The sequence below is a fragment of the Spirosoma arboris genome (assembly GCF_009754945.1).
Classification (GTDB): domain Bacteria; phylum Bacteroidota; class Bacteroidia; order Cytophagales; family Spirosomataceae; genus Spirosoma; species Spirosoma arboris.
In genome coordinates this window covers 692,055-742,921 of record NZ_WPIN01000005.1, presented here as the reverse complement: position 1 = coordinate 742,921, position 50,867 = coordinate 692,055, and the positions used below count along the sequence as shown (strand labels likewise).

At 47.2% G+C, this 50,867-nt stretch carries 45 protein-coding genes (1 of these 45 only partly in view); 21 read left to right on the top strand and 24 right to left on the bottom strand.

Features of this window, described 5'->3' with window-relative positions:
* The first annotated feature begins 98 nt into the window (after window positions 1-98).
* From ccoG to GO755_RS17035, 4 genes are all read left to right on the top strand, one after another.
* Window positions 99-1,550 carry a cytochrome c oxidase accessory protein CcoG gene (ccoG, locus tag GO755_RS17050; RefSeq protein ID WP_157586366.1) on the top strand — a complete coding sequence of 484 codons (1,452 nt, stop codon included), beginning with the start codon at window positions 99-101 and terminating at the stop codon, window positions 1,548-1,550.
* Between the two features lie 77 nt (window positions 1,551-1,627).
* Complete coding sequence (locus GO755_RS17045) at window positions 1,628-2,068, top strand: FixH family protein (RefSeq protein ID WP_157586365.1); 441 nt, start codon at window positions 1,628-1,630, stop codon at window positions 2,066-2,068.
* Between the two features lie 3 nt (window positions 2,069-2,071).
* Window positions 2,072-2,770: a sulfite exporter TauE/SafE family protein gene (locus GO755_RS17040; protein WP_157586364.1), complete on the top strand. Its 699-nt coding sequence runs from the start codon at window positions 2,072-2,074 to the stop codon at window positions 2,768-2,770.
* Between the two features lie 195 nt (window positions 2,771-2,965).
* Window positions 2,966-3,892 (top strand): bestrophin family protein, encoded by a 927-nt coding sequence (locus GO755_RS17035; RefSeq protein WP_317165892.1) that lies wholly within the window; start codon window positions 2,966-2,968, stop codon window positions 3,890-3,892.
* Window positions 3,893-4,023: 131 nt separating this feature from the next.
* Here the strand turns inward: GO755_RS17035 and ygiD are convergent, their stop codons facing one another.
* Window positions 4,024-4,857, bottom strand: coding sequence for a 4,5-DOPA-extradiol-dioxygenase (gene ygiD, locus GO755_RS17030; RefSeq protein WP_157586363.1), 834 nt, complete (start codon window positions 4,855-4,857; stop codon window positions 4,024-4,026).
* A 109-nt stretch (window positions 4,858-4,966) separates the two neighbouring features.
* Here ygiD and GO755_RS17025 point away from each other — a divergent pair, with 109 nt between their 5' ends.
* Window positions 4,967-5,953, top strand: a complete 987-nt coding sequence (locus GO755_RS17025; RefSeq protein WP_157586362.1) for an FAD:protein FMN transferase — start codon at window positions 4,967-4,969, stop codon at window positions 5,951-5,953.
* A gap of 32 nt (window positions 5,954-5,985) precedes the next feature.
* Complete coding sequence (locus tag GO755_RS17020) at window positions 5,986-6,717, top strand: class I SAM-dependent methyltransferase (RefSeq protein WP_157586361.1); 732 nt, start codon at window positions 5,986-5,988, stop codon at window positions 6,715-6,717.
* Here the strand turns inward: GO755_RS17020 and GO755_RS17015 are convergent.
* Window positions 6,708-7,325, bottom strand: coding sequence for a TetR/AcrR family transcriptional regulator (locus tag GO755_RS17015; protein ID WP_157586360.1), 618 nt, complete (start codon window positions 7,323-7,325; stop codon window positions 6,708-6,710). The two genes, GO755_RS17020 and GO755_RS17015, sit on opposite strands and share 10 nt — an antisense overlap.
* Before the next feature lie 106 nt (window positions 7,326-7,431).
* Here GO755_RS17015 and GO755_RS17010 point away from each other — a divergent pair, with 106 nt between their 5' ends.
* On the top strand, window positions 7,432-7,896 hold the full coding sequence (locus GO755_RS17010) for a hypothetical protein (protein WP_157586359.1): 465 nt from the start codon (window positions 7,432-7,434) through the stop codon (window positions 7,894-7,896).
* Window positions 7,897-7,908: 12 nt separating this feature from the next.
* On the opposite strand, the gene GO755_RS17005 is transcribed toward GO755_RS17010, so the two are convergent.
* From GO755_RS17005 to GO755_RS16985, 5 genes are all read right to left on the bottom strand, one after another.
* Entirely contained in the window at window positions 7,909-10,104 is a 2,196-nt protein-coding gene (locus GO755_RS17005) for a PepSY domain-containing protein (RefSeq protein ID WP_157586358.1), read from the bottom strand.
* Between the two features lie 44 nt (window positions 10,105-10,148).
* Window positions 10,149-10,652: a DUF2271 domain-containing protein gene (locus tag GO755_RS17000; RefSeq protein WP_157586357.1), complete on the bottom strand. Its 504-nt coding sequence runs from the start codon at window positions 10,650-10,652 to the stop codon at window positions 10,149-10,151.
* Window positions 10,653-10,656: 4 nt separating this feature from the next.
* On the bottom strand, window positions 10,657-12,117 hold the full coding sequence (locus GO755_RS16995) for an ankyrin repeat domain-containing protein (RefSeq protein ID WP_157586356.1): 1,461 nt from the start codon (window positions 12,115-12,117) through the stop codon (window positions 10,657-10,659).
* 357 nt (window positions 12,118-12,474) lie between these two features.
* The gene (locus GO755_RS16990; RefSeq protein WP_157586355.1) at window positions 12,475-13,146 is read right to left on the bottom strand and encodes a hemerythrin domain-containing protein; all 672 of its coding nucleotides are present in this window, start codon (window positions 13,144-13,146) and stop codon (window positions 12,475-12,477) included.
* A 239-nt stretch (window positions 13,147-13,385) separates the two neighbouring features.
* Window positions 13,386-14,168 carry a VOC family protein gene (locus GO755_RS16985; RefSeq protein ID WP_198174848.1) on the bottom strand — a complete coding sequence of 261 codons (783 nt, stop codon included), beginning with the start codon at window positions 14,166-14,168 and terminating at the stop codon, window positions 13,386-13,388.
* Between the two features lie 288 nt (window positions 14,169-14,456).
* On the opposite strand from GO755_RS16985, the gene GO755_RS16980 reads away from it, so the two are divergent.
* The 4 genes from GO755_RS16980 (at window position 14,457) to GO755_RS16965 (ending at window position 19,226) form a co-directional block, all read left to right on the top strand.
* Window positions 14,457-15,218: an SDR family NAD(P)-dependent oxidoreductase gene (locus tag GO755_RS16980; protein ID WP_157586354.1), complete on the top strand. Its 762-nt coding sequence runs from the start codon at window positions 14,457-14,459 to the stop codon at window positions 15,216-15,218.
* A gap of 105 nt (window positions 15,219-15,323) precedes the next feature.
* On the top strand, window positions 15,324-17,753 hold the full coding sequence (locus GO755_RS16975) for a TonB-dependent receptor (protein ID WP_157586353.1): 2,430 nt from the start codon (window positions 15,324-15,326) through the stop codon (window positions 17,751-17,753).
* A gap of 87 nt (window positions 17,754-17,840) precedes the next feature.
* On the top strand, window positions 17,841-18,995 hold the full coding sequence (locus tag GO755_RS16970; protein WP_157586352.1) for a PepSY-associated TM helix domain-containing protein: 1,155 nt from the start codon (window positions 17,841-17,843) through the stop codon (window positions 18,993-18,995).
* A 24-nt stretch (window positions 18,996-19,019) separates the two neighbouring features.
* Window positions 19,020-19,226, top strand: coding sequence for a hypothetical protein (locus GO755_RS16965; RefSeq protein ID WP_227686979.1), 207 nt, complete (start codon window positions 19,020-19,022; stop codon window positions 19,224-19,226).
* A 121-nt stretch (window positions 19,227-19,347) separates the two neighbouring features.
* Here GO755_RS16965 and GO755_RS16960 read toward each other — a convergent pair whose 3' ends face one another.
* From GO755_RS16960 to GO755_RS16905, 12 genes are all read right to left on the bottom strand, one after another.
* On the bottom strand, window positions 19,348-20,376 hold the full coding sequence (locus GO755_RS16960; RefSeq protein WP_157586350.1) for a hemin-degrading factor: 1,029 nt from the start codon (window positions 20,374-20,376) through the stop codon (window positions 19,348-19,350).
* Entirely contained in the window at window positions 20,373-21,185 is an 813-nt protein-coding gene (locus GO755_RS16955; protein WP_157586349.1) for a heme ABC transporter ATP-binding protein, read from the bottom strand. The genes GO755_RS16960 and GO755_RS16955 overlap by 4 nt, the downstream gene beginning before the upstream one ends.
* Window positions 21,186-21,202: 17 nt before the next feature.
* Entirely contained in the window at window positions 21,203-22,294 is a 1,092-nt protein-coding gene (locus GO755_RS16950) for a FecCD family ABC transporter permease (protein ID WP_157586348.1), read from the bottom strand.
* A gap of 6 nt (window positions 22,295-22,300) precedes the next feature.
* Complete coding sequence (locus tag GO755_RS16945) at window positions 22,301-23,176, bottom strand: heme/hemin ABC transporter substrate-binding protein (RefSeq protein WP_157586347.1); 876 nt, start codon at window positions 23,174-23,176, stop codon at window positions 22,301-22,303.
* A 71-nt stretch (window positions 23,177-23,247) separates the two neighbouring features.
* Window positions 23,248-24,633 (bottom strand): HmuY family protein, encoded by a 1,386-nt coding sequence (locus GO755_RS16940; RefSeq protein WP_157586346.1) that lies wholly within the window; start codon window positions 24,631-24,633, stop codon window positions 23,248-23,250.
* Between the two features lie 78 nt (window positions 24,634-24,711).
* Complete coding sequence (locus GO755_RS16935) at window positions 24,712-27,003, bottom strand: TonB-dependent receptor (protein WP_157586345.1); 2,292 nt, start codon at window positions 27,001-27,003, stop codon at window positions 24,712-24,714.
* 263 nt (window positions 27,004-27,266) lie between these two features.
* On the bottom strand, window positions 27,267-27,569 hold the full coding sequence (locus tag GO755_RS16930; RefSeq protein ID WP_157586344.1) for a transcriptional repressor: 303 nt from the start codon (window positions 27,567-27,569) through the stop codon (window positions 27,267-27,269).
* Between the two features lie 114 nt (window positions 27,570-27,683).
* Window positions 27,684-28,031, bottom strand: a complete 348-nt coding sequence (locus GO755_RS16925; protein WP_157586343.1) for a hypothetical protein — start codon at window positions 28,029-28,031, stop codon at window positions 27,684-27,686.
* A 6-nt stretch (window positions 28,032-28,037) separates the two neighbouring features.
* Window positions 28,038-28,388 carry a hypothetical protein gene (locus tag GO755_RS16920; protein WP_157586342.1) on the bottom strand — a complete coding sequence of 117 codons (351 nt, stop codon included), beginning with the start codon at window positions 28,386-28,388 and terminating at the stop codon, window positions 28,038-28,040.
* A 25-nt stretch (window positions 28,389-28,413) separates the two neighbouring features.
* Entirely contained in the window at window positions 28,414-28,749 is a 336-nt protein-coding gene (locus GO755_RS16915; protein WP_157586341.1) for a DUF6686 family protein, read from the bottom strand.
* 43 nt (window positions 28,750-28,792) lie between these two features.
* A complete protein-coding gene (locus tag GO755_RS16910; protein ID WP_157586340.1) occupies window positions 28,793-29,140 on the bottom strand; it encodes a hypothetical protein in 348 nt (115 codons plus the stop codon).
* Between the two features lie 293 nt (window positions 29,141-29,433).
* Window positions 29,434-30,171, bottom strand: coding sequence for an NUDIX hydrolase (locus tag GO755_RS16905; protein ID WP_157586339.1), 738 nt, complete (start codon window positions 30,169-30,171; stop codon window positions 29,434-29,436).
* Between the two features lie 260 nt (window positions 30,172-30,431).
* Between GO755_RS16905 and GO755_RS16900 the strand changes: the two genes are divergently transcribed.
* The gene (locus tag GO755_RS16900; protein WP_317165891.1) at window positions 30,432-34,049 is read left to right on the top strand and encodes a family 78 glycoside hydrolase catalytic domain; all 3,618 of its coding nucleotides are present in this window, start codon (window positions 30,432-30,434) and stop codon (window positions 34,047-34,049) included.
* A gap of 30 nt (window positions 34,050-34,079) precedes the next feature.
* On the opposite strand, the gene GO755_RS16895 is transcribed toward GO755_RS16900, so the two are convergent.
* Window positions 34,080-34,499 carry a hypothetical protein gene (locus GO755_RS16895; RefSeq protein ID WP_157586338.1) on the bottom strand — a complete coding sequence of 140 codons (420 nt, stop codon included), beginning with the start codon at window positions 34,497-34,499 and terminating at the stop codon, window positions 34,080-34,082.
* A gap of 12 nt (window positions 34,500-34,511) precedes the next feature.
* Entirely contained in the window at window positions 34,512-34,826 is a 315-nt protein-coding gene (locus GO755_RS16890) for a YbbN family protein (protein ID WP_157586337.1), read from the bottom strand.
* 138 nt (window positions 34,827-34,964) lie between these two features.
* Here GO755_RS16890 and GO755_RS16885 point away from each other — a divergent pair, with 138 nt between their 5' ends.
* The 3 genes from GO755_RS16885 (at window position 34,965) to GO755_RS16875 (ending at window position 37,787) form a co-directional block, all read left to right on the top strand.
* Window positions 34,965-36,182 (top strand): PAS domain-containing sensor histidine kinase, encoded by a 1,218-nt coding sequence (locus tag GO755_RS16885; RefSeq protein WP_157586336.1) that lies wholly within the window; start codon window positions 34,965-34,967, stop codon window positions 36,180-36,182.
* A complete protein-coding gene (locus GO755_RS16880; protein ID WP_157586335.1) occupies window positions 36,160-37,218 on the top strand; it encodes a response regulator in 1,059 nt (352 codons plus the stop codon). Before GO755_RS16885 ends, GO755_RS16880 begins: the two co-directional genes overlap by 23 nt.
* Window positions 37,219-37,322: 104 nt before the next feature.
* Window positions 37,323-37,787 carry a hypothetical protein gene (locus tag GO755_RS16875; RefSeq protein WP_157586334.1) on the top strand — a complete coding sequence of 155 codons (465 nt, stop codon included), beginning with the start codon at window positions 37,323-37,325 and terminating at the stop codon, window positions 37,785-37,787.
* A gap of 191 nt (window positions 37,788-37,978) precedes the next feature.
* Here GO755_RS16875 and GO755_RS16870 read toward each other — a convergent pair whose 3' ends face one another.
* Window positions 37,979-38,347 carry a hypothetical protein gene (locus tag GO755_RS16870; protein ID WP_157586333.1) on the bottom strand — a complete coding sequence of 123 codons (369 nt, stop codon included), beginning with the start codon at window positions 38,345-38,347 and terminating at the stop codon, window positions 37,979-37,981.
* Window positions 38,348-38,430: 83 nt separating this feature from the next.
* A complete protein-coding gene (locus tag GO755_RS16865) occupies window positions 38,431-40,683 on the bottom strand; it encodes an FG-GAP-like repeat-containing protein (RefSeq protein ID WP_157586332.1) in 2,253 nt (750 codons plus the stop codon).
* A gap of 155 nt (window positions 40,684-40,838) precedes the next feature.
* Between GO755_RS16865 and GO755_RS16860 the strand changes: the two genes are divergently transcribed.
* From GO755_RS16860 to GO755_RS16840, 5 genes are all read left to right on the top strand, one after another.
* Complete coding sequence (locus tag GO755_RS16860) at window positions 40,839-42,194, top strand: UDP-N-acetylmuramoyl-tripeptide--D-alanyl-D-alanine ligase (protein ID WP_157586399.1); 1,356 nt, start codon at window positions 40,839-40,841, stop codon at window positions 42,192-42,194.
* A gap of 141 nt (window positions 42,195-42,335) precedes the next feature.
* Window positions 42,336-45,062: an NHL domain-containing protein gene (locus tag GO755_RS16855; protein WP_157586331.1), complete on the top strand. Its 2,727-nt coding sequence runs from the start codon at window positions 42,336-42,338 to the stop codon at window positions 45,060-45,062.
* Window positions 45,063-45,120: 58 nt separating this feature from the next.
* Window positions 45,121-45,807: a GDSL-type esterase/lipase family protein gene (locus tag GO755_RS16850; RefSeq protein WP_227686978.1), complete on the top strand. Its 687-nt coding sequence runs from the start codon at window positions 45,121-45,123 to the stop codon at window positions 45,805-45,807.
* Between the two features lie 219 nt (window positions 45,808-46,026).
* Complete coding sequence (locus tag GO755_RS16845; protein ID WP_157586330.1) at window positions 46,027-47,406, top strand: TldD/PmbA family protein; 1,380 nt, start codon at window positions 46,027-46,029, stop codon at window positions 47,404-47,406.
* Between the two features lie 65 nt (window positions 47,407-47,471).
* Window positions 47,472-49,115, top strand: a complete 1,644-nt coding sequence (locus GO755_RS16840) for a TldD/PmbA family protein (RefSeq protein WP_157586329.1) — start codon at window positions 47,472-47,474, stop codon at window positions 49,113-49,115.
* A gap of 75 nt (window positions 49,116-49,190) precedes the next feature.
* On the opposite strand, the gene GO755_RS16835 is transcribed toward GO755_RS16840, so the two are convergent.
* Window positions 49,191-50,198 carry a 3-hydroxyacyl-CoA dehydrogenase family protein gene (locus tag GO755_RS16835; protein ID WP_157586328.1) on the bottom strand — a complete coding sequence of 336 codons (1,008 nt, stop codon included), beginning with the start codon at window positions 50,196-50,198 and terminating at the stop codon, window positions 49,191-49,193.
* 547 nt (window positions 50,199-50,745) lie between these two features.
* Between GO755_RS16835 and GO755_RS16830 the strand changes: the two genes are divergently transcribed.
* Window positions 50,746-50,867: the 5' end (the start) of a SusC/RagA family TonB-linked outer membrane protein gene (locus GO755_RS16830; RefSeq protein ID WP_157586327.1), read on the top strand. The gene runs 3,061 nt beyond the window's last position; 122 of the gene's 3,183 nt are visible here — the first part of the coding sequence; its start codon is at window positions 50,746-50,748; the stop codon falls past the right edge of the window.

Here is a 50,867-nt window from a genome sequence, read left to right as displayed (position 1 = left end):
GCTGACGAAGGAAGCATCTTAACATATCCTAATGAGTCAGTAAGGGAATTTCAAGATGTTTCCTTCGTCAGCATGACAAAAAACAAATAACAACACCAATGACACCTCATCTTAACGCTCCATCCCCATCTGTAACAACGACTGCTAACAAACGCCAGTGGTTATACCCACGTGTCGTGAAAGGTCGCTATTATCGCTGGCGGACGGGCGTTGCCTGGATCTTTCTGGCCATGCTGTTTGCCGGGCCATTTCTGAGCTACAAGGGACAACCACTCTTTCTGTTTAATATACTGGAGCGGAAGTTTAACTTCTTTGGCGTTACGTTCTGGCCGCAGGATTTTTATCTGGTTGCCATTGGGTTGCTGGTGTTTATCGTCTTTGTTGCTCTGTTTACGGTTATATACGGACGCGTATTCTGCGGCTGGATTTGCCCACAAACGGTTTTTCTGGAAATGGTTTTTCGGAAAATCGAAATCTGGATTGAAGGAGATTATAATGCCCGTCGGAGACTTGACGCATCGCCCTGGACAACCGAGAAAATCTGGAAGAAATCGCTCAAATACAGCATATTCTTTTTGATTTCGTTCTTGATTGCCAATACCTTTCTGGCCTACATTATCGGTAAAGATGCCCTATTGACAGTCATCACCGACAATCCGGCTAACCACCTCGTCGGACTGACGACAATACTGTTGTTCACCGGCGTTTTCTATACGGTATTCGCCTATGTGCGTGAAATCGTTTGCACAACCATCTGCCCGTACGGGCGCCTGCAAAGTGTATTGCTGGATAAACAATCAGTCATTGTCACCTACGATGATGTTCGTGGAGAGCCGCGGGGAAAATTAGTGAAAAATGAAGAGTTAAAAGTGAAGAATAAAGAGTTGGTTGTAAACGACTATTCTTCAGTCTTTATTCCTCACTCTTCATTAAATAAAAAAGGCGACTGCATTGATTGTAAGCTTTGTGTGCAGGTTTGTCCAACGGGGATCGACATTCGGAACGGCAACCAGATGGAGTGTGTAAGTTGTACTCAATGCATCGATGCCTGTGATGACATTATGGATAAGATAGGGCGACCTCGTGGTCTGATTCGTCACGATTCGTTGGAAGGTATTCAGACTCGTAAGCCGTGGCGACTGACGGGCCGTATGATTGGGTATAGTGTTGTTCTGGTACTACTGATGGGTGTTTTGGGATTCCTGCTGTGGAGCCGAAGCGATCTTGACACAACACTATTACGGGCACCTGGCCAGCTGTATCAGCGTGAGAAAGGCGGGTTGGTTTCCAATCTGTACCTGATCGAATTGGTAAACAAAACGCATCAGGTAAAGCCCGTTACATTCCGCGTCGATTATCCGGGAGCTACGTTGCGGATGGTTCAACCCATCACGAAAGCACCTGCCGATGAACTGACCAAAGGCATGTTTTTTATTCTGCTACCCGAGAAATCCATTCGCGAGAGCAGCACGAAACTAACAGTTCAGGTCGTCTCAGAAGGCGTCGTACTTGATCAAGTGAAAACAACATTTTTGGGGCCGGTACAATGAGCGAAAGGGTGAATGAGTGAGAGAGCGGACCTGCTCACCAAATTATTCACTCTTTCGCCCTTTCACTCTTTAATCTTATGAACTGGGGTAAATCAATCATTCTCGTGTTTGTGCTCTTTGGGAGCTTCATTGGTACGATGGTGTACCGCATGACTCGCGAGCGCATCGATCTGGTTAGTGAAAACTATTACCAGAACGAAATCGAATATCAGCAACACATTGATCGGGTGAGTAACGCCCAGTCAATCCAAGCGGGCTTTAACTTCTCGAAAATCATGACATATCTGGCAGATCAGCAGCAGGTTGTGTTTGTGCTGCCCAATCGCCTTCAGAAAGGCGAGATTACGTTTTACCGTCCCGGCGACAGTCGGCAGGATTTTCGGGTAAATGTCCCCGCGAAGCACCCAACCCGACAAGTTATTCCGACAAAATCGCTGGCAAAAGGCAACTGGCGTGTACAGTTCACTTGGTCGGATGGGCAACGGGAGTATTATAAAGAAGAACAGATTTTTCTATAAACGATGTCGCCCTGGCTTGCTACCGCTTTCCTGACGGGTTTGATCAGTAGTCTGCACTGCGTAGGTATGTGTGGGCCGCTGGTAGCCGCGTTGCCAGTGGGACGTTTGCCATGTGGACAGCGATGGCAGGCAGTGGGCTTATATCATGCTGGGCGTATTGTTACCTACAGTGTGCTGGGCGCATTGGCAGGTACGCTAAGTTTAGGACTGAATCTGATGGGCTGGCAACGTCCGCTGTCTATTGGGTTTGGGGTTAGTTTATTAATCAGTTTTATCTGGCGAAAAGGGCTCCCCGCTCGATTGCACTGGCCTTGGCTGAATGCCCGAATTTCAAAACTATTCGGCCAATACATACACAAACCCCAACGCTGGAGCTTTGCCGGATTGGGTATGTTGAATGGCCTTCTACCCTGCGGATTTACTTATCTGGCTTTAGCTGGAACGCTGGCAACACAAACGCCACTGGCGGGAGCTTCGTATATGCTGTTGTTTGGCGCGGGTACATTGCCTGCACTTTTGGGCGTCAATCTGGTAGCGAGTTGGGTAACGATTGTTGGTCGTCAACGGCTGAATCGCGTTCTGTCGATGGTTACCGTAGGTGTCGCTTTACTCCTTATAGGTCGGGGAGTGGCGGAGTATCAACTTCCAATTGGCCCGGCGGATGTTATCCCAATCTGCCACGGATTATTGACCGGGAAATAGCGGAGGGTTTTGCGAAAAGCGGTGCCACCGTTTAACTAAGCGTCATTAAGTAACCGTGGCACCGCTTTTCGCAAAATCCTCCGCTATTTCCTGATTAATCTCCCCGATGACTCGAATAAGACTTGCCTGATGAAGATGAATGTGTATATTGATTCCTTACGAGGGAAATAATAACACACTATTCTTCTACGACCGGTGATTATTTACGAAGCAAAAAATTGGTTTGGTGCACTTAAGCATTTTCACACCAGCTACAGTATTCGAATGCTTTTGCAGCGCGTGGGGTATGTGAGCGCCTATGGTGTTGTGCTAACATTGATCGATCAGCATGTCGCTGATATACACGTACCTTTTGACGGAACGCTCTTTTCACTGTTAGGTATTACGCTCAGTTTATTGCTGGTATTTCGTACCAATACCGCTTACGATCGATTTTGGGAAGGTCGCCGACAGTGGGGCTTATTAGTCAATTACAGCCGCAATCTGGCCGTTCTGATGGACGGTCTGCTACCCGATGACGCGCAGACGAATCGGGTTTTCTTTGCCCGAACACTTTCCAATTTTGCACTGGCACTTAAAGGCCATCTGCGCACGGGCGTTGATTTTACCGAACTCGAAGAAACGGGTGATGATCAACTGAAAACCTTGTCCGACTATGCGCATATCCCTAGCCGATTAGCCGCTTTGTTGACGCGTCGTTTTCAACTATTACGTCAGGACGGCCTTATCAACGACGCGGATTTAATTACCATTCGGCTTTATCATCAATCGCTGCTCGACATAACGGGGTCCTGTGAACGGATCAAAAAGACGCCCATTCCGTTCTCCTACAGCTTCTTTATCAAGCTGTTTATTACGATGTATATATTGCTGATTCCGTTAGTTCTTGTTTCTAACTATGGCTATTTTGGTATTATAGCCACCACCTTAGCGGCCTACGCCTTAATCGGCATCGAGATGATTGGCGACGAAATTGAAGAACCATTCGGACTAGATTGCAACGATTTGCCATTGAATCAGATTGCCCAAACCATCCGCCGAAACGTACACGAAATTCTGGGCGTAAAACCTTCGGCGACTGTTTTGGCTAAGGCGGAGGTTGATTATATCAAAGTGAATTGATGGCGTTCACCTCACCCCCGGCCCCTCTCCTAAAACAGGAGAGGGGTGACTAGCGAAAGATTCGCCTGTTTATGCGGATGACTACTCCCCTCTCCTGATTTCAGGAGAGGGGTCGGGGGTAAGGTAAACACCTACCCAATCTTCACCGACGTCATCGTCAACGACCCTGCCACAGCGCGATCGTTAAAGAACGAGACAGAGTCTTTGGAACCTTGCAGTCCTAGAGTATACAATAAGGGCAGATAATGCTCAGGTGTGGGAATCGCTAATGCGGCTTCCCGACCCAGCATGTTGTAATTAATGAGTGGCTTGGTATCGCCGTCGCTGATGAGCTGTTTGAATTTATCGTTGAGCGATTTTGCCCAGTCGAAGCCGTAGTTGGGTACGTCCATTTTATCCCAGGCCACCATCCGAAGATTGTGCACCATGTTTCCACTACCCATAATCAATACGCCTTTTCGACGTAATGCATAGAGTTCGCGAGCCAGATCATAGTGGTATTGTGGGCCTTTGGTATAGTCGATACTCAATTGCAAAACGGGGATTTTTGCCTCTGGATACATATGCCTGACTACCGTCCAGGTGCCGTGATCCAGACCCCAATCGTGTGCCAGTTCGACATGCGCTGAATGAAGTAGTGATGCCGTTTCTTTGGCCAGAACGGGATTGCCTGGAGCCGGATATTGTACGTCAAACAACGCTTTAGGGAAGCCGCCGAAGTCGTGAATCGTCTCTGGGAAATCCATTGCCGTGATTTTAGTCCCTCTGGAAAACCAGTGTGCCGAAACAACGAGAACAGCCGTTGGCGTTGGAATCTCCTTCGCCATACTCGTCCAGCGACGACTGAATTCATTATCTTCAATACCGTTCATGGGTGATCCGTGACCAACAAACAGAACCGGCATAAGCGGCCCTTTCTCGTCCAGATCGTCGGTAAATTGTTTAAATGCTGATAAGCTATTCATTGTAATTGCACCGGTTACCGGTTATAGTAATCTATTGAACACCAAAAGTCATGACTGAATTCATTTTTTACGGAGGTGCTGAATGGTCAAGGTTTCCGATTTTTGCAGCATGAAACAAGCATTCGTATTAGCTCTATTGTTAATAAGCTTTAATACCACCGCTCAGGTGTTACGGAAACGGACTGTCAAACTCATGGGTAGCCGGTTTGATATTACGCTGGTCGCTGACGATTCCCTAATGGCCGAACATGCTATTGACACGGTGATTGCCGAGGTGACGCGGATCGAGAATCTGATTTCGGACTGGAGACCAGATACGCAAATTTCGCAAGTCAACAAAAATGCGGGTATTGCTCCGGTCAAAGTAGATACTGAAGTATTTGCCCTGACGGAGCGGGCTCTCCATTTCTCCAAAATCACGAATGGGGCTTTTGATATTAGTTTTGCTGCGATGGATCGTATCTGGAAATTCGACGGCTCTATGACAGAAATGCCTAGCCCGCAGGCGGTGAAGAAATCGGTGGAGAAAGTAGGGTATAGGTATATCGTTCTGGACCGGGAGCACTCTACCATTTTTCTGAGCCGCAAAGGGATGAAGATTGGTTTCGGCGCTCTAGGTGAAGGGTATGCCGCCGACCGCTGCCGCGACATGATGCTGGCTCGGGGTATCAAAGCTGGTATTGTCAACGGCTCTGGTGATATGAGTACCTGGGGTAAACAACCCAATGGGCGTGACTGGTCTGTAGGCATTACCAATCCGCTACATAAAGACACTGTATTTGCCATTGTACCGCTACGGCAGAGTGCCGTCGTGACCTCCGGAAGTTACGAGAAGTTCGTAGTGTTTAATGGTAAGCGATACGCACACATTATTAATCCCAGCACGGGCTACCCAGCCACCGGTGTGAGCAGCGTAACGGTCTTCGGACCTAGTGCTGAAACGGCCAATGGTTTCAGCACATCGCTGATGGTATTGGGTAAAGAGGCCGGACTGAAACTGATAAAGAACTATCCGCAATACAGCTATATCATGATTACCGACGATGGGCAGATTTTCTCCTCTCGAAATCTGGATATAAAGAAGTATAGTTTGTAGAACTGTATGATTTGGTCAATCAGGTATAATTTATGAAAGAAGAAGCTTTTCAAAAAGACGACCAAAACGCTCAAAACAGAGCTTCTACGCATTCTAACCCCTTTGCCGATCCGGCAGTGGTAGCGAGTTACGCCCAAAACCCACCACGGATAGTACCAGGATTTGCTGACCTGCAACGTATGACTGCGTTACTATTAGCCGAACGGGCACCAGCTAATGCCCGTGTGCTTGTCCTGGGAGCAGGCGGTGGGTTGGAGCTAAAAGTTTTTGCAGAAGCAAATCCAGGGTGGCAATTCGACGGGGTTGATCCGGCAGCAGAAATGCTTGAACTGGCTAGAGCTACACTGGGACCTCTCATCCGACAGGTACAACTCCACCAGGGCTATATTGAGACAGCTCCTGAGGGACCTTTTGATGCCGCAAGCTGCCTACTGACGTTGCACTTTCTTACCCCTGAAGAACGCCGTCGTGCTTTGATCGAAGTTCATCGCCGTTTAAAGCCAGGCGCTCCATTTGTGGTGGCCCACCTGAGCTTTCCGCAAAGCGAGCCCGAGCGGTCGCTCTGGTTGTCGCGTTACGCTGGCTTTGCCACCACTGGTGGTATCGACCCGGAGAAGGCTCAAAAAGCGAGTGTTGCAATCAGTGAGCGGCTTCCCCTTTTATCCCCTGAAGAGGATGAAACTATGTTGTATGATGCGGGTTTTTCTATAGTTAACTTATTCTACGCGGGCTTCTGCTTCCGAGGCTGGGTAGCTTACAGGTGATAGTTATCGTCTTTGAAAACAGGAAGAAGTACGTCATCTACCATGATTTGAATACGGCTCTGGTCGATATTTCCCATTCGGATCAGGTTTTCCATTCGTATCAAATCAAAAGGAAGCATTAAGGTAATGATGCTCACTTCCCTCACTTTTTCTCCTCTTGACTGAGCCTGTTTCAATAGATCTTTCATGGCTTTTATATGTCTATCAACGGCGTGGGTATGAATCGTTGGCTCTTTCGTGTTTTCTTTATCCTGCATTCGTAAATAATAATAGTTGTTCAATATCTCTGCGCCTATCTCTAGATACATACGTTGATAGACAGTGAGTAATTGAATAAAATCCCCTCGTAAACTACCGGTGTCTTCCAGTTTATCAAAAAAATCACCCTCAAATAGTTTTTTGGCTTTGTGCGCATAAATATCCTGTAGTAAATCAAGCATAGTGGGCCATCTGCGGTACAAAACTGTGCGACTGGTGTTGGCTGCATCAGCAATCTGTTGAAACGTGAGGTTTGTGTGTCTCACCTCATTCATCAATTTAATGGTCGCATCGAATAAGCTTTCCAGTAGCTCGTCCCCACGTCTTCTCATATTTTTTTGTTCGTCCATAGTCAGTTTTTAATTAAGCAGGCAAAATAAGGTACAATTTGTATCTAACATTGATAATCCTCTATCTTTGCAATAAGATACAAAATGAACCTTAAATTATATAATAATGGAAGAGAACACTAAAACGAATGAGTTTTCCATAGAATCGCTGAGTAATTTTTTCAACCATCATCACGACAAATTGCTCTGCACTGCAAATAATAAAGGAGAACCCAGCATAGCTCTAATGGGCACTCCCAGACTTGCAGAGAATGGAACTATTGAATTTGAAATTAGTGATCCCGTATCAGTAACACTCCAAAATATGAAAGAAAATAAAGCCGTTGTCTTTATGGCCTATATCCCCGGAGTAAGAGCAAGGGATTATACAGGAGCAAGAATTTATGCGGAAGTGACCGAAATTCTGTCATCCGGCGAAAAAATAGATCATATCAGAACTAGGATAAGAGAGCGACATGGTGAAGAAAAAGCCGCCGAATTGCTCGCAACGGTAACCTGTCGAATCAAGAAAGTGCGTCCGGTAGTTGACAGAGGGCAGCGTTGGGATGAACCCCCATTTGGACATGTTTGACCAGCACCAAACCTAATAGCAGTCCATTAGTATCTGGCTATGAGACTGGTAAACGCTTACACTCTTGCCCAGTTTTGTCTGGCAGATGGTTTCGAGCAATTCAATGACGTCCTTTTGCATAGCCAGAGATCCGCAAATCATCAATACGCCTTTCATCAGCAATGTACTGGCGATAAAGTCTGCGTCTTGGGCAAGCAAATTACTGACATACTGCTTTTCTCCCTCCCGCGAATAAGCAATGTGAAGATTCGTGAGCTTTTGAGCCGACCGGCTTTTCTCCAGAAAATCTTGATAGACAGCAAACGAAGCGCTTTGCCGGAAACCACAGTACAAATGACAGGGTATCTGCTGCTTATTCTGGCTAATCATGCCCAGAAACGGAGCGATACCGGTGCCGTTAGCGATCATAACGACGACTGGTGCTTTTTTCGGAAAGTGGAAATGATCGTTGTTGACGATCCGGGCCTGAATCGTTTCGCCAGATGTTAACTCGTGTAAAAAAACAGAACCTAATCCATTTGGATGTAGCCTGACGCTTAACTGAAGTTCGTTATTCACTACCCCAATCGAATATAATCGTTCGCGGTGGTCGTTGACGGGATAGATAGCCAGCAAATCACCTGACGTAACCTGGCGTCTGCGTTTAGGTTGCAACCGAACTAAAAAGGTACCATCTGGCTCTGCGGTGCGGGTGTTATTGGTCACGGTTAACGTGTCAAAGCGAGGAGATGAAGCTTGCAGCAATTCAGATGAAACTGTAATGGGTACGTTTGCCTGTTGCGACCAGGCTTCGGCCCATAAACCAAATTCGTTTGGCGATCTGTCGTTAACTGTGTGAATGTCCACTACTGGGGTGGCCCATTTCTGCCGTGAAAGCAGTTGATTCAGCTCGAAGGCAAACTTGCAGAAATCAGGATAGGCGTGTGAACCAAAACCGAGTACAGAATAGCGAACAGGCTGATTTTGTGGGTATTTTTCAATCAGGGTCGCAATTTTTTTTGCATTGGTTGGCGCTTCACCAAGCCCGTAGGTGGCGGTCAGCACTATCAGGTGTTCTGCCTTAGGAAAAACCATGTAGTTGTTACACTCGGTCAGGAAAGATTTCTCTCCCTGCTTGAGCAACTGCTGATGAATGAGTTGGGCAAACCGAAAGGTATTGCCGTTCTCTGATCCGACCAGAATAATGAATCGACTCTCGTCGGCAGAGTACTTGTTTTTTACACGGTTCGCCAGTCGTTTCCAGGTTATAGCAAAACCGGAATAAATGAAAAAGAGGATATTACCGGAAGCGATAGCCAGGATGATGGCCCAGATACTAGTTGCCCGACCCGTATGTAAATCCAGGCTTAAGCTAGTCAATAATACGGCAGTCGGATACTGATTCTCGCTGAGGATATCGCCGGTAATTTGATTGACCGTGATTTCGCGATCCTTGAGTTTCAGTGTGTAGTACTCTTCTGGATCTTCCGAAAACGGAAACTCGATACTTTGTACCTCTGCAAGTCGCGTGTTCTTAAATACGGTAAAGTCGGCCAGCTTTCGCTGAGGTTGCGACTTGATCGCATCGAAATCAATTTTGGCGGAAATTTTCTCTGTTCCGACTAAATTAAATCGGGCTAAAGAAAGGTATGTTCCCGAAAGGGCAATGATGAAGATTGGAATCAACGACAAACGACCCAGCACAACGTGGTAATATTGGGCAAAGTTGTCCCGCACAATTCGGGTAAAGAATCGTTTGGCACCCCGTTGACGCTGGATAATCAGCATGGTGCCGGAAACTGTAATCAGCAGCAGCAGAAACGCAGTTAGCCCGATAAAAAAACGGCCGGCCTCGTGCAAAAACAGCGAACGGTGAAGTGCGGTGACCCATTCAAAAAATTCACTTTGCTTGGTAGGAATGCCCAGCGGTTTACCCGTCTGCGGATCAACATAAACGGTCAGGTTTTTGCCATCGGCATCACTTCCTTTGATCTGCACAAACTGGTTGGCATCGACACTCAGTTCGCTGATTTCGGAGTAGCTTTTTTTTAAAACTGGCAACGTCTGAGCCAGAGTAAGTTGGCTGAAATTTTCGACACGATACGGCTGAAGCTTCTGCGATATGGGCTCAAATGCCAGAATAATGCCTGTGATCGAGGCTGATGTCAATAAAAGAAAAGAAGATACAGCCAGGGCTAAATGGCTGTATCTCCAGACAGAAATGGTCATAATAATCGGGCCGCTGTTAATTGGAGCAACGTGGTTGGGGCAACTCAGTTGCTGGTATTAGGGCTAAAGCGCACGTAGCGGATGTAGCCCGTACCCTCACTTTTGGCGGAAAGTGCTTCTGTAGTCAGCGGAATTTCCAGGTCTTTAACGTAATACGGTTTATCCTCTACACCGCTTTCAAACCGCAGCTTGTAATCCTTATCAAGTTTCGCGCTTTCGATCTCCAGGACAGTAACGCTACGGTCGCCCCCGGCTACTGACGCTCCCGTTATGGCACTGATGTCGGTCCGTTTCTTGGCAAACGCCTTATACCACTCTTTTATATCGGGATACCATTTTTTGTTGGAGCCAAGTACATACAGGGTTTTATCGTAATCGCCTTTGCCGTTAATGATCGATACCACAATGTAAGCGCCTTCGCCCATATAATTGGTCATCTGGATCATGCACTTGTACTTCGTCGTGCCAGCTTGTTGAGCCAGTGAAGCCGATGGTTTGGCAAACGTTAAGGCCAGCACCAGCAAGCCAATTTTATGCAAACAGGACATATACTTATTTCAGAAAGTTAACAGATATGTTGTTTTTAGCCAGCGACTCATTCTCACTGGCCAGATCGAAAGCGGTTTCTTTGAAGTTGGTAGGAATGTCTTTCTTGGCACCGATCGACAGCAGGTATTTCAGCATGGCATCGTCTTTCGAGATCATAGCCGCTTTGTGCAGGGCAGTAATCCCCTCCTTATTTTTGCTGTTCACGTCTATCTGTAGAGGTTCCAGCCGTTTCACCAGCGAAACGTCATTCCTGGCAACTGCCAAATGATACAGCGTATTGCCGTTTTTCTGCGGAGCCTTGATGTCAAGTCCTTTGTCCTGAAGCACTTTCAGTTTCGCATCAAAATCGTCTGGTCGCGATAGTACGAGGTAAGCGGCCAGATTATCCCCTTTTTTGTCCGTTACTGTAACGTCTGCTCCTTTGCTTAACAGGTAACTCACTACTTCGGGCGAATTACTTTGTACCGCCATCGCTAGTGCTGTTACGCCTTTCTGATTAACCTGATTGATGTTCTTTACTTTGGGCTGAAGCATTTCCAGCACGGCGATATCCCGGTTAGATGCGGCTGCACTCATAAACACCGTATTGCCTTCTTCGTCGGCCTGATTGACATCGACGCCTTTATCCAGAAAATACTGGATCAGTTCATTCTGCTTGGGCCTGCGAACGATGGCATGCAAAACGTTTTCTCCGCTCTTGTTAGTTACGGTCGGTTTGATATTGAGGCTTTCCAGATACTGGAACACTTCAATAGGAGCAGCACCCCGGCGCCCGCCCTGACTAGCCATAATCATGGCCGTAGGGTTTACAGGAACTCCTCGTTGCTGTAGCGCTTTCAGGACGGTGATATTACCACCTCTGGCGGCATAACTAAACGCGTTATTGCCAGCAGCATCTGTGCTTTTCAAATCCAGACCTTTCGAGACAAAATAATCGGTTAGTTTGAGATCGTTATCATTGGCTATGGCCAGCAATAAGGCATTGGCTCCGTCATGGTTCAGGTCCTTTTTGAGATCGGCGCCGTTCTGAATGCACAAGTCATATACCTTGGTATCAGGCTGTCCATTTCCAGCGGCAAAATTCAATACGGTCATGCCATGACTGTCCTCAACGTTAACTTTAGAGCCTTTTGCGAGCAAGTATTCCATAATCTCCACATTACCCTTGTAGGCTGCCCAATGCAGGTAGATACGGCTATCGTGGGTGATCTTGTTCACATCGTTGCCGGGTTGCGCCAACAGATACTTGATTGTTTCGTTAGGAGCCTGGGCATTGATTGCCAGAACGACGGGATCAAAGCTATTCTGATTGAACTGAGAAGGGCTGTTTCCTTTCTCGACTTCTGCTTTAACCTGACTCGCATCTGGCTTGCTTTGCCAGAAGGACTGCTCCAGCAGCACATTTTTCTGGGCTTGAACGGAGAACGAAATGCCTATCAGAATGGCTATAACTAGTTTTCTCATATGGATGTACTCGGTTGAAATGCTAATAGGATGCGTTTAATTTCTCCGATAAACCTGAAGGAGCTGCAAGTTAATAAGATTCAGTCTAAATAAGGGTGTTGGTACCACCATTAAATTTGATTGATGGCATAAGATGGACACCCAAAAGCCAGAGAAGAACTCACTTAAACTAGTTTATCATGGCTGCGGCCACCCGGTCCAACCTCAGGAGGAATCTCAATATTGACTTATAAACAGTCTTGAAATTCCTCTTAAAGTCGGACCGGGTGGCCGCAGTCATGATAAAGATCTAGAGGGATGCAGTAAAACTAAAATGACTATCCAGCTAGGCATTAAAAAAGACAGCTTCGCTACAGATTAAGCTAGCTCCAAAGCGGCATGCACTTTTGTCAATCGCTCCGATGGTAATTCTTCTTTGGCCATTTGCAGGAAGGCATCAAATACAGCTACCGGTGCACCTTGTTTAACACTCGATAGCCACTCAATCACTTCCTTGTCGTTAATAGAGCGCATCATCCAGCGACTTTCAGCCATCAATGTCTGGGGCGAAATTGCCTGTATGATCTCGTGCTCCATCTGCCGAATTTCGTCATCGGTGTAATGTTTCCAGAGCAAATAGATCAGTACATTCTCTTCCTTGTTCATGTGGTAGAGATTAAAGGCAATGAACTCGCTAAATCCGAAGTGAATCCGTTGACCAATGGCCTCCAACTGATGCTCTGAAGTAGTTGTTTTCCATTCCTGAATGTGATCAAAAAGCGTCTGGGTTAAGCGGTGATCGATTTCGTGATCTTTTTCCAGCTCATCAATAAGTTGAGCGTTGTGTTTGCGGATGTGGGGCAGAATAAACCGGTCCTCATGCTCAGCATGCTCATCGAAAAAAAGAAGTACCTGGTTTAACTGGTCAACAGTCTCGCCTGCTTCGGACTGTGAAAAATCGGTTTGCTGTAAACGGGTGGCTGTATCATACAGCATGCCCCGCAGGCCTTTATGAATTTGATTAAATACGTTGTAACGCTGGTTTTGCATGGTCTTTTTGTTGTTTAGAGGGTGATATAATTGACGAGAAATTGGACTTTAAAGCGACTGAGTCAGGTTGCAGAGATCTCTCTTGTGCAACGATCTGGTTGTTGGTGCACAGGTGTCTGCGAAGGCACAACTCGCAAGTCACGGTAGAGCGTTTGTTGGATCGGCACATAGAGGAAGTCGTTTTTTAGTGTTGACTAAATGTGATAAATAGGAAACTTGAAAAAATCGTTAACGTGTAGTTAATGGTCTGATATAGAGCGTGTAATTGACTTCGCTGGTGAAGGCTCAGAGGCCATAGCCTTTCCTGAATCAGATGTGCTGCGTCGATAATTACCCGTCGCGTATCCGATAGGCAACTGATTCACTTCGAACGAATACAACTCGTGTACGGCCTCATTAACGCCGTTAGTAAATTGAACCCGACAATAATTTAGCCTCGCTTGCGTGTTCGAAAAAAGCCAGTTACGGCCCTGTTGCGCCAGAATAAAGAGGCCATTATCATCGCCCAGGGCATTGAAATCAGATTTTGGCGTCGCTTTACTAAACTCCTCTACCTGAAAACGACGTTGGATCTCGCTGGTTGTGTAGGCTACATCCTGAGTTGGCAGACCAATCTCACTAACACCCTGAAATAACTCCGGCAGGGTTAGGTTCGGGTCATCCAGATTAAGATCTGTCCGGGCAATGAACTCCAGAAGATTGCCGCAGGGATCGTAGAAGTAACAGGCTTTGGCGCCCCATTCGGGGAAATAAGCAATAGTTTTTCCGTGCCCGTGCGTCGGTAAGTAATCCAGATCATAATAGTACATGAGCACATCAAGTGAGTCGCGTGGTACGTTGATGGCTACATGATAGGGTGCCACTGGTTGATCGACGAGCCGAAACGTTAGGCGGGTATAACCAACCAGCACCGTAAGTTGGGAGGCTGAACGTGCCAACAGAGGGAGCCCAAGCTGGCTGACGTAAAAAAGTCGTACAGCCTCCAGGTTATTAGTATACAGATCGAGTTCGAGAATTTTCATACAAAAGAGGGGAATGGAATAGACGATTGATAAATTGATTTTTGTCCTCATTGCCTGGTCAAAACTAGGTGACCTAATTCCTTAAACACAGGCAACTGTGTATGAACTGACAGAAGCAGTGCATGAAGTGCACATATAACCTAGGCAGATGACTTTCGCAGAAAATCCTACTAGATTTACTTGAGTGGAGTAACAAGTAGCGGGGAGGAGCCTTTTATTTTTTCACTAATCCTGCATTTAATCAGGGAAATAGGATTCATTTTCTCACAAGAGGTCGAGTAATAAACTATGACAAACAGAATTGCCATTGTAACAGGGGCAGCCCGAGGAATCGGCCTTGCCACAACAAAATTGTTTTTGGAGGATAATTGGCGAGTTGCGATGGTTGATCGTGACGAAGCAGAATTACAAAAAGCATCGGATGAATTACCCGGTACATTGCCAATCTATTGTGACGTTTCTAGTCCGGATATGGTGCAGGAAATGGTCGCGAAGGTACTCTCAGCGTTCGGACGCATCGACGCGCTGATCAATAATGCAGGGGTAGCCATTTTCAAGCCGCTTGAAAAAACGGATTTTGACGCCTGGCGAACGGTTATGGCTACCAACCTGGATGGCGTTTTCCTTTGTACGCAGGCAGTTATCCCTGCCTTGAAAGAAAGTAGGGGATGTGTCGTTAATATAGGCTCCATTTCTGCTGTTCGGGCCAGTACGCTACGGGTAGCCTATGGCACTTCGAAAGCAGCTGTTGTTCACTTAACCAAACAACTGGCCGTGGAATTGGGAGAATATGGGGTACGGGTAAACTGCGTTTCGCCTGGGCCTGTAAAGACGAAGCTGGCTGAAGCCGTCCACTCGCCCGAAATTATCAAAGCTTATTACGACGCCATTCCGTTGAATCGCTCTGCCACCGAACTGGATATTGCCGAAACCGTCGTGTTTCTGTGCTCGCCTAAGGCCTCGTATATTACTGGCCAGATGATTGCCGTTGATGGAGGATTTGCTTCGAGTGGTATTGGCCTGCCAGCGCTTCGAGCATCTAAAGAGTAGCCTTTTTGTTCTGCCTTTATTTAGAATTAATAAAAATAACTTTTATCTAATCGAATCCTGTTGTTCATTTGCATCTCTTTAGAATCAATCTAAATAATGATGCAAATGAATATTGGTAAACTACTATATGTGATAGTGTTGATGTTGGCTGCTTTATCAACACAGGCTCAATCAGGAGGAACTATTAGAGGAAACGTAAAAACCTCGGACGGAAACCCAGCCGAGGCCGTGACTGTCAGCCTGAAAGGCAAAGGGCAGGGCGCTATTACAAACGCAAAAGGCGATTTTTCGATTAATCGTGTAAAAGCAGGTACCTATCAACTTCAGGTTTCTGCCATTGGCCTGAAAACGGTGGAGCAAACGGTTACGGTGACTGGTACAGAAACCGTAACCGTTGATTTTGCGCTGTTGGAAAATGCGTCTCAGTTAACGGAGGTCATCGTAAATGCCAGCCGCATCAATCGGTTTTCCCGTTCATCCAGCGACTACGTGTCGAAGATGCCTTTAAAGAATCTGGAAAACCCACAGGTGTATAATACCATCGGGAAAGAGTTGTTGACAGAGCAACTCGTTTTTTCGGTCGATGATGCCATGCGTAATGCACCGGGCGTTCAGAAAATGTGGGAGGCAACTGGCCGGGCAGGCGACGGGGGCAGCTATTACAATACGCGGGGTTTCATTGTACAGAGCCAGTTGCGGAATGGTCTGGCCGGTAATGTTACCAGCGACATTGATGCGGTAAACCTGGAAAAACTGGAAACGATAAAAGGACCATCGGCTACCCTGTTTGGTAGCGCACTGACCTCCTATGGTGGTCTGGTCAATCGGGTTACCAAAAAGCCGTATGAAACATTCGGTGGTGAGGTGACGCTATCTGCGGGAAGTTACGATTTCCAGCGGGCAAGCCTTGATGTGAACACGCCACTCAACCAAAGCCGAAATCTGATGTTGCGCGTGAATACGGCGTTCAATCACGAAGGTACGTTTCAAACGCAGGGCTTCAGTCGTCGGTTTGCGCTGGCTCCCAGTCTGTTGTTTAAACCAAATGAGCGGCTGTCGATTCAACTCGATGCCGAAATTTACCGGATCGAGGGTGTTGGCAAGCAGATCTTCTTCTTTTATGTGCCGGGCTACACACTCGGCGCAACCCGAGCCGATCAGTTGAATGTCGACTACCGCAACTCATACATGGGCAGTGGCCTGACGCAGCAATCCCGTAGTACGAACCTGTTTGGGCAGGTGAACTATCAGATTTCGCCGTCGTTTAGATCATCGACAAACATCAGCACCAGTCATAGTTTTTCTGATGGTTTTGGACCCTATTTCTACATCATTCCAGATGGGAAGACGCTCGGGACGAACCTACTCGTACGCGCCGATCAGTCGACGCGCAACAGCACCAATGATGTTTTCGAGGTTCAACAATTGTTCAATGGCGATTTCCGATTGGGTAGCCTGCGTAACCGCATTGTGGTAGGGTTGGATTATCTGCATATAAACTCAAATCAATTGTTCTTTGGCAGTACGCTCGACACTGCTCCCATTACTGCAGGTTATGATTATAGCAAATTCAGTGGAGCGGCTTTGGCGGCTCTTTACGCCAGCAAAGCCCCGGATTTTACGTATCCGCTCTCTGGTATCAAAGACACCTATAGTGCCTTTCTTTCTGATGTCCTGAATCTAACCGATCAATTGAGCGTACTGGCGGCTTTGCGGGTCGATGACTTTCATAACAAGGGTGGTATGGTTGGTACAGAAGTGGCTGGCTATAACCAAACGGCATTTTCGCCTAAATTTGGATTAGTATATCAGCCCCTCAAAGACAAGGTGTCTTTGTTTGCCAACTATCAGAATAGCTTCAACAATCAGGGAATTTATAACGCTTATGACGTAACATCGTCCGACAGTCTGACACAGCGGTTCGCAAAATTGGAACAGGCGAATCAGTTTGAAGCCGGGGTGAAGCTGAACGCCTTTAGTGGGCGGTTAACGACCACCATCAGCTATTACGATATTAAGGTAAAAAACCTGCTCCGTACCGATCCGAACCCGTTGGCAGCGGCCAAGTTTGCTCAAACACAGGACGGTACACAAGTAAGCCGGGGCGTAGAACTCGACGTTGTCGCAAACCCATTCACGGGATTCAACGTGGTGGCTGGGTTTGCCTACAATGACTCCAAACTAACACAGGCTGATGCCGATGTCAACGGTCGGCGACCAACAACGGCTTCTTCGCCAGTACTCGCCAATCTATGGCTTAGCTATCGATTCAATACCTACGGGCTACGCGGACTTGGGTTTGGCTTCGGCGGCAACTACGCTAGCGACAACAAGATTCAGAACAGCATTAGTATGGGGGAATTTATTTTGCCCGCTTACACAGTACTTAACGCATCGGCATTCTACGACCAGCGGAAGTTTCGGATATCGGCTAAAGTGGATAACCTGACCAACCAGCATTACTGGATTGGCTATACCACGATGAACGCGCAAAAACTGCGAAACTTCGTCGGGAGCGTTGCCTTCAAATTCTAATAGGTTCTAAAACCACGGTCTCGATGAGCAATTGCTCACCGGGACCGTGCTGTTTATTTGTAATTTACCAGCTAACCCAGTGGTTTCATGAGCACTGTTAAACAAGTAAAAACCTGGTTTCTGATTCATAAATGGACAAGCCTGATTTGCACAGCGTTCTTGCTCATGCTTTGTCTAACGGGTTTACCGTTGATCTTTTCTGAAGAGATTGAAGCTCTGGAAGGCAAGCCCCCACTCGCCCCAACCTTGCCTGTCGGAACGCCAAAAGCACCCATGGAACGGCTGGCCCAAACGGTTCGGGCGCAGTTTCCGGCTAAAGTGATTCGCTATGCTTATTGGGACGAACACGAGCCTAACACAATGACGTTCACGTTGTCTGACTCCATGACGGCTCCCGCCGACAATTACAAGTTGGTTATTTTAGACAATCGAACAGCCCACGTATTGGAGGAACCTAAAATACAGGAAGGCTTCATGTATGTGATGCTGCAACTCCACATTAATATGTTTATGGGCCTCGGCGGTGAACTCTTTCTGGGGTTTATGGGGCTGTTGTTTGTTGTTGCAATTGGGTCGGGGTTGATGCTGTATAGCCCGATTATGCGTCGGTTCAATTTTGGTATGATCCGAACTGAACGCTCAACTCGCCTGAAGTGGCTCGATTTACACAATCTGCTCGGTGTAGTAACGGTTGTCTGGGCTACGGTGGTGGGTTTCACGGGAGTAATCAATACGTTGGCAGAAGTGGTGCAGGGCATTTGGCAACAGGGGCAATTGGCCGAAATGATCGCGCCTTACAAAGGTGCGGCTCCATTGCGAGGTAAGCTTGCTTCTCTTGACCGGGTCATGAAGGTTGCCGAACAGGCCGCGCCCGGTATGGAACCGTCGTTTGTCGCTTATCCAGGTACGCTGTATTCCAGCCAGCATCACTACGCTGTTTTCATGAAAGGTACTACACCCCTGACGGAACGTCTGGCAAAACCTGCCTTGATTGATGCGAAAACGGGTGAATTGACCGATATACGAGACATGCCCTGGTATGTCAATGCCGTTTTCATCTCGCAACCGTTGCACTTTGGTGATTATGGCGGACTACCCCTCAAAATCATCTGGGCGCTATTTGACGTAATTACGATCGTCATATTAGGCAGCGGACTGTACTTGTGGTTCGCCCGCAATAAAGCCATGAAGGCACAATTGTCTCGCCAACAGTCAACTGCTCAACCATCTTTTAGTCGATAGTAAGTCTTGAAACACAACCATTTAGTGCATAGGAAAACGAGAGCCCAACGCTATGATTACTGGCACGTCTGGGCATTGCCTATTTTATTAGGGGTTCTTAGCTCAATTGGCTTATTGGCCGCCCTGATCGGAGATGATCTCTGGGATGGCCTTTCCTGGCTCTGCCTGCTAATCCCGCTAGTCGTGATTGGCTGGTATGTGCTGAAGGCAGGTAAGAGGAAGCGCGTCTGATGAAGTTATACCGTGATGTCAGATGTAAGTATCTGACATCACGATGCTACCGTAAACAAGAAAAAAGGGGGTAATTATAGACCAATGGCCTATAATTACCCCCTTTTTAAATTCATACAACCTAGGCTGCGTTTGTCAGTTCATTGACAGTATCCTGCCATTCTTGTAACTCAGGAACGCCAGGTTTGCGTTTTCCGAAAATCAGCGCAATGTTATTGCCTTCCTTGTCGAATAAATCAATGCCCGTTACAATGCCATCTTTGGTTGGTTTGCGGGTTACCCAGATGTGGTGAACCTGATCCAGGCGCAAGTGCATGTTGAACTCGGGGTCCAGTACATTATACCAGGGGCCCGTTGTAACCAACTTCTTAACTGGCCCGGTATGAATCTGAATACAACCTGCGCTCGATGCAAAAATCATGATCGGCATTTCGCGTTCGGCAACTGTTTCGAAGAGTGATGTGAGTTGCTCGGTCGAGATCAATTGAGCGTATCCTTCAGGAGCGAACCGAAGTCCCTGTTCACGGTCGAGTTTGTATTTGCGCAGAAGACCAAAGAACTGATGCGTATCTTCCATGGCTAGCCATTCTGCCTGGAACTCCGGAACATTAATATCTTCATCGGGCGTAGCAGCTGCCTTTTCTGGGTAGGCTACGGTAACGATTGGGCTGTTTTGTTCGGAAGCAAGGTATTTTTGAACCAACTGCTCATAAGCCGCTACGTCCGATTGATCCGTCAGGTAAATCTTATGTACAGCGGCACCATCCTGATCAAAAAACTGTAGGCTCTTGCGTCCATTTTCATCAACGGCAAAACCGAAATGCCAGTGCGACATAAACAGACGAAGGTCAATATCTGGCCCAAGAACCAGACCTGTCTGATCGTTAAACGATACTTTTTGGTAAACACCTTTGCGTTCGTGAACGATGTTGTCATTGCGGGTCAGCGCCATAACGTGGCCCAGGCTTGTAACATCTTTCAGTAAGTCACGGAAATCACCTTCCAGTCGCTGAACAGTTTCGCCAACTTGTGTAGCCAGAAGTTCGGCTTCGCTCACGCCCAGTTGTTTAGCCGCATCGCGGATTCGTGTTTTTGGGTTTTCCAGATTGAACGCAGCCCAGCGTTCTTTGAGGCTTTGTGTTGTGGTCATTTTCTATTAGTTAATGGTTGATTGTCAGTAAATTGTCGATGTTGCGGAATCACCATAGGGCAGTCCATTTCTGGGTGCTCAATAAGCCATACGTTCAAGTTGAAAACGCGCTTAATCGTTGCTTCCGTAATCACATCTCGGGGTGTTCCAACCGCTTCTATCTGCCCGGCTCGTAACATCACGATCTGATCGGCATACTGTGCGGCCAGATTCAGATCGTGTAAAATCACGACGACGCAAAACCCTTTTTGCGTAAACTCATGGGCAAGCTCCAGCATCTGGTGTTGGTGCAGAAGATCGAGACCTGTGGTTGGTTCATCTAAAAATAATATGCCCTGTTCTACATCCCAGATCTGGGCCAGTACGCGGGCCAACTGCACCCGTTGTTGTTCACCACCCGATAAGGTCGTAAAAATGCGGGAAGCAAACTCCCACATACCTACTTTTTTAAGGGCCATCTCGGCAATTGCATAGTCCTGTTCGGATGGGTGAAACTCGAAATGAGGATACCGACCCATCAGAACTAATTCACTGACCAGAAATGGGAAAACAACGGAGTTTTGCTGTGGTAAAACCGCCCGAAAAAGAGATAAGTCCTTATCGGAGTACGTATTGATCTGCTTATTGAAGAGTTGAATTTCGCCCGTAAACTTGATTAGTTCGCGGGTGCATAATTTGAGTAGCGTTGATTTGCCCGCACCGTTTGCCCCAACAATGGCCAGCATTTCGCCCGGTTTGGCCTGGAACGAAACGCCATCAAGCAGTTTACGATTTCGAATGCGGTAGGATATGTTTCTGACGTCTAACATAGTCGTTATAGGTTAGCTTATCGGCGTCTATTCTGAAATAATATCCATAAAAATACAGGCGTCCCAATCAGAGCCGTAAGGATACCGATAGGTAGTTCGGCTGGAGCAACCAGCGTACGGGCGAGCGAATCGGCCAGCGTAAGGACTATCGCTCCCCCTAAGGCCGAGCCCGTTAGCACCCGCCGATGGTCGGAACCGACGCCCATCCGGATCAGGTGCGGAATAACCAACCCGACAAATCCAATAATGCCTGCAACCGCTACCGACGTACCCACGGCCATCGTTGCAAAAATGATGACCTGCCGTTTCACGCTTTTCAAATTCACTCCAAGCATACTGGCCTGACTTTCACCCAGTGCCAGTAGATTCAGGGATTTGGCCAACCGTGGAATGCCCGCTAAAGCGATTACTGTGAAGGGTAAAATTCCCAGCACCGATGTCCAGCTGGCACCTCCCAAACTACCCAAACTCCAGAACGTAATATTCCGAAGTTGTTCATCGGTAGCCAGATAGGTCATCACACCAGTTAGCGCCCCCGACAAGGCGTTAATGGCAATCCCAGTCAGCAACATAGTGGTGATCAGATCTTTTCCTGCCATTCGGGCAATGCGGTACACGAAAAAAGCCGTTACACAGGCACCCCCAAACGCCACCACCGATAAGGCGTACATACCTAGCAGACCCGTAAGCGTTTGGAAGAATTTCACTTCCAGAACAATCATTGTGACTGCGGCCAGTGATGCGCCTGCCGAAATCCCGACTAAACCAGGGTCGGCAAGTGGATTTCGGAACAAACCCTGTATGGCGGCTCCCGAAATGGCCAATCCAGCACCAATCAAGATGGCCAGGCAAACGCGGGGCATCCGAATTACCAATAAAATTGCCTCTTTCGTCCCGTCAACTTCCACCGATCCACCCATCGCCTTACGCAGTATAAGCCAGATTTCGTAGGGAGTTACGTGTACCGCCCCAATCCCCACCGATAGAACAATCGTCACGAACAAAGCGACAACCAGCGAGGGCATTAACCACGGATTGATGGTTGTCCTAAGCACCGATTTTTGGATTGGCTTTGTCGTAGATGGCGGGTCGATTGTGGTGCTACTCATGACAGATTACGCTTTAGGTTTCATGGTAATTTTCTGGGCAAGCTCCTGTAGCGCCTTTCCTAAACGAGGAGAGAAGCCGCTCAGTAAATGGCCATCCATTTCGATGATCCAGCCATTTTTGCCTGCATTCGTTTGTGCAACGCCTTGTACTTTCAAGAGCCCTTCGTTGCCTCCCAGACTTTGAAGACCACTATCGAATAACAAAATCACATCGGGATTTGCGGTCACTAATGCTTCAGCTGTGAGTGGTTTGTAATTCTCGAAGTCAGGCGTGGCATTGACGCCCCCTGCCAGCTCGATCATTTTGGCAACCTGCGTTCCCCGGCCCGATACCATCATCGTTCCCGTTCCCCGAGCGTAAATGAACAGCACCTTGGGGCTATTCATCGCTTTTTTGACCAGCGCCAGATCTGCATCCAGTTTCTTGATAAGTGGCTTGGCTTTAGACCCAACCTGACAGGTCGTCGCTACGTCCTGAATGAGTTTTTTAGCCCCGGCAATGCTGTATTCCTGCTGAAACGAAATAACCGTAATGCCAGCGGCTCTAATTTGGTCGATTACTTCCGGCTTCGTACCAGCATTTTCGGTGGTTAATACAAGCGTTGGCTTCAACGAAATAACACCCTCAGCCGAAATGTTACGGTTGTGCCCTACTTTGGGTAGACTTTTTAATGATTCGGGATAGGTGCTTGTTACATCGACTCCGATTAGATGCGATTGCAGACCTAGATCGCACAGAATTTCGCTGACCGTACCATCGAGGGATACAATACGAACCGGCTCATCGGTGAGGGGTTTGGCCACAAGAGCCGAAAAGTTTCCGACAATAATGATCCACAAAAGGCAGACGAGCCTTGTTGTGGAAAGAATCGATTTTGCCATAATGATGTTTGATTTAAAAGCAGCAAGCAGGCAGTTTCTCCAGAGGAACTGCCTGCTTGCTGCTTGCCTGATTAGCTAGCTTTTTTAACCAGCTTGAATTCGAATTTTGGATTACCGCGCACGCCACCATCGGCAGAGGTGAAGCTGACGAACTTAATCTTGTACACGTTGCCAACAGCATCCTTGACCACATAGAACCGGTCGGTTTTTACCCCAACTGTTCCGGTAGTTGCCCGCCAGTTTGAGCCAATTACAGCGCGATCTGCCTTGAAGGTTGTCGTCGCGATGTTACTTTCAACATACGCATCATAGCTAACTGTGCTGGTTAGTACTTCGGCAGCCGTTACGCCCCCTAAGTAGTTAATATACACCTGATCGGCGAAGTAGTACGGAATGTTATTCGTACCATCGCTGGTGATGTAGATACCACCCGTCCATTCAATATCCCATTTTGCTTTGGCTGGTTCGACAGCTACAGCCGCACCAGTATCGAACGATACAAAGCCGAAATTATAAGCCGCATCTTTCGTGACTGTAACCGTCTTAAATGTCGTTTCTTTAATGCCTGCATACTGAAGTGTATAGCCCGTGGTACCACTACGTAATACTCTGAGTTTTATCCACCCTTTAGCTGAGGTGCCACCACTTGTACCCCGGTTGAGAATGTACACTTTGTTGTCCGTGTCGGTAGCCGAGATGCTTGGGATGACCGTTTTTGTCAGATCACCCGATACATCGTCTATTAATTTCAATCCTGCCGGACTGAAATCACTTGTGCTCAGTACAAGACCAACAGTATCGGCAGCCGTTACCTGCGTCAGATCGTTCTTCGCCAGGGCAATAGCTGCTGCACCCGTCATGTTGTTGATAATAACCCGGAAATCAGTACCTGAAGAAAAGCCTAAATCCCAGCTTGCCCGTTTCACGGCGGTTTGTGCATTGTTGCTCAAGTCGACGAATACTGCATTGACAGCGCTGGCACCACCCGTTCCACCGTCCAGTGTCAGCGTGGTACCCGACGAAACGATAGACGTGAATTTAACCGTCAGCTGTTTCGTCGTTCCAATAATGACCGGGCTGCCTGCCGATGCAATGGCGAAGGTGATGGTTTCCGTTCCGGCAAGGAAAAGATCAGCAGCTTTGGTCAGTTTAAACGAGGCTTCGCTGGCACCCGCCGGAACAGTCAGAGACAATGTATTCGTCGTGATGGCTGGCGTCGTTGTAAACTGGGTTCCGTACGTAATACCAGTAGGAGTAACTTGAAGCGTTACGGGCGTGGCCGCATCGACAGCTCGTGATAATTTGAGTTTAATGGTCGCTTCGGTCGTTGTTGCGTCCAAACCCTGTTCTGCGCTTTCGAACTGCACTAAATTGTCTGGTAGCGGGGGATCGGCTTCCTTACAGGCATTTAGTGTACTTACCGCCAGAGCGAACATGATTGCAATTACTCTTTTCATTTGATTTTGGGAGTTTGACTTGGTAAAAGACATTAATGGTGGTGTGTTGATAAAGTGATTGTTGAACTTGAAAAGGCGTTAGTTTTTATACCACTGGAAGCTGAGACCTGCGAAATACGAGCGACCATAGCTATAGGGTACGGGACCAGCCGTACTATGCGCACTGCCTGTATCGGTTGAGGTATTTGCCAGCCGGGTAATGTTGAACAGGTTTTTGACGCCTGCATTGAAGGTCAGGTACTTATTGATCGTTTTCGTAAGTGTAGCATCTGCCCAGTGGAAAGCTGCGATCTCTGTTAACGTAGCTGACACTTTATTGTCGGACGTTACGGTTGCGGTATAGCTGGGCCGTCTGCCGGTGTATTTATAGAAAATGCTAAGCTTCGTACCGATCTTTTTCAGATTGTACGTCAGGTTGGTATTGATCTCTGGCGACCAGACAAACGTGGGTAACGAACCATAATTAGTGGTGTCAGATAATAGGCTGTTGTAGCGACCAATGTAGGAGAAGCCTACCGTAGCCTGAAGGTCTTTCCAGGTAAAGATGTTTTCTAACGTAGCACCCGTTGTTTTAAACTTATCGATGTTGATGGTCATCGAGATGCTCGGATTCGTTGGATCGACACCATAGCTGATGAGATTATTGAAGTCATTGTAGAAAACCCCGAGCGTTGACTTGAATTTCGGGCTGGCTTGCAGGGCCAGTGAGCCTGTGAAACTGTTAGAGGTTTCGGCTTTCAGATTAGGATTCCCACGGATGGAGTGGCTGGCATCGAAAAAGTTGAAATACAACTCACGTAAAGCGGGTGAACGAAACCCTCGGGCGTACGATAGCCGAAGATCCAGTTTGTTGGTTAGGGTAAATTTGGCGTTAAGGGAAGGAATAACAGGTGGTGCATCGTACACCGAATTCTTGATGAAACGCAAGCCGGGACGAATGTTGATTCGGGAAGTTGGGCTTATCGTTGACGAAACAAAAAGGGCAAAATCGTTAATCGCAGGCGAGCCTAAAATCCGGGCACCAGAGGCTCCATCCAGATTAATGTCGATGCCCGATTGTAGCGAAAAGGTCGATGATGGCGTGTATTGGGTCGTAGCGCGGTACGTCTGACTTGTAAATTTCGATACGTCCTGTTCTCCCGTCCCGAGTGAAAGTGTGCGTAGACCCGTGGTTAAATCGAGAATTGTCGTCTGCGTCCGGCGTTGATAATCCGTGTAGGAAGCCTGCCCGTTGATATGAAAGCGGTCACTTACTTTCCAGTCGCCTTGCAATTGATGCACATACCGATTGGTAATGTATTTCTGATCACGAGCCTGATTCGTATTTACATTGACAGCTCCCTGACTGAGCAGATTTTCCTTCAGCGCATCTAGCCGATAGTACACATTTGCCGTTTCTGACCGATAACCCACTTTGCCATGCCCAAACAATTGATCTTTGGGTAGCCAGTCGTTTACCCGACCTTCTGATAGACCCTGCCAGCCGCCAAACGTATTGTTGGTTGCTCCTGCCGATACGTTCCAGCCTTTCCTTTGCCAGGTAACACCCGCATTTTGCAAATGCACGCCCTGTTTGGTTAGAAAATTATAGTCGCTGCCAGCTGTTTCCTCCTGAATTCTGGCCGTAACCCCTAACCGCTCGGCACCCGGTTTCTTGGTGATAATATTAATAACCCCTGCTAGTGCATCCGAGCCATAGGAAACCGACATAGGTCCTTCTACAATTTCAATGCGTTCGATGCTGTTTATATCAATCTGGTTCAGGCTTTCGCGTGTGTCACCTCGATCAACCATAGGCAACCCATCGAGCAGGATTTTTACACTACGTCCCGTCATACCCATTAACTGTACATCGGTTGTGCCCAGCGTAAGGTCATTGGAAAATCGGAAACCCAGTTCATTGTTCAATACGCCCATTACGTTGAGTGCACCTCGTAAACGAATGCGTTCACTGCTGATAACCCGCACCTGGTACACCGATTTCTTAATCGACTGAGGCTCATATTGCCCTGTTACAACAACTTCATCAAGGGCGTTACTGGTCGCTTTCAGGCGGGTGGAAACAACAGCGGCTTTATTCGATTCAACCTGAACGGGCTGGCTAACAGATTCATAACCGACCATTGATACCTGCAATTCATGCTGCCCTACTGGAACATTAGCCACACTAAAATGGCCACTTACATCCGCCATTGTTGCTTTCTTAATCCCCTTAATCTGCACCGTAGCAAATGCTCCAGGGGTGCCGTCAGCCAGCAGAATCGTTCCTTCTATTCTACCGGCTGATTGTTGAGCCCAGAGACTGGTTGTGCCCATGAGTAGGATTAGAAGCCATGCAGTAAACAAGGGTGGGGTATACTTCTTTTTCATAATGACTAGGTCCTATGTCGAAGCCCTTAGGCTTGATATTGTCGTATGCGCATACCTCTAGCACGAGGGGTTAAGGCTCTAAAGAACAACAGTCCATTCAGTTTGGGCTATTGGTTCCTCGAGTAAACCTATCAGCAGTGGATGTATTTTATTTAGACAAATTAAAAATAATGCACAAATGTAGAGAAACCTTACTTGTAAGCAAATATTATTTAGAATTTATCTGAATAATACTGCGCATTCCTGTAAAAATTAGCTGGTATTTACTGAATCGAATACAGATAAGTCCGGTGGCCATCGTCCTTTTTATGGACAAATCCAGCGTCAACCAGCCAAATTAAGGCTTTATAAACAGTAGCTCTACTAACTTGAATTTTCTGGCCGCGCATAGACAACCATAATGTGTCGGCGTCTGTATAGGTAGTCTGTTCTCCGAGCGCCATAGCCACCGCTCTCCGCTTTGACGATGGGCAGTAACCTGTGTCGTGAAAATAACTCGTCAACCGTTCCTGCCACTCTTGTGGATTTATGGCAATTTCATCAGTCAACAAAATCGGTTGTTCCATAGATTGGTACGCTTATTTTTTATTCTATATGAGTCGCTTTTGCTAACGTAAGTATATATACGTAGTATTATGTGCGCTGTTGCAAGTCTGTCAAAAGAGCGGAGCACACATAAATCAATCGTCGATATGAAGTTGGTTGTCGTGAAGAAAATCGTATAAATCCGCCATTGCCAGTGTGCCGTTTACCAGAATCTGTAAGTCCAGAAGTTCATCGAACGAGAAGACAAATACCTCACCATCAGAACCCGGTGGGCATAGTATGATTTGCTTGGAAAGGGCTTCATTGTGAGGTCGTTCGGAGACGCTCACCAACTGATTTATCTTGCGAGCCAACTGCCGTAATCGTTCATGGCAAAGCCAAAGCTGCATGTCGCCAAAATAAAGCCAGAATCCACCACTCTTCGGGCAGCAGATAGATTGCCCGTAACAGCTTCGATAGAGAGGTTCTTTTGCCTGATTCATAGTTGGTTAGTTCAGGGGAAGTTTACCCCGCATCATCAAGTTCAGATCCAGACGTAAACAGGCCTGATGCAAGCCATTGAGAAGCTGATGACGCTCGTTTTCAGTTAGCTGTAGCCCAACGGCCTGAAAGCCAACCTGCACTGGTACGTCCCGAAGATCCAGTAAACCAAGCAGGTAGTTGGAAGCCGCTGGCATGTCTTCGAGCCGGGTTACAAGCGCGTATAGATCCGTCAGATTCAACGCCATAGCGATTCCCCGAAAATACAGTTCCACTTCTCCGCAGCAAAGGCACTGAGTGAGCAGTATACCAAATTCGTCAACTAGAATTTGATGGTCAGATTGGGCGTTCGCTTTCATAGCAGTTCAGGTTATTGTAGGGGAGTTAGTTCATAGAGCCCAATGCCAGAATCCGTTCAGCTTCCAGTACTGGGGCTACTTCTGTCAATAGTTCACAGAATAGATCCAGCTCATCTTCAGTGAATAGCAGAAAATAATTAGGCATAGGCGTGGTAAGCAACAACTCTTTTCCATGGGTTGTGCAGAAGGGGCGCATATCGAGCCGGTCATGCATGATTTCGGCAAATGCTTTGAACTGATCAAGGGTCAGGCAAAACAAGGAGTTCTGAAACGCCACATTAAGTATACCGCAAGACGAGCAAATACCCACGTAGCCAAGATCGTTCTGAGCAATTGTTCGGAAATGATGGTGATGTGCCATAACTAGACAATGTGATATGTGATCGCCCTATTTAGTCGCCTTACTAATTAACATGATGATAAGCTCTTGCTAATGTTGTGACCAGTAAAGCCGCTTTGCCCAGTAGATTTTTTAGCTCTAAAAGTTCGGAACGGGTCAGTGACCCAAATAATGTAAAGATGAGCGCCGTTGGTGGCGTCGTTTCGCTAGTCTGTTGACCGGTTTGAGTCGATAACTTACCCAAGTCAACGCTTAGGGCAGAGTTATGAAGCAGATGGAATTGCTCGGCGGTTAGAAGCCGGTGCAGTGAGCCAAACGTAAATGCATATTGGAATTCTGTATCCGTATGCAATACAATTTCCCCCTGCCTGGTTCGGGCCAATTGTAGAGGACATTTTATCCGATTGTTCATGAGTATCCTGTTTTGTGCCTGAGCGGGCGACCGATGTATTTAGAGCAAGTCCGAAACAGCGGCCACCACGCTTAGGGCTTGGTACACTCAATCGAGTTTTATTAATGAACTGAATCGGATGCCAAACATGATTACATGACCCATAGCATTTTGAGCCAGAATATGACAGGTATCCGAGATTTAACGTCAGCTAAATTCTTGACAAACGTAATTCTTGTTTATATTCATTCCAAATAGTTGACTACTTTATTTAGATTTTTTCTAAATAATTTTTGTGGCAGCGCAAAGCCTGTTTACTCTGGTTCACTGGATCTGAAGCTATATAGGTAAGGCGATTTATGCGCTTTTCCTGTTTTCTTCTTCTCGATCCGCTCCAGAATACCCAAACTCAGCATCTTGCGCTGGAAATTTGTGTTCAAAAGCTTTTTTCCCAGAATGGTTTCGTAGAGGGTGTGTAATTCGGCCATCGTGAACATGGCAGGTAGTAGATTGAAAGCGATGAGCAGTTGGTCGAGATTACTTCGGAGCGTAGCCAATGCTTTTTCGATGATGATGCGGTGATCCAGAATTAATGGGGGAAGATTCTCCAGCGTGTACCATTCACAACTGCCCGTTGTTGGATCAAGCGTGAGTTTGGTTTTCGTATAATCGACCAACGCATAATAGCCAATGGAGATAAATCGCTTGAGAGACCAGTGATCGTCAGTTGGCTGGAAACCCTGTCCAAGCAGGATTGTCTTTATTACATCGGGGTTGTTACGGTTATATTTCCCGAAGACATGGAATTGCTGAAGATAAACGTCCGATAATCCCGTTCGCATGGCAAGGATGCGTTTTGCGGCATCGTCGACATCTTCTGTTTCCTGAATATAGCCGCCGGGTAAGGCATACAGACCTGTATCTGTATGTTCAACGATCAGTATTTTTAACTGATTTTCATGAAAGCCGAAAATAACCGGATCAACGGCTACTCCTTTTACTAATCCTTCCCCTTGTGGGTTAATTTCTCTGGGATCACTCTGACGAAGCATGTGGTTCAACTAGGCAAATGAAAGGGACAATTTACGAGGAATAAGCCGTTTTGGAATTATTTTATCAAAATGACATAATGAAAATTTGCGAATTCATTTCCTTTCAATAGTATTGTATCAAATTGATAAAATAATAGTTTTTACCCATATACACCCTGACTTGTACAGCTTTCGCCTGAACCAGTAACCCTAATCAGAAGGACCTTCCATAGTCTGCCTATACGAATCCAAACGAAAAATCTCAAGTAATCAGCATTCGCGTGAAAATTCTACTCCTAACGTTTCTTTCCCTGCTTTTGGCCTTCAATAGCGCCTTTTCTACTGTTTCTATTGATCATTTAACTGTTGACTATCAGTCAACTCCGTTGGGCATTGATCAGGCAACGCCCCATTTTGGCTGGCAAATGAAAGCACTGGATGCCAAACGAAACTATGCACAAAAGGCATATCAACTCCTGGTAACGGATTCGAAAAATCAGCTTGTATGGGATTCGAAAAAAGTGAGTTCAGGCCTGTCACATGGTATCGCCTATGGTGGTCCTGCACTTCAACCAACTACTCGCTACAACTGGAAAGTAACGGTTTGGGACAACAATGATCAGATGGCAACCAGCACATCCTGGTTCGAAACTGGCTTGATGAACTCAGACCTTTCAGCCTGGTCGGGTGCCCACTGGATTGGCGGTGGTAATGAAGACCTGGTTTTCTTTTCGCATTACCTGTCCGTATATAAGTTTCAATTTGGTATTCAGTTCGACCAGGCAACCAGTAGCACGAAAGGGTCGTTTATTTTCGGCGCGAATGATCGCCGTCTGATGAACAGTAGCCTCAATCTGATGGGCCGAAAAAATGCGCCTAACGAGAGCTATATCGCAGTAGAGCTGGATATTTCGAAGGTGAGCAATACGCCTGATGGCGTTGCTACATTGACTATTTACCGGGCTGGCTATACTAATGATGATAAGCCCGATGTACCGTTTAAGCGCTTCGAGATTCCCCAGGCGCTCATTAACCAGGCCAATAAGTATGAGAAACATACCATATTTGCCGAATGTAACTTTGGGTTGTTTGAATTTTTTGTGGATGGAAATGGAGAAGCGAACAAACTAATTGATAAGTCTGCTCCTCCGGTAACCTCTCCTTTTGCGGCACGGGGACTTAACCTGAATCCGGTCGGAAGTGGTAATAACTACATCAGCTTCCCTATGCTGGCCGACATTGGCTTTAAGACTCCAGAAAATCAAACGGTTTATTTTTCGGAAGTGATGGTAAAAAACTACCGTTTTCCGGCCAATACGTTATTTACAGAAAACCTGACACAACCACCGCACCAGAGCATTTTCAACGCTCCTCAGCTTACCGTTGACAAAGGGCGGTATGTAATTAAAGGGGGCGCCCTGATTATTGCTAATCCGAGTAAAAATGCTGCTCCCATGCTCCGTTCGGTCTTTACAACGCAGACAAAGCCCATTGCGAAAGCCCGTTTATACGTTACAGCGCGAGGTATCTATGAAATGTATCTCAACGGCAGTCGCATCAGCAATGACTACTTCAATCCAGGGCTAACTCAGTACAACAAGCATCAGATGTATCAGACCTACGACGTAACGGGCCAGCTCAAACAGGGCCAGAAAAATGCGATTGGGGCTTGGTTAAGCGAAGGATGGTGGAGCGGCAATATTACGTACAGCGGTGAAAGCTGGAATTACTTTGGTGATCGTCAATCACTATTGAGCAAGCTGCTTATTACCTACGCGGACGGAACCGAACAGATGATTACTTCTGATCCGTCAACGTGGCAGTTTTTCAATGATGGACCTATCCGGTATGGCTCGTTCTTTCAGGGCGAAGTCTACGATGGAACCAAAGAAGCAGGCATAAAAGGCTGGTCATTACCAACTTATCTGGCTAAGGGTTGGAAATCAGCGGTGGACGTACCTTTGGAAGGTACAGCTTATATGGGGACCTTTAAAGATGGCATGGGAAGAACATCCACCTTTGATTACAAGGATGCCCAGCTCGTTGGTCAAATGGGGGCTAATGCAACCATCGTTAAGACGCTGACCGCCCAGAAAATAGAGACAGTTCGGCCGGGCGTTTTTGTCTATGATATGGGCCAGAACATGGTAGGTGTTCCGCAGATTTTGATCAAAAATGGTAAAAAAGGACAAATTGTTACACTGCGATATGCCGAAGTAAAATACCCAAATCTGCCTGATTACAAGGGTAATGAAGGTATGGTAATGATGGAAAATATCCGGGCTGCCCTCACGCAGGATCTTTATACATTGAAAGGGGGAGATGAGACCATTCAACCCCGATTTACGTTTCATGGCTACCGATATCTGGAAATAACAGGCCTTGAGCAGGCCATTCCAGTAGCTAACATTAAAGGGCTGGTCATTAGCTCAGTCTCCCAACTTGCGTCGAGTTATGAGACATCGAATCCGCTCGTAAATAAACTCTGGCAAAATATCACCTGGTCCTTACGGAGTAATTTTCTGTCCATTCCAACCGACACGCCAGCTCGTAACGAACGCATGGGATGGAGTGGCGATATTTCGGTGTTTTCCAAAAGTGCCACCTACCTGACCAACGCCGATTTATTTCTGAGAAGGCACCTCATGGCCATGAGGGATGTACAGGCAACTAATGGCCGATTTACCGATGTGGCCCCGATGGGTGGTGGGTTTGGGGGTACACTTTGGGGAAGTGCCGGCATTGTAGTGGCCTGGGAAACTTATCGTCAATATGGCGATGTCGCCCTACTAAATGAGCATTACGAAGCCATGAAGCGGTATGTCCAGTTTTTAGAAACAAAAATTGACAAAGAAACCGGTATTCTGAATGAGGGTCCGCTGGGCGATTGGTTGAGTCCAGAGGGGAATAAAAATGACAATACGTTGTTTTGGATGGCCTATTTTGCCTATGATCTGGAAATTATGGGTAAAGTAGCTACCCTCCTGGGAAAACCTGACGAGGCAGCTCAGTTTGTGAAGCGACAAAGCGAAATTAAAGCGGCCTGGAATAACATTTACCTGGATAAAGCGACGCACAAGACCATAAAATCGGGCGTACGAACGGGTTTTATGGGGCCACCTAATGAGCAGCAACAAGCCCAGAAATCAGATAAAGGCCAATTGATCGACACCCAGGCCTCATATGCCATTCCACTGGCACTGGGCTTGTTCAATGATGAAAATAAGCCGTTCGGTGTTCGGTATTTGGCCGAAACGATTGAACGCAAAAATAAAGATGACTCGGGTGTCGAACGCCCAGCCTATTCGTTAATGACTGGCTTTATTGGGACAGCCTCGATAACCGACGCGCTTTCCGAAAACGACCGTTCGGCGATTGCTTACCGATTGTTGCAACAGCAGGAGTATCCGTCCTGGCTTTATTCTGTCGTTAACGGAGCGACCTCCATTTGGGAGCGGCTGAATTCGTATACCGTTGAGAATGGGTTCGGCGGCAACAATAGCATGAACTCCTTTAACCATTATTCGTTCGGGGCTGTGGCTGCCTGGATGTATAACCATTCCCTGGGAATTCAACGGCATCCGCAGCAGGCTGGCTTTAAGGAAATTATCCTAAAGCCAATTCCTGATCCGACTAAAAAAATGACCTTTGCCAAAGGGTATTATGACTCAAATTATGGACGGATCAGCAGCGAATGGAAAATTGATGGCACGAAATGGATTTATAAAACGACACTTCCTGCTAATACCACCGCTACGCTTTATCTGCCCGCCCAACGCCTAAATCAAATCACTGAACATGGGAAACCGATTGCTCAGTGGAAAGGCATTAGCCAGGCCAATGGTCAGATAATGATTCCGTTAGGTTCAGGGGATTATTCGTTTGAGATTAGCTATTGACAGGCAATCGAACGGTAGTTTTCTTAATTCCTAGAGCAAATTCAGACTCATCATGCCCGACAGGAACTGAAGGCAACCATCTTTTATTCGGGAAAATTCGCTGGCAAGTGCCGTAGCATGACGCTCAATGGTGGTCGATAAACCAAAACGAGTATCTGTACAGGCTGGTTGCTGAGGATTGGCGGGACACTCAACCCCTTCACAAATCATATCCCGATTCAGTCGGTCGAGTTTGGTTTGCAGGTGGTTCAGATCCCGGTAGTAATCAACCGCGTCGTGGCGCAGGCTACGGCAGTTATACAAATTCATGACTTCGAGCAATAGCGATCGAAGCTGGCGAATTTCCTCTGCCTGCTGATGAATAATTTGTTGCCAGTGCTGGTGGTCGTGCTGGCAGGAAGTCGTCGTTTCTGCCAAACGAAGTGGATGAATGGAGGCTGCTGAGTTCATGCAGATTTGCGGTTAATGGGTTTTAAGAAAAGTCTGATCCATTTGGTGAAAAAGCTCGGGATTATCGACAGGCCCTGAGTAGCGCCATAATTCCAGTCCCTGTTGAAGCAAGACAAAAGCAGGTAGCGACGTAAAGCCAAAACTACGGACCACTTCAGGATGCGTTGTTTCGCTGACGCGCATGATCTTTACGGTTGGATTTAGTACAGTTTGTGCCTTTTCCAGAAGCTGGTCTATTTCGACCCGTTGAGTGGAAGATGCAGACGTAAAAATCAGCAGCACAGGCCGTTGAGGTGAATCCGTCAGCAACGAAGAAGAAGGTGCCATGACAATAAGCCGGTTAATGACTCAAAATTGGCCTGCTTATCAGTAGCGAACGGTGAGACAGATCAAGAGAAAAACTGATTTTAGTCAGCTGCTTTCGCTGCACTGGCGTTTACTTTGCAATCAGAAAGATTGACTACCATGTTTGACGACTCATTTGAGGCTGTATTTACGCATGCTACGATTGGCATCATTGTTTCGGATGAACAGGGCCGTATTGTGTCGTCGAATCGGTATGCCCGCATGTTGTTTGGGTATACTGAAGATGAGATGAATGATGTATCTGTCGATGCGCTCGTGCCCGATTCGGTAGCGGGTCGCCATGCCCAGTTGCGAGCCTCGTTCAATGCCGATCCGCAAGTACGAGCTATGGGGCATGGTCGTGATCTGTTCGCGAAACGCAAAGACGGATCGGTGTTTCCGGCGGAGATTAGCCTGAGTTATTTCTATCGGGAAGGGGCGATTCTGGCCGTAGGCTACATCATTGATATTACCGCCAAGAAGGAAGCTGAGCAAACCTTGCTGGAGCAGAAAGGCCGTATTGAGCAACTCAATACCGAACTGGAGCAGAAAGTAGTTGACCGTACGCATGCGTTGATGGCCACTCTGCATCAACTCGAACAATCGAAAGATGAACTGGCAAAAGCCTTAGCTGCCGAACGTGAACTGGGTGAGTTGAAATCCCGATTTGTGTCGATGGCGTCACACGAGTTCCGAACACCATTGAGTGCTGTTCTTACGTCGGCCTCACTCATTGAAAAATATACCGCTGCCGATCAACAGGACAAGCGAATCCGGCACATTCAACGGATTAAAGCGTCGGTCAACCATCTGAACGATATTCTGGAGGAATTTTTATCCGTGGGTCGGCTCGAAGAAGGGCGCATTGAGGCCACCTTTTCATGGATCGAGTTGCCTACATTGGTTGATGAAGCACTTGCTGATTTGCAAGGTAGTTTAAAGGCCGGGCAGCAAATTGAAACCCAGTTCGATTGTCCGCATCCAGTACGTACTGATCCGTCATTACTACGGAAAATTCTGGTCAATCTGCTGTCGAATGCAATTAAATATTCGTCTGACAATCAAACTGTTTTGGTGCGCATCCAGTGTCGGGATACCGATCTGAAAATTACTATTCAGGACAACGGTATTGGCATTTCGGCCGATGATCAGAAACACTTATTCGAGCGTTTCTTTAGAGCTAAAAATGCGACCAATTTTGCCGGAACCGGCTTGGGGCTACATATTGTTGCCCGCTACCTCGAACTGCTGAATGGCACCATCGAATTGACCAGCCAGTTAGGTGAGGGCACAACAGTTACTCTTTTTCTTCCTCATGAAAACTATCCTGATCATTGAAGATAATACCGATATTCGGGAGAATACGGCTGAAATTTTAGAATTGGCGGGCTATCGGGTTCTAACCGCCGAAAACGGAAAAACTGGCGTTGAACAGGCACTCGCCGATCATCCTGATCTGATTATCTGCGACATAATGATGCCTGTTCTGGACGGCTATGGCGTATTGCACATTGTCAATAAAAACCCAGAACTCAATGGCATTCCATTCATTTTTCTGACGGCTAAATCTGAACGGGGCGATTTCCGGAAAGGTATGGAACTGGGCGCCGATGACTACCTGACCAAACCGTTTGATGACACCGAATTGCTTAGTGCAGTGGAGGGACGGCTCAATCGATTCACTAAGCTTCAGGCCGAGCGATATGATCTACAACGGGAAGGACTCACCCAATTCCTGGATGACGCTCATACAACGGGTGGTTTGCAAGGTTTATCGGCCGATCGAAAAACGCACCATGTTGCCAAAAAGCAATTTGTTTATACCGAAGGTGATGAACCCATACGGCTCTATTTTTTGAAAAGTGGCCGGGTCAAAACTACACGTACGAATAACGACGGTAAAGAATTAGTAACGGGTTTGTATGGCCCAGGCGAATTTTTTGGCGACTTAGCCCTACTCGAAGAAACAGTCTACACCGACTCTGCCCTAACACTCGATGACGCTGAGCTGATCTATATTCCGAAGCAGGATTTCCTGCAACTTCTGACAACCCAACCCGAAGTCGGTCGGCAATTTGTACGACTATTGGCTGGTCGCGTGAGCGAAAAAGAGGATCAGTTACTGGGTATGGCCTATAGCTCACTCCGTCGGCGTGTGGCCGATGCACTCTTACGGCTTCAGGCACCCTTGCCAACGGGCGAGCCCGCTCCACCTATCCAACTGTCCCGCGATGATCTGGCCGCCGTTATCGGCACCGCCACTGAGTCGCTGATTCGGACACTTAGTGAATTTAAACAGGACGGACTGATTGACGTAAGTGGGGGCAGTATTCGGGTGCTACAACCAGAAAAATTGCGTCGGGCCAACTGGTAATCAGCATACAATGTTGATCAGAATCAGCTTCCTGGCTGAGTACGCTCAAGTTGCATAAGCAGGTATCTAACTAATTTTGGCAAGACTACCTGCTATAAAAACGCATGAAAAAAGCCCTGTTACTTACTGACGGTTCTATTGATTTAGCCCTGGCGGTAAACCGATGGGTAGCGAATCAGCCAGATGCAATCGACCTGACAGTTGTTTATGCCTTTGCGCTCCCATTTGATTCAAACCAACCCCTCAAAGCTGCTGCTCACCGTGCTGCCAAGCAAGAGGCCAATGCAAACCTACAGCAGTGGTTGAACTATGTGTCTGCCCCCTGGCCAGGTAAAATTCAGACCGAAACGATCCTAGGTGGGCCAGAACTGGTCATGCGCATTCACTTATTGCTGCGCCACTATGACTATTTACTTGCCAATCTTGAGCAGCAGGAAGTTGTAATAGCGTTTGCAGCCTGTAAGAATCATATTTTGACTGAACTACACAGCCTGAGCTTGCCTGAAGACTCAATTGGCGAACGGGCTCTCTACGGCCAAGGAGCCAGAGCTTACTATTCTAAAATCTAATCTTGTAGGTTTATACGTTCTCGCTTGGCTTTGCCGAGTGAGGGCTATTAGTTCAAGGGCCTCTGGCCCGTTTTTAATATAATTTGCAATACTCCGGCCAGAGGCCGTTAAAAAAATAGCCCTCACTCGGCAAAGCCAAGCGAGAACGCTACTAATAGCTTACGGGTACCGATTTCAGTACCCGTAAGCTATTAGTAGCGTTCGTTCCCTTCTTCCTCTTCTTCTTCGAGTTCGGTGATTTCTTCATCAATTTCGTCGTCCGAGAGATCGTCATCTGACAAGTCCTCCGCTGTAAATTCATCGGGTTCCTCGTCGTTTGAGAGCTCATCGGTGGCATGACGCGCTGTGGCCGTGTCGGTGTATAAGAGCGTGTCAGAAGCTTCCTCGTCACCGGGGTTCAGGATGTCGGGACTATTGTTGACGCCTAAGCCGGCATAAACAACGGCTTCATCATCGGTATCATTTTCAGGCGCATCATTATTCTGTGGCGAAAGCCCTTTTGTCGAATTACCTAGCGTTTGGTCAGGGCTTTGTTGGTCGGCGTTGCTTGTGGTTTCCATAATAGTCAGGAGTTGTTAGGCGTTGCAGGCGGGTATAAACACTGCATTATTGACTAACAACCGAGCTTTAAAAGAGTTTGCAGTTATTTCCAGACGACCACTTTCTGTACCAGTGTGGGATGATTATCAGCCATAAGTCGGAGCAGATACGTTCCATCGGGCAGATTCCCCAGGTCAATAATCGTGTCCGTATCGACTGTTACCGGTTGCGCCGGTACCATAGTTTGACCTGATATTGAAAGGACTTCCGCCTGACCCGTATAAGGTGGTCGCACTGTCAGGTAACGATCGGTTGGATTTGGAAATGCCCAGGGGCCGGTTGGCTCTTCTTGTATCCCCGTAACGACCACTTTTTTTGACGTATTTTTTAAATAGCGCAATCCTCCGGCTATGCTCCCCAGCATCAGATCGGGCAATTGATCACCATCAAGATCGGCGGTTGCGGCAACGAGCCCCATCCCAGGTAAGCCAATGGAAGCCAGCGAGTCGATCAGTGTGAGGGGAGACTGGCTGGTAGGATCTGGAAATTGATAGACCTTAACTGTTCCATTTGTTGCCGCTAAGATCAACTCATTTTTCTGATCACCATTCAAATCTGCCACCACAATGGAACGGGCTTTGGCATACACGTAATCATCGGTTGTGATGCCTCCGAAGGTCTGGTTTTGTAACTGGAATGTAGGGCTGACGGCTGTGCCGGCATTCCGGTAGTAGAGGATCGTTCCAAAGTTGTAGCGACCAATTAACAGATCTGGCTTGCCATCCCGGTCTACATCAGTTACGGTTAATAGATCAAAGGGAGTCATCAAGTCAGGCGTAGGCCAGCGCGTAGCGCCCGCAAGGTTATATTGTACAGCTGCACCTTTAGCTGCGCTATTGATCAGTACACGAATCTCGACGGCCTGAGTAGCTGTTCCCGTTATTACGAGATCCATACTTCCGTTAGCATCGACATCAACAAAAGAAGGAACGACGTTCGTCAAGGCAAGGGATTTTGCCAGACCCAGGTAATCGGTTGTGACGAGAACAAAGGCCGGATTCTGAGTCGTACCCTTATTTTCAAACTGCCAGATTCCAGCGCGATAGCTGCTCCCCAGGCCCGTGCCACCGTAGCCAACCAGCATGTCCATATCGCCATCGCCATCCAGATCGGCCAGTGCTGGAGCAGCTCGTTCGCCCAGATCAAGCATATCGCTCTGCAGAAAATCCTTTTGTACTAACTGGAAGTCAGGCTTCTGGGTTGTTCCCTTGTTTTTGTAATACCAGCCCGATGCCCGGAAATCGAACGCATAATTGTCGTTCGCATTCACATTAGGTGAGGCCAGTAAATCTTTCTGTCCATCGCCGTCTACATCTTCAAAAAACGCAGCCGGGAATGCGGGAAACAAAATTGGATTGCTGGCTGGAAACAGACTATCGTAACTCGTAAAATTCGCTTTGTCGGAGTTGGGACCCTCATTGCGCAGGCGGGCAACGTTCTCGCAGCTTACAAAACCGAATAGAAGATCTTTATTGCCATCCCCATCCGTATCGACCACAGTTAACGTATTACCCGTATGCAAAGGTCTGGCGCCACTCAGCTTGACTGGGCTGGCCGCAACGCGCCCTGACCCATCGCACTGAAAACCAAAGGTAAAATCATTACAGAATTCCTTCCGAAAATGACCCCAGCATAAATTGCCCGTGCGTTGGTAGACCAGCCCACCTTTTTTGCCCGTTTGCTCAACACTCATATTTTGCTGATAGGCTAATATATTCCCATCCGCGTCGAAAGTAATGATGTCAATATCACCGTCGTCGTCGTAGTCCGTAATAGCGGGTATATCGGTGCCGCCCACATACAATTGAATGTTAAGACCGCTTAGACCGAGGGTCATGAGTGGATCGGCGGCTACTTTAAAAACAACCTGACCAGCCTGCGATTCGTTATGAAACACGCGTACGCTTCCAGAGCCGTAAGTAAATAAGTCTTTTTTACCATCGCCATCGTAATCCACGAGTAATACCCAGCTATAGAGCACACTCGGAAAGGCCGTTTCGTATTCGGGAGCGTATTTCCAGGCAATTCCACTGCCTGTTGGGTTGTCGATTGCCAGGAACGTACTGATCTTATTGGTCGTGCGGTCGAATACCAACAGATCGTCGCGGGAATCGTCGTTTAATCGAATGGTTGAATATTGGGTTGTGTTTAGCCCACCCGCCCAGGGGTTCAATAATACGGTTGTATTGACTGTGACCGTTGGGCTTTGGTCGTATCGAAAGCCAATTGCCCCGCCAGACTGCGCATAGTTGAGCAGTGGACTAAGCAAAAAACAAAGCGTAAACAGCTTTTTCATCTAATTTTGGGTACGTTTAAACGCAGAGAGAAAGGAGAGAAATAACGCAGAGTGCGCGGTGAGTACTTTCCCTCTGTGTACTCTGCCTTATTCTCTCCTTTCTCTGCGTTTAAACCGAAGTCTGATTTGAAAACGAAGAAACTGGCCTGAATATGATGGTTAACACAGAGCAACTCTATCATAAATTTCTGGAATGCACAGGCGTGTCGACCGATACGCGCCGAATTACCCCTGATTGCCTGTTTGTTGCCCTCAAAGGAGATAAGTTTGATGGGAATCAGTTTGCCGAACAGGCACTGGCAGAAGGCGCCCGTTACGCACTGGTCGATGACCCAGCAGTTGCCGCTCGTGATCAGGAACGTTGCCTGCTCGTGGCTGATGGATTAACGGCGCTACAGGATCTGGCCCGTCATCATCGGCAAACGTTCAACTTTCCGGTTATTGGCCTAACAGGCTCTAATGGGAAAACGACCACGAAAGAACTCATCGCGGCTGTCTTATCGAAAAACTACCGAACCTACGCCACAGTCGGCAATTTGAATAACCATATCGGTGTACCCCTGACCTTACTGGCTTTAAATGAGCAGTATGAACTAGCGGTTGTTGAAATGGGCGCGAATCATCAGAAGGAAATCGAATTGCTTTGCTCCATTGCGCAACCAACTCACGGACTCATTACCAACGTTGGTAAAGCGCATCTGGAAGGCTTTGGAGGCATTGAAGGCGTCCGGAAAGGAAAGGGCGAATTGTATGATTACCTGATTCAGAATAGTAAAACGGTTTTCATTAATTCGCGCGATAAAACCCTAATGGCCATGTATCGCGAACGACTGAAAACCACTCGCTCCGAGTTCACGGCGACCGAGTCCACGGCGGCCGAACCCACGTTTGCCGAAGCTGTATTTTATCCCGCAGTGGAGGCTACCGAAGAGCCAATCGAACTCCTACTGGAGTCGCCCGTTGTTGTTTATCGCGATTCGACCGGACAGGAAATAACGACGCATTTGCCGGGGCGGTATAATTTCGAGAACATGACCGCAGCTCTGGCAATTGGCGATTATTTTGGCGTTTCACCCGAAGAGGCCAACCGCGCCATCGCCGATTACAATCCGACCAACAATCGCTCGCAGGTGATTACCAAGGGCACCAATACCGTATTGCTCGATGCATATAATGCTAATCCCAGCTCAATGGCGGCTGCCATTCGCCAATTTGCGACTACTCCGGCCAAACATAAAGTGGTCATTTTGGGCGATATGTACGAACTCGGCAACGAAAGCGAAGCCGAACATGCGGCCCTAGGCAAGCTAATTGCCGACAGTAAGTTTGATCTGGTTATTCTGGCGGGCAAAGACATGCATTACGCACTAGGCTCATTGCCCAAAGCCTACTATTTTCCAGACAAATTTTCCTTACACAACTGGCTGATGGATAACCCCATGACCGACACGAACTTTCTGGTAAAAGGTTCACGGGGCATGAGTTTAGAGACTGTCGTGCCTTTTATTTGAAACTAGAGCTTTAAGCCTTTTGGTAAAAGGCAGTTAATTAAGTACCTGCTTCCATATCCCATAGATTGTTGATAATTAGGTATAGGTTTTGCTGAAAGGATTTATAAGTATCACCTGAATAACCTTTCTAGCCTGGTATATATGAAGCGATTTCTTCGAGCCCACCACAAACTAACGTTATGCTTAAGCGCCATTTTATTGTTTATATCTACCTGGCTCCCGGCCCAAATTATTACAACGGTAGCGGGATCTAATTTAAAAGGAGATGGAGGACCAGCTACTACCGCCTGCTTAAACAACCCTTCAGGTGTAGCTGTGGATAAAAATGGTGCTGTTTATATCGCTGATCAGGGAAACAACCGTATTCGTAAGGTACCCATCAATGGCATTATCACTACTGTAGCAGGCAATGGTTATAGCGGGGGCCGTATTAGCGGTGATGGGGGGCCAGCCACAGCTACCTTCCTGACTGGTGCTACCAGTGTAGTTGTAGATGACAGCGGTAATCTATACATCTCTGAACAGTATACCAGCCACATTCGTAAGGTATCTACCAATGGTATTATCAAGACAATAGCGGGCAATGGTAGAGCCTCTAATCCTTTTGAGGTTGGGGATGGGTTAGCCGCAACAGATGCCAGTTTAGCTTATCCTGCTGGCATAGCGCTAGATGCTGCTGGTAATCTCTACATTGCTGATCAGTATAATAATCGGATTCGTAAGATAGACTCCCATGGTATTATCACTACGGTAGCGGGTGACGGTAATAGAAGTAGTGTTGTTCTTGGAGATGGAGGGGATGCAACACATGCTAGTTTGGATACTCCTACGGGTGTGGCCGTAGATAAGGCTGGTACTATTTACATAGTAGATACAGGTCACTATCGTGTTCGCAAGGTAGACTCTAAGGGTATTATTACTACTATTGAAGCTAATCTCCGCAATCCCACTAGTGTAGCTGTAGATGATACTGGTAATCTGTACATCGCGGATTCTTGGAGTGGGCTAGTTCGCAAGATATCCACTACTGGCGTTATCTCTACTGTGGCAGGTAATGGATCTAATAATTATGGTGAAGATGGAACACTAGCTACCGAGACCAGTCTAGCCAATCCTGTTGGTGTGACGTTGGATGCTAATGGGAATCTTTACATTACTCTTCAGTATGGTAATCGAATTCGGAAGGTTTCTACAGATGGTATCATCACTACTGTGGCGGGTAATGGCTATAGCAGTTTTAGTGGAGATGGAGGATTGGCCACGGCTGCCAGCCTATACAATCCCTTTAGTGTAGCGACGGATAGCAACGATAATCTTTATATTACTGATCTGTTTAACCATCGTATCCGTAAGGTATCCTCCAATGGTATCATTACTACTGTGGCGGGTAATGGGTCTTCCGGTTTTAGTGGGGACGGCGGCTTGGCCACGGCTGCTACTTTGGCTGGAGCTTACAATGTGATAGTAGATGGAACTGGTACTATTTACATCGCTGACCTGTTTAATCATCGGATTCGTAAAGTGTCTGCCAGCGGTATCATCACGACGATAGCAGGTAATGGCTCTTCTGGTTTTAGTGGGGATGATGGTCCTGCAACGGAGGCTAGCCTGAATAAGCCAGCCAGCGTTGCATTGGATAGGCTTGGTAATCTCTATATTGCTGATTTAGATAATCATCGGATTCGGAAGATAGCTACAGATGGTATTATCACTACTGTAGTGGGTAATGGTGTCGCTGGTTTTAGCGGAGACGGGGGAGCCGCTACAGCCGCCAGTTTGAATAGTCCCGCCAACGTACTAGTAGATAGTAATAATAATCTTTATATCGCTGATCAGTACGATCATCGTATACGCAAGGTGTCGGCTAGTGGTATTATCACTACTGTGGCAGGTAACGGGTCTTCTGGTTTTAGTGGAGATGGAGGATTGGCCACAGCTGCCAACTTGAATAATCCTACTGGCCTGGCGTTGGATAGGCTTGGTAATCTCTATATTGCTGACTTATATAATCATCGGATTCGTAAGGTCTCCTCAGATGGTATTATCACTACCGTAGTGGGTAGTGACTCTATTGATTCTGGTGGGGATGGAGGATTGGCTACGGCTGCTAGTCTGATTGAGCCGTCCGGCGTGGCATTAGATCGTTATGGTAATCTTTATATCGCAGATGAGGGTGGTATTGATTATCGCATTCGTAAGGTGAGTGTTCCCAATACTGTTAGTATAAATCCCGCAAATCTGGCCGCAGCCTGCTCTAACAGTGCCTTTAGCCTCACGGCTGTCGCCTTGGGTTTTATACCCTCTTCTTATGCCTGGAGTAGCCAACCCACTGGCTTATCGGCCAGCGGATCTACACCTTCTTTTTCGGCTCCGTCAGTAAATAGTCCAACCACTTATACGCTTACTGTTACAGCTATAGATGGCTCTATTAGTGCAACGACTAGTACCACCTTAACGATTAATCCAACGCCTGGTGTAGCCATCACGGGTACCCCTAGCCTGACCATTGGCAATGGGCAAAGTACTACCCTTACAGCCTCAGGAGCCACTACATATAGTTGGTCTACCAGTGCCACGACGCCTTTTATTGTTGTTAATGCTACAGGGATCTACTCGATTACAGGTACTACTAATGGTTGTTCGGCTCAGACTAGCGTTACCCTCAGTGGCTCTATCGTGAGCGTGCAGGATGGAAACTGGTCGAATCCCAGTACCTGGAACTGTGGCTGTGAGCCTACTCTGTACGATATCGTTACAATTTCTAACGGACATAAGGTTACGGTAAGCCAGGCCGTTCAGACTCAGGTATTAAAACAGTTTGGCATTCTGTTGTTTGATGTTGGCGGTAGAATTTCGTTCTGGAAATAACCAACGGGGCATGAGTTTAGAGACCGTCGTGCCTTTTATTTGAAACCTTTTCTAAACGATGGCATTTCGCATGAATCGCACGACGTTCAACTGGTGTATTGGTCTGTTGTTGGTTAGCTTATATTCAGTTGGGCAAACAGCTCCGGTAGCGGCTACGCCACCCTTCGAAGCTGAAATTCAGGCGTTTGAAAAAACGGACCAAACCTCACCACCGCCCAAAAAACCGATTGTGTTTACGGGTAGTTCGTCCATTCGGCTATGGGAGAATCTGGCAAACTATTTTCCTGAAAAAACGATCCTTCAGCGTGGATTCGGCGGGTCACAGCTAGACGATGTATTGCGCTATGCGGATCGGATTATTATTCCGTATCATCCGAAACAAGTCGTTCTGTACGCGGGCGAGAATGATATTGCTACGGGCAAGGTAACCGGGCAGCAAGCCTTCGAGCGTTTTGTTGCGTTATTTGTGCATGTTCGCCAGAAGTTGCCCCATGTGCTGTTTACGTTTATTTCGATTAAACCCAGTCCCTCCCGGCGGAAATTTTTCCCTGAAAATGACATAGCTAACCAGCTTATTAAACAATATCTGGCTAAACGGAAGCATACCCAGTTCGTAGATATTCGGCCAGTAATGCTGACGAAAGAAGGCCAACCCGTCCCCGAATTATTTAAACCAGACAGCCTGCACATGCTTCCAGAAGGCTATCAGCAATGGGCTAAGGTATTGGGGCCGTATTTGAAATAGTGCATAAGAGCTAAACATTCACCCATAGTGCAATGACAAGGGCTTCTGAACTAAAAAACAATCTTTTTTAGTTCAGAAGCCCTTGTTTTTTTCTGTTTTTAATACTTCTACTTCCTGTTTTTATTGAATTTAAACAGATTGACCAATATTATTTGCTAATATCACCATTCAGCCTAATTTTACAAATGACTTGATAGAGTGAGTCAAACAGCAGACGTAATGGCTATTTTATCCAAAGAAGAATCGAAGCAACTAATTGATAGGGTATTATCCTTCTCGAAAGCTGACGAAATAAGCGTCAGTCTAAGTGGCGATAAAGGAGGTAACGTTCGTTATGCGCGAAACTCGGTAAGTACCAGCGGCCAATCGGCCAATAGTTCACTGGCTGTTACATCGGTATTTGGGAAACGTTCGGGCACGACTACGATTAACGTATTTGACGATAAATCACTCGAAAAAACGGTAAGACGAGCCGAAGAAGTCGCGCGATTAGCGCCCGAAAATCCAGAGTACGTTCCGCTATTGGGCCCGCAGAACTATCTGGAAACCCAGACATATAACGAAGCGACTGCGGCTATCGATCCTGCTTTTCGGGCTAAACTGGCTCTGGACAGCATTGCTGTCTGTAAAAAGAATTCAGTTAATGCCGCAGGCTTTCTGGAAAACTCGACCGTTTTTACGGCGATAGGAAATAGTAAAGGACTTTTCGGGTATACTAAAGCGACATCAATCGACTTTTCGATAACGGTCAGAACCACCGATGGTACGGGTTCAGGCTATGCGGTGCGCGATTATAATGATGTTTCTAAACTCAATAGTGGACCACTTACACAGGTAGCTGTTCAAAAAGCAATAGCCTCCTCCAAGGCGCAGGCATTGGAGCCCGGAAAATATACGGTTATTCTGGAACCAACGGCTGGTCAGGAGTTGATTCGCAACATGATGTCGAACATGGATGCGCGTAGTGCGGAGGAAGGGCGTAGTTTCTTAGGTAAAAAAGGGGGAGGAACCCGCCTGGGCGAAAAGCTATTCGACGAGCGCATCACTATTTACTCCGATCCGATGAATGCCGAGATTCCCGGAACACCATTTGTGTCTGGAGGTGGTCGCCCTGGTTATGGTGATCTGCTAGGCGGTGGCGGAGGTGGTGGCAATAGTACAGACGGACGACCTCAGGAAAAAGTAGTGTGGGTGGATAAAGGTGTGGTTAAAAACATGTTTTATTCGCGTTTTTGGGCTGAAAAAAAAGGCGTTAAGGCCATTCCGGCTCCTGAAGGAATCATTATAGAAGGTGGCAATGAATCCCTGGCCGATCTCATTAAAAGTACACGGAATGGCATTCTGGTTACCCGATTCTGGTACATTCGGGATGTTGATCGGCAAACACTACTGTATACTGGCCTGACGCGGGATGGTACGTTTTATATCGAAAACGGCCAGATCAAGTTCCCCGTTAAAAACTTTCGGTTTAACGAAAGTCCAATCGTGATGCTCAATAATATCGAAGCGATGGGCAAATCGGTTCGGACAAACGGCAGCCTGATTCCGCCGATGAAAATACGTGATTTCACTTTTTCCAGTCTATCCGACGCCGTTTAGCTTTTTCGGATGATGCTCTGGTGTCAGCTACTTATAGCTGACACCACAAATAAATTACTTTTTCAATGAATCGTCGAGATTTTATTCAACTCACCAGCGCGGGAGCTGGCGCACTGCTATTGCCTGGTATGGCTGCTGGCGGCAGAGTCATTGATGCCGAAGCGCTTCTGGACCCTGGTCTCGATCTGGCCATCAAAAAACGTCTGGCCGATGCGGGCTTGAATGCCGCTAAAGCGAAAGGTGCTTCGTATGCAGATGTTCGTATTGGCCGGTATCTCAACCAATTCGTGACAACGCGCGAAGACAAGGTGCAAAGTATTGTTAACCTGGAATCGTTTGGTGTGGGCGTTCGGGTACTCGTAAACGGTTGCTGGGGATTTGCCTCGCTCGGCGACGCCAGCACCGAAGCGCAGGTTGCAGAAACCGCCGAAATAGCAGTTCAGGTAGCGAAAGCCAATATCGCCTTACTGGACGAACCTGTACAACTGGCTCCGCAGAAAGGATTTGGAGAGGTAAGTTATAAGACCCCGTTTACGAAAAACCTGTTTGAAATTCCCATCAAAGAAAAAGTTGATCTCTTGCTATCGGTTAATGGAGCGGCTATGGCCAATGGTGCCAACTTCATCAACTCGGTGCTATTCATGGTCAACGAGCAGAAATACTTTGCTTCAACCGACGGCTCATATATCGACCAGGATATTCACCGAATATGGCCTACGTTTACGGTAACCGGAATAGATCGGGCAACTGGCCAGTTTCAGACCCGCAACTCTTTAGGAACGGCCAAAGCAATGGGGTATGAGTACCTGCAAACGGCTCCCCCTGATCGCATTACGGGCCGCCCGACCACCTTGTTTAACAACTATTACGACATGCTGGACGATGCCACTCTGGCGGCCAGACAGGTCAAAGAAAAAGTGAAAGCGAAATCGGTGGAGGCTGGAAAGTACGACCTTGTTCTGGACCCTTCTCACCTCCGACTGACGATTCATGAATCGGTGGGGCATGCTACGGAGCTGGATCGTGTATTGGGCTATGAAGCTAATCTGGCCGGTACGTCGTTTGCTACGATGGACAAATGGAAATCCAAAACTTTTAAGTACGGTAGTCCCCAGGTTACTGTTTTTGCCGACAAAATTCAACCTGGTTCAATGGGGGCCGTTGGCTGGGATGATGAAGGGGTAAAAACCAAAAAATGGGATCTCATTAAGGACGGTATTCTGGTCAATTACCAGGCCATTCGTGATCAGGTGCATATGCTGGGCGAAACCGAATCGCACGGCTGTTGCTACGCCGACAGTTGGAATGCTGTTCAGTTTCAGCGGATGGCCAACGTCTCACTGGCGCCCGGTACTCAACCCCTGTCGGTGGATGAGTTGATTAAAGACGTCAAAAAAGGGATTTACATCATTGGATACGGGTCGTATTCAATTGATCAACAGCGCTATAACTTTCAGTTTGGGGGGCAGTTATTCTACGAAATCAAAGACGGTCAGATTACAGGAATGCTCAAAGATGTTGCCTACCAATCGAATACGCAAGAGTTCTGGAATTCCTGCGTGAAAGTGAGTGACCAACGTGATTACCGGGTTGAAGGATCATTTTTCGATGGAAAAGGACAGCCACCTCAGCTAAGCTGCGTTTCACATGGCAGTGCCACGGCTCGCTTCAACGGCGTTAATGTGATCAATACAGCCCGGAAGGTGTAGAGTGTAATTGATTTTAAAAATCCCGAAGGGATGGCCAATTTTGTAGCCCCGAAATAATTCGGGGCTACAAAATCGTTAACCCACCACGTCTTCGTCGGCGTTGTGAGCCAGCTTCTTTTTTACGACATCGGCCGGGTATTTTAGGGCCAGCCGGCGAATATCGTAGCTGAACTCTTCATAGGTTTCTTTCCAGAGTTTAGCCTCTTCTGGGGTGTAATCATAAAAACCCTGAGCGTTCAAAACGCCTTTCCCGCCCGCTTTGACAATATCGTCGATCAATTTGGGCACTTCAGTCTGGTTGCTTAGGGTCGGAAGTAAGTCTTTCATGACGGTATGATAAGCGGGCACACCTGTTAGATCCATCCACCTGAAAACGCCAACTAGTGTCATCCAATAGCCTGCATTATTCCGACAGGCTCGATCAACGTCCTCAACAGTCGCGTAACCGTTTTCGACCATACTGCAGGCTTCCCGATACATGGCGTACATCAGCCGATTGGTTATAAAACCACGAATATCTTTGCGAACCAACGTCGGTTCTTTGCCCCACAGATGAGATAGTTCATAGAGCCATTCGGCAGTTGGAACATCACTTAGGTCTCCACAAATAATTTCCAGGAACCGGGTAGTATGTGATGGCTCCGACCAGTGTAATCCTAAAAAGCGTGCGGGCAATCGGACCTCGCGCTGGAGAAGGCTAATCGGAATTGCCGAGGTATTGCTGGTAATAATGGCATCCTCAGCCACAACGGCTTCGATCCGCTCATAGACCGATTTCTTAATCGCTATATTCTCGAGCGTACACTCCATCACGACTTTACTGTCGCTTAACAGGCTATAATCTTCCGTAATAGTAAGTTGCTGAAAGTATGATTCAGGACTTTCGGTAAACAGCCCTTCCTGATAGGCTTTCGCCAAATGCTCCCGGATGCGAGGTTCGGCGGTTTCCATATCGACCGGGAGGGGTGCAACGGCCACCACGGTATGGCCTGCTATCAATAGGCAAGTGGCAATACTGCACCCCATTAGCCCCAACCCGACTACGCCCACGGGTATTTTCTCTGGATTTACTGGCTGATTCATAGCAGAAGTTGGGTCAAGATGAATTACACATGAAAAATGGAGAAACCTCTCGAATTTACTGCCGTGACCGGAGTTTTGATAACCTTCGCTCCCGTTCTAGGCATTAAACACCAATTTCTTTCCAAAAAATAAGTCCATGTTCTCGCTTGGCTTCGCCGAGTGAGGACTATCACTTCAAGGGCCTCTGGCCCGTTTTTAACTTCATTTGCAATACTCCGGCCAGAGGCCGTAAAAAAATAGTTCTCACTCGGCGAAGCCAAGCGAGAACGTGAGTTTGAGGCTTCTTAGCCTACAAAATCAGATTCCTCATTAGGAAGCAAAACGCCAATTTCTTTCCAAAAAGTAAGCTCAATATTACTGATAAGTATCCATAATGATATGGGTAGATACTTTTTTCGTTTTTGTAACTTCCATGAACTTAAATTTTAAATTTATTTAAGAACTATCTGTCTTATACTTAGAATTCTCATTAAAATTCTGAATATTAATAAGAAAGCAAAATTATGTTTTGTAAGATTGCTGATTCATTCTAACCTATTCTAAGATTATGTTCAAAAATGTACTTTGTTGCATTTTGCTGTTATTTGCTGTAACTGGACCGCTTTGGGCGCAGGACAGGCAAATAACTGGCCTCTTGCGCGACGAGCAGGATCAGCCCATATCGGGGGC

Bases quoted from the DNA above. Each gene is read 5' to 3' on its own strand.
- ccoG (WP_157586366.1), top strand. From the start codon at position 99: ATGACACCTCATCTTAACGCTCCATCCCCATCTGTAACAACGACTGCT.
- GO755_RS17045 (WP_157586365.1), top strand. From the start codon at position 1,628: ATGAACTGGGGTAAATCAATCATTCTCGTGTTTGTGCTCTTTGGGAGC.
- GO755_RS17040 (WP_157586364.1), top strand. From the start codon at position 2,072: ATGTCGCCCTGGCTTGCTACCGCTTTCCTGACGGGTTTGATCAGTAGT.
- ygiD (WP_157586363.1), bottom strand. From the start codon at position 4,857: ATGAATAGCTTATCAGCATTTAAACAATTTACCGACGATCTGGACGAG.
- GO755_RS17025 (WP_157586362.1), top strand. From the start codon at position 4,967: ATGAAACAAGCATTCGTATTAGCTCTATTGTTAATAAGCTTTAATACC.
- GO755_RS17020 (WP_157586361.1), top strand. From the start codon at position 5,986: ATGAAAGAAGAAGCTTTTCAAAAAGACGACCAAAACGCTCAAAACAGA.
- GO755_RS17015 (WP_157586360.1), bottom strand. From the start codon at position 7,325: ATGGACGAACAAAAAAATATGAGAAGACGTGGGGACGAGCTACTGGAA.
- GO755_RS17010 (WP_157586359.1), top strand. From the start codon at position 7,432: ATGGAAGAGAACACTAAAACGAATGAGTTTTCCATAGAATCGCTGAGT.
- GO755_RS17005 (WP_157586358.1), bottom strand. From the start codon at position 10,104: ATGACCATTTCTGTCTGGAGATACAGCCATTTAGCCCTGGCTGTATCT.
- GO755_RS17000 (WP_157586357.1), bottom strand. From the start codon at position 10,652: ATGTCCTGTTTGCATAAAATTGGCTTGCTGGTGCTGGCCTTAACGTTT.
- GO755_RS16995 (WP_157586356.1), bottom strand. From the start codon at position 12,117: ATGAGAAAACTAGTTATAGCCATTCTGATAGGCATTTCGTTCTCCGTT.
- GO755_RS16990 (WP_157586355.1), bottom strand. From the start codon at position 13,146: ATGCAAAACCAGCGTTACAACGTATTTAATCAAATTCATAAAGGCCTG.
- GO755_RS16985 (WP_198174848.1), bottom strand. From the start codon at position 14,168: ATGAAAATTCTCGAACTCGATCTGTATACTAATAACCTGGAGGCTGTA.
- GO755_RS16980 (WP_157586354.1), top strand. From the start codon at position 14,457: ATGACAAACAGAATTGCCATTGTAACAGGGGCAGCCCGAGGAATCGGC.
- GO755_RS16975 (WP_157586353.1), top strand. From the start codon at position 15,324: ATGAATATTGGTAAACTACTATATGTGATAGTGTTGATGTTGGCTGCT.
- GO755_RS16970 (WP_157586352.1), top strand. From the start codon at position 17,841: ATGAGCACTGTTAAACAAGTAAAAACCTGGTTTCTGATTCATAAATGG.
- GO755_RS16960 (WP_157586350.1), bottom strand. From the start codon at position 20,376: ATGACCACAACACAAAGCCTCAAAGAACGCTGGGCTGCGTTCAATCTG.
- GO755_RS16955 (WP_157586349.1), bottom strand. From the start codon at position 21,185: ATGTTAGACGTCAGAAACATATCCTACCGCATTCGAAATCGTAAACTG.
- GO755_RS16950 (WP_157586348.1), bottom strand. From the start codon at position 22,294: ATGAGTAGCACCACAATCGACCCGCCATCTACGACAAAGCCAATCCAA.
- GO755_RS16945 (WP_157586347.1), bottom strand. From the start codon at position 23,176: ATGGCAAAATCGATTCTTTCCACAACAAGGCTCGTCTGCCTTTTGTGG.
- GO755_RS16940 (WP_157586346.1), bottom strand. From the start codon at position 24,633: ATGAAAAGAGTAATTGCAATCATGTTCGCTCTGGCGGTAAGTACACTA.
- GO755_RS16935 (WP_157586345.1), bottom strand. From the start codon at position 27,003: ATGAAAAAGAAGTATACCCCACCCTTGTTTACTGCATGGCTTCTAATC.
- GO755_RS16930 (WP_157586344.1), bottom strand. From the start codon at position 27,569: ATGGAACAACCGATTTTGTTGACTGATGAAATTGCCATAAATCCACAA.
- GO755_RS16925 (WP_157586343.1), bottom strand. From the start codon at position 28,031: ATGAATCAGGCAAAAGAACCTCTCTATCGAAGCTGTTACGGGCAATCT.
- GO755_RS16920 (WP_157586342.1), bottom strand. From the start codon at position 28,388: ATGAAAGCGAACGCCCAATCTGACCATCAAATTCTAGTTGACGAATTT.
- GO755_RS16915 (WP_157586341.1), bottom strand. From the start codon at position 28,749: ATGGCACATCACCATCATTTCCGAACAATTGCTCAGAACGATCTTGGC.
- GO755_RS16910 (WP_157586340.1), bottom strand. From the start codon at position 29,140: ATGAACAATCGGATAAAATGTCCTCTACAATTGGCCCGAACCAGGCAG.
- GO755_RS16905 (WP_157586339.1), bottom strand. From the start codon at position 30,171: ATGCTTCGTCAGAGTGATCCCAGAGAAATTAACCCACAAGGGGAAGGA.
- GO755_RS16895 (WP_157586338.1), bottom strand. From the start codon at position 34,499: ATGAACTCAGCAGCCTCCATTCATCCACTTCGTTTGGCAGAAACGACG.
- GO755_RS16890 (WP_157586337.1), bottom strand. From the start codon at position 34,826: ATGGCACCTTCTTCTTCGTTGCTGACGGATTCACCTCAACGGCCTGTG.
- GO755_RS16885 (WP_157586336.1), top strand. From the start codon at position 34,965: ATGTTTGACGACTCATTTGAGGCTGTATTTACGCATGCTACGATTGGC.
- GO755_RS16880 (WP_157586335.1), top strand. From the start codon at position 36,160: ATGAAAACTATCCTGATCATTGAAGATAATACCGATATTCGGGAGAAT.
- GO755_RS16875 (WP_157586334.1), top strand. From the start codon at position 37,323: ATGAAAAAAGCCCTGTTACTTACTGACGGTTCTATTGATTTAGCCCTG.
- GO755_RS16870 (WP_157586333.1), bottom strand. From the start codon at position 38,347: ATGGAAACCACAAGCAACGCCGACCAACAAAGCCCTGACCAAACGCTA.
- GO755_RS16865 (WP_157586332.1), bottom strand. From the start codon at position 40,683: ATGAAAAAGCTGTTTACGCTTTGTTTTTTGCTTAGTCCACTGCTCAAC.
- GO755_RS16860 (WP_157586399.1), top strand. From the start codon at position 40,839: ATGGTTAACACAGAGCAACTCTATCATAAATTTCTGGAATGCACAGGC.
- GO755_RS16855 (WP_157586331.1), top strand. From the start codon at position 42,336: ATGAAGCGATTTCTTCGAGCCCACCACAAACTAACGTTATGCTTAAGC.
- GO755_RS16850 (WP_227686978.1), top strand. From the start codon at position 45,121: ATGGCATTTCGCATGAATCGCACGACGTTCAACTGGTGTATTGGTCTG.
- GO755_RS16845 (WP_157586330.1), top strand. From the start codon at position 46,027: ATGGCTATTTTATCCAAAGAAGAATCGAAGCAACTAATTGATAGGGTA.
- GO755_RS16840 (WP_157586329.1), top strand. From the start codon at position 47,472: ATGAATCGTCGAGATTTTATTCAACTCACCAGCGCGGGAGCTGGCGCA.
- GO755_RS16835 (WP_157586328.1), bottom strand. From the start codon at position 50,198: ATGAATCAGCCAGTAAATCCAGAGAAAATACCCGTGGGCGTAGTCGGG.